Origin of the sequence: Enterococcus sp. DIV1208 (genome assembly GCF_050530455.1) — a bacterium.
Lineage (GTDB): Bacteria > Bacillota > Bacilli > Lactobacillales > Enterococcaceae > Enterococcus_B > Enterococcus_B hirae.
In genome coordinates this window covers 2,420,172-2,477,842 of sequence record NZ_CP172887.1, presented here as the reverse complement: position 1 = coordinate 2,477,842, position 57,671 = coordinate 2,420,172, and the positions used below count along the sequence as shown (strand labels likewise).

General features: G+C 36.2%; 50 protein-coding genes and 10 pseudogenes (2 of these 60 cut by a window edge). 46 read left to right on the top strand and 14 right to left on the bottom strand.

Translation table 11 applies throughout. The features are described from left to right. The 7 genes from IGK91_RS11460 to IGK91_RS11430 all read left to right on the top strand — a co-directional run. Positions 1-1,021: the 3' portion of an FAD-dependent oxidoreductase gene (locus tag IGK91_RS11460; protein WP_010737026.1), read on the top strand. It extends 275 nt beyond the left edge of the window; 1,021 of the gene's 1,296 nt are visible here — the last part of the coding sequence; the start codon falls outside the window, past its left edge; its stop codon occupies positions 1,019-1,021. Then, positions 1,011-2,471 (top strand): helix-turn-helix domain-containing protein, encoded by a 1,461-nt coding sequence (locus tag IGK91_RS11455; RefSeq protein WP_430605301.1) that lies wholly within the window; start codon positions 1,011-1,013, stop codon positions 2,469-2,471. The genes IGK91_RS11460 and IGK91_RS11455 overlap by 11 nt, the downstream gene beginning before the upstream one ends. A gap of 112 nt (positions 2,472-2,583) precedes the next feature. After that, complete coding sequence (gene glpK, locus IGK91_RS11450; RefSeq protein ID WP_010720962.1) at positions 2,584-4,080, top strand: glycerol kinase GlpK; 1,497 nt, start codon at positions 2,584-2,586, stop codon at positions 4,078-4,080. A 14-nt stretch (positions 4,081-4,094) separates the two neighbouring features. After that, on the top strand, positions 4,095-5,918 hold the full coding sequence (gene glpO, locus IGK91_RS11445) for a type 1 glycerol-3-phosphate oxidase (RefSeq protein ID WP_181934418.1): 1,824 nt from the start codon (positions 4,095-4,097) through the stop codon (positions 5,916-5,918). Beyond that, on the top strand, positions 5,919-6,635 hold the full coding sequence (locus IGK91_RS11440; RefSeq protein WP_010720960.1) for an MIP/aquaporin family protein: 717 nt from the start codon (positions 5,919-5,921) through the stop codon (positions 6,633-6,635). A gap of 511 nt (positions 6,636-7,146) precedes the next feature. Continuing rightward, entirely contained in the window at positions 7,147-9,045 is a 1,899-nt protein-coding gene (locus IGK91_RS11435) for an endonuclease MutS2 (RefSeq protein WP_181934417.1), read from the top strand. A 203-nt stretch (positions 9,046-9,248) separates the two neighbouring features. After that, a complete protein-coding gene (locus tag IGK91_RS11430; RefSeq protein WP_034867944.1) occupies positions 9,249-9,797 on the top strand; it encodes a CDP-alcohol phosphatidyltransferase family protein in 549 nt (182 codons plus the stop codon). 141 nt (positions 9,798-9,938) lie between these two features. Here IGK91_RS11430 and IGK91_RS11425 read toward each other — a convergent pair whose 3' ends face one another. Together IGK91_RS11425 and IGK91_RS11420 are read right to left on the bottom strand one after the other, a co-directional pair. After that, positions 9,939-10,250, bottom strand: a complete 312-nt coding sequence (locus tag IGK91_RS11425) for a DsrE family protein (RefSeq protein WP_010737032.1) — start codon at positions 10,248-10,250, stop codon at positions 9,939-9,941. Between the two features lie 12 nt (positions 10,251-10,262). Continuing rightward, positions 10,263-10,523, bottom strand: a complete 261-nt coding sequence (locus tag IGK91_RS11420) for a metal-sensitive transcriptional regulator (RefSeq protein ID WP_010737033.1) — start codon at positions 10,521-10,523, stop codon at positions 10,263-10,265. Positions 10,524-10,693: 170 nt separating this feature from the next. On the opposite strand from IGK91_RS11420, the gene IGK91_RS11415 reads away from it, so the two are divergent. The 6 genes and pseudogenes from IGK91_RS11415 (at position 10,694) to IGK91_RS11390 (ending at position 19,020) form a co-directional block, all read left to right on the top strand. Further along, positions 10,694-11,005, top strand: coding sequence for a rhodanese-like domain-containing protein (locus tag IGK91_RS11415; RefSeq protein WP_010737034.1), 312 nt, complete (start codon positions 10,694-10,696; stop codon positions 11,003-11,005). Further along, positions 11,006-12,661: an FAD-dependent oxidoreductase gene (locus IGK91_RS11410; protein ID WP_010737035.1), complete on the top strand. Its 1,656-nt coding sequence runs from the start codon at positions 11,006-11,008 to the stop codon at positions 12,659-12,661. Between the two features lie 75 nt (positions 12,662-12,736). Beyond that, positions 12,737-14,871: pseudogene (locus tag IGK91_RS11405) on the top strand (HelD family protein). 292 nt (positions 14,872-15,163) lie between these two features. Further along, entirely contained in the window at positions 15,164-15,649 is a 486-nt protein-coding gene (locus IGK91_RS11400; RefSeq protein ID WP_081123419.1) for a hypothetical protein, read from the top strand. Between the two features lie 23 nt (positions 15,650-15,672). Then, on the top strand, positions 15,673-16,977 hold the full coding sequence (locus IGK91_RS11395; protein ID WP_010720951.1) for a glycosyltransferase family 2 protein: 1,305 nt from the start codon (positions 15,673-15,675) through the stop codon (positions 16,975-16,977). 171 nt (positions 16,978-17,148) lie between these two features. Further along, positions 17,149-19,020, top strand: coding sequence for a glycosyltransferase (locus IGK91_RS11390; RefSeq protein ID WP_081123418.1), 1,872 nt, complete (start codon positions 17,149-17,151; stop codon positions 19,018-19,020). Between the two features lie 63 nt (positions 19,021-19,083). Here IGK91_RS11390 and IGK91_RS11385 read toward each other — a convergent pair whose 3' ends face one another. Beyond that, positions 19,084-19,962: a cation diffusion facilitator family transporter gene (locus IGK91_RS11385; RefSeq protein WP_010737041.1), complete on the bottom strand. Its 879-nt coding sequence runs from the start codon at positions 19,960-19,962 to the stop codon at positions 19,084-19,086. 294 nt (positions 19,963-20,256) lie between these two features. Here IGK91_RS11385 and IGK91_RS11380 point away from each other — a divergent pair, with 294 nt between their 5' ends. After that, positions 20,257-21,714 carry an NAD-dependent succinate-semialdehyde dehydrogenase gene (locus tag IGK91_RS11380; RefSeq protein WP_094940324.1) on the top strand — a complete coding sequence of 486 codons (1,458 nt, stop codon included), beginning with the start codon at positions 20,257-20,259 and terminating at the stop codon, positions 21,712-21,714. A gap of 75 nt (positions 21,715-21,789) precedes the next feature. Here IGK91_RS11380 and IGK91_RS11375 read toward each other — a convergent pair whose 3' ends face one another. Continuing rightward, entirely contained in the window at positions 21,790-22,746 is a 957-nt protein-coding gene (locus tag IGK91_RS11375) for a glycosyltransferase family 2 protein (RefSeq protein WP_002317103.1), read from the bottom strand. 171 nt (positions 22,747-22,917) lie between these two features. After that, positions 22,918-23,271: a PepSY domain-containing protein gene (locus IGK91_RS11370; RefSeq protein WP_002317104.1), complete on the bottom strand. Its 354-nt coding sequence runs from the start codon at positions 23,269-23,271 to the stop codon at positions 22,918-22,920. Positions 23,272-23,469: 198 nt separating this feature from the next. On the opposite strand from IGK91_RS11370, the gene pepA reads away from it, so the two are divergent. The 4 genes from pepA (at position 23,470) to ytpR (ending at position 26,817) form a co-directional block, all read left to right on the top strand. Further along, the gene (gene pepA / locus IGK91_RS11365) at positions 23,470-24,549 is read left to right on the top strand and encodes a glutamyl aminopeptidase (protein ID WP_010720947.1); all 1,080 of its coding nucleotides are present in this window, start codon (positions 23,470-23,472) and stop codon (positions 24,547-24,549) included. A 536-nt stretch (positions 24,550-25,085) separates the two neighbouring features. Further along, positions 25,086-25,406 carry a thioredoxin family protein gene (locus IGK91_RS11360; RefSeq protein WP_010737043.1) on the top strand — a complete coding sequence of 107 codons (321 nt, stop codon included), beginning with the start codon at positions 25,086-25,088 and terminating at the stop codon, positions 25,404-25,406. A gap of 29 nt (positions 25,407-25,435) precedes the next feature. After that, positions 25,436-25,903 carry a universal stress protein gene (locus IGK91_RS11355; protein ID WP_002317107.1) on the top strand — a complete coding sequence of 156 codons (468 nt, stop codon included), beginning with the start codon at positions 25,436-25,438 and terminating at the stop codon, positions 25,901-25,903. Positions 25,904-26,211: 308 nt separating this feature from the next. Further along, the gene (gene ytpR, locus IGK91_RS11350; protein WP_010737044.1) at positions 26,212-26,817 is read left to right on the top strand and encodes a YtpR family tRNA-binding protein; all 606 of its coding nucleotides are present in this window, start codon (positions 26,212-26,214) and stop codon (positions 26,815-26,817) included. A 57-nt stretch (positions 26,818-26,874) separates the two neighbouring features. On the opposite strand, the gene IGK91_RS11345 is transcribed toward ytpR, so the two are convergent. Then, on the bottom strand, positions 26,875-28,161 hold the full coding sequence (locus tag IGK91_RS11345; protein WP_010737045.1) for a S1C family serine protease: 1,287 nt from the start codon (positions 28,159-28,161) through the stop codon (positions 26,875-26,877). 452 nt (positions 28,162-28,613) lie between these two features. Here IGK91_RS11345 and rlmH point away from each other — a divergent pair, with 452 nt between their 5' ends. From rlmH to IGK91_RS11330, 3 genes are all read left to right on the top strand, one after another. After that, entirely contained in the window at positions 28,614-29,093 is a 480-nt protein-coding gene (rlmH, locus tag IGK91_RS11340) for a 23S rRNA (pseudouridine(1915)-N(3))-methyltransferase RlmH (protein ID WP_002317110.1), read from the top strand. Between the two features lie 276 nt (positions 29,094-29,369). Further along, positions 29,370-30,278 (top strand): IS982-like element ISEfm1 family transposase, encoded by a 909-nt coding sequence (locus IGK91_RS11335; RefSeq protein WP_325820185.1) that lies wholly within the window; start codon positions 29,370-29,372, stop codon positions 30,276-30,278. Between the two features lie 55 nt (positions 30,279-30,333). Next, on the top strand, positions 30,334-30,831 hold the full coding sequence (locus tag IGK91_RS11330; RefSeq protein WP_002295755.1) for a GNAT family N-acetyltransferase: 498 nt from the start codon (positions 30,334-30,336) through the stop codon (positions 30,829-30,831). 36 nt (positions 30,832-30,867) lie between these two features. Here IGK91_RS11330 and IGK91_RS11325 read toward each other — a convergent pair whose 3' ends face one another. Beyond that, positions 30,868-31,563 carry a PHP domain-containing protein gene (locus IGK91_RS11325; RefSeq protein ID WP_325810479.1) on the bottom strand — a complete coding sequence of 232 codons (696 nt, stop codon included), beginning with the start codon at positions 31,561-31,563 and terminating at the stop codon, positions 30,868-30,870. 139 nt (positions 31,564-31,702) lie between these two features. On the opposite strand from IGK91_RS11325, the pseudogene IGK91_RS11320 reads away from it, so the two are divergent. The 4 genes and pseudogenes from IGK91_RS11320 (at position 31,703) to IGK91_RS11305 (ending at position 35,324) form a co-directional block, all read left to right on the top strand. Then, positions 31,703-32,272, top strand: a pseudogene (locus tag IGK91_RS11320) (PD-(D/E)XK nuclease family protein). A gap of 70 nt (positions 32,273-32,342) precedes the next feature. After that, positions 32,343-33,512 (top strand): IS256-like element ISEfa13 family transposase, encoded by a 1,170-nt coding sequence (locus IGK91_RS11315; protein ID WP_325810477.1) that lies wholly within the window; start codon positions 32,343-32,345, stop codon positions 33,510-33,512. Positions 33,513-33,811: 299 nt separating this feature from the next. Then, positions 33,812-34,504 carry a hypothetical protein gene (locus tag IGK91_RS11310; RefSeq protein WP_002287844.1) on the top strand — a complete coding sequence of 231 codons (693 nt, stop codon included), beginning with the start codon at positions 33,812-33,814 and terminating at the stop codon, positions 34,502-34,504. A gap of 427 nt (positions 34,505-34,931) precedes the next feature. Next, entirely contained in the window at positions 34,932-35,324 is a 393-nt protein-coding gene (locus tag IGK91_RS11305) for a hypothetical protein (RefSeq protein ID WP_002287845.1), read from the top strand. Positions 35,325-35,496: 172 nt separating this feature from the next. Here IGK91_RS11305 and IGK91_RS11300 read toward each other — a convergent pair. Continuing rightward, positions 35,497-35,700, bottom strand: a pseudogene (locus tag IGK91_RS11300) (IS256 family transposase); the annotation flags it as partial. On the opposite strand from IGK91_RS11300, the gene IGK91_RS11295 reads away from it, so the two are divergent. Continuing rightward, positions 35,666-35,863 (top strand): hypothetical protein, encoded by a 198-nt coding sequence (locus IGK91_RS11295; protein WP_014748620.1) that lies wholly within the window; start codon positions 35,666-35,668, stop codon positions 35,861-35,863. The pseudogene IGK91_RS11300 and the gene IGK91_RS11295 sit on opposite strands and share 35 nt — an antisense overlap. Before the next feature lie 42 nt (positions 35,864-35,905). Here IGK91_RS11295 and IGK91_RS11290 read toward each other — a convergent pair. After that, a pseudogene (locus IGK91_RS11290) lies at positions 35,906-36,481 on the bottom strand (thymidine kinase). Positions 36,482-36,676: 195 nt separating this feature from the next. Continuing rightward, positions 36,677-37,162 (bottom strand): annotated as a pseudogene (locus tag IGK91_RS11285) (IS256-like element ISEfm2 family transposase); the annotation flags it as partial. A gap of 456 nt (positions 37,163-37,618) precedes the next feature. Between IGK91_RS11285 and gadC the strand changes: the two are divergent. Continuing rightward, entirely contained in the window at positions 37,619-39,130 is a 1,512-nt protein-coding gene (gene gadC, locus IGK91_RS11280) for a glutamate:gamma-aminobutyrate antiporter (protein ID WP_002287851.1), read from the top strand. A 12-nt stretch (positions 39,131-39,142) separates the two neighbouring features. After that, positions 39,143-40,543: a glutamate decarboxylase gene (locus IGK91_RS11275; protein ID WP_002287852.1), complete on the top strand. Its 1,401-nt coding sequence runs from the start codon at positions 39,143-39,145 to the stop codon at positions 40,541-40,543. 164 nt (positions 40,544-40,707) lie between these two features. Here the strand turns inward: IGK91_RS11275 and IGK91_RS11270 are convergent, their stop codons facing one another. Next, positions 40,708-42,144 (bottom strand): hypothetical protein, encoded by a 1,437-nt coding sequence (locus tag IGK91_RS11270; RefSeq protein WP_002287854.1) that lies wholly within the window; start codon positions 42,142-42,144, stop codon positions 40,708-40,710. A 392-nt stretch (positions 42,145-42,536) separates the two neighbouring features. Here IGK91_RS11270 and IGK91_RS11265 point away from each other — a divergent pair, with 392 nt between their 5' ends. Beyond that, positions 42,537-43,130 carry an IbrB-like domain-containing protein gene (locus IGK91_RS11265; protein ID WP_002287856.1) on the top strand — a complete coding sequence of 198 codons (594 nt, stop codon included), beginning with the start codon at positions 42,537-42,539 and terminating at the stop codon, positions 43,128-43,130. Here the strand turns inward: IGK91_RS11265 and IGK91_RS11260 are convergent. Next, a pseudogene (locus IGK91_RS11260) lies at positions 43,114-44,275 on the bottom strand (IS3 family transposase). The gene IGK91_RS11265 and the pseudogene IGK91_RS11260 sit on opposite strands and share 17 nt — an antisense overlap. Positions 44,276-44,506: 231 nt before the next feature. Here IGK91_RS11260 and IGK91_RS11255 point away from each other — a divergent pair. The 9 genes and pseudogenes from IGK91_RS11255 to IGK91_RS11215 all read left to right on the top strand — a co-directional run bounded on the left by IGK91_RS11255 (position 44,507) and on the right by IGK91_RS11215 (position 51,251). Further along, the gene (locus IGK91_RS11255) at positions 44,507-44,815 is read left to right on the top strand and encodes a DUF960 domain-containing protein (RefSeq protein ID WP_002334080.1); all 309 of its coding nucleotides are present in this window, start codon (positions 44,507-44,509) and stop codon (positions 44,813-44,815) included. Between the two features lie 26 nt (positions 44,816-44,841). After that, on the top strand, positions 44,842-45,141 hold the full coding sequence (locus tag IGK91_RS11250; protein ID WP_002389983.1) for a 4'-phosphopantetheinyl transferase: 300 nt from the start codon (positions 44,842-44,844) through the stop codon (positions 45,139-45,141). Positions 45,142-45,314: 173 nt separating this feature from the next. Further along, positions 45,315-45,867 (top strand): annotated as a pseudogene (locus IGK91_RS11245) (DUF1643 domain-containing protein). Positions 45,868-46,012: 145 nt separating this feature from the next. Continuing rightward, entirely contained in the window at positions 46,013-46,306 is a 294-nt protein-coding gene (locus IGK91_RS11240; RefSeq protein WP_002296258.1) for a Mor transcription activator family protein, read from the top strand. Next, positions 46,299-46,472, top strand: a complete 174-nt coding sequence (locus tag IGK91_RS11235; RefSeq protein ID WP_162783193.1) for a hypothetical protein — start codon at positions 46,299-46,301, stop codon at positions 46,470-46,472. Before IGK91_RS11240 ends, IGK91_RS11235 begins: the two co-directional genes overlap by 8 nt. A 57-nt stretch (positions 46,473-46,529) precedes the next feature. Continuing rightward, positions 46,530-47,692 (top strand): annotated as a pseudogene (locus tag IGK91_RS11230) (IS3 family transposase). Between the two features lie 411 nt (positions 47,693-48,103). Next, positions 48,104-48,682: pseudogene (locus IGK91_RS11225) on the top strand (peptidoglycan DD-metalloendopeptidase family protein); the annotation flags it as partial. Between the two features lie 248 nt (positions 48,683-48,930). Next, positions 48,931-49,983: an FUSC family protein gene (locus IGK91_RS11220; protein WP_128479800.1), complete on the top strand. Its 1,053-nt coding sequence runs from the start codon at positions 48,931-48,933 to the stop codon at positions 49,981-49,983. A gap of 1,028 nt (positions 49,984-51,011) precedes the next feature. Then, on the top strand, positions 51,012-51,251 hold the full coding sequence (locus IGK91_RS11215; RefSeq protein WP_081123775.1) for a hypothetical protein: 240 nt from the start codon (positions 51,012-51,014) through the stop codon (positions 51,249-51,251). Positions 51,252-51,291: 40 nt separating this feature from the next. Here IGK91_RS11215 and IGK91_RS11210 read toward each other — a convergent pair whose 3' ends face one another. Beyond that, positions 51,292-52,110 carry a MurR/RpiR family transcriptional regulator gene (locus IGK91_RS11210; RefSeq protein ID WP_081125614.1) on the bottom strand — a complete coding sequence of 273 codons (819 nt, stop codon included), beginning with the start codon at positions 52,108-52,110 and terminating at the stop codon, positions 51,292-51,294. Positions 52,111-52,274: 164 nt separating this feature from the next. On the opposite strand from IGK91_RS11210, the gene IGK91_RS11205 reads away from it, so the two are divergent. From IGK91_RS11205 to IGK91_RS11175, 7 genes and pseudogenes are all read left to right on the top strand, one after another. Then, entirely contained in the window at positions 52,275-52,964 is a 690-nt protein-coding gene (locus IGK91_RS11205) for an N-acetylmannosamine-6-phosphate 2-epimerase (RefSeq protein WP_081123773.1), read from the top strand. A 12-nt stretch (positions 52,965-52,976) separates the two neighbouring features. Beyond that, positions 52,977-54,479 carry a PTS transporter subunit EIIC gene (locus IGK91_RS11200; protein ID WP_081123772.1) on the top strand — a complete coding sequence of 501 codons (1,503 nt, stop codon included), beginning with the start codon at positions 52,977-52,979 and terminating at the stop codon, positions 54,477-54,479. Positions 54,480-54,491: 12 nt separating this feature from the next. Further along, positions 54,492-54,971 carry a PTS sugar transporter subunit IIA gene (locus tag IGK91_RS11195; RefSeq protein ID WP_113803782.1) on the top strand — a complete coding sequence of 160 codons (480 nt, stop codon included), beginning with the start codon at positions 54,492-54,494 and terminating at the stop codon, positions 54,969-54,971. An 81-nt stretch (positions 54,972-55,052) separates the two neighbouring features. Further along, positions 55,053-55,733: an IS6-like element IS1216 family transposase gene (locus IGK91_RS11190; protein ID WP_002331383.1), complete on the top strand. Its 681-nt coding sequence runs from the start codon at positions 55,053-55,055 to the stop codon at positions 55,731-55,733. Between the two features lie 51 nt (positions 55,734-55,784). After that, positions 55,785-56,237 (top strand): annotated as a pseudogene (locus IGK91_RS11185) (nucleotidyl transferase AbiEii/AbiGii toxin family protein); the annotation flags it as partial. A gap of 2 nt (positions 56,238-56,239) precedes the next feature. After that, positions 56,240-56,725 carry a single-stranded DNA-binding protein gene (ssb, locus tag IGK91_RS11180; protein WP_002325539.1) on the top strand — a complete coding sequence of 162 codons (486 nt, stop codon included), beginning with the start codon at positions 56,240-56,242 and terminating at the stop codon, positions 56,723-56,725. Positions 56,726-56,746: 21 nt separating this feature from the next. Then, positions 56,747-57,004: a hypothetical protein gene (locus tag IGK91_RS11175; RefSeq protein WP_010733286.1), complete on the top strand. Its 258-nt coding sequence runs from the start codon at positions 56,747-56,749 to the stop codon at positions 57,002-57,004. Between the two features lie 158 nt (positions 57,005-57,162). Here the strand turns inward: IGK91_RS11175 and IGK91_RS11170 are convergent, their stop codons facing one another. Beyond that, a complete protein-coding gene (locus IGK91_RS11170; protein WP_002295624.1) occupies positions 57,163-57,285 on the bottom strand; it encodes a putative holin-like toxin in 123 nt (40 codons plus the stop codon). 153 nt (positions 57,286-57,438) lie between these two features. Here IGK91_RS11170 and IGK91_RS11165 point away from each other — a divergent pair, with 153 nt between their 5' ends. Further along, on the top strand, positions 57,439-57,671 hold the 5' portion of the coding sequence (locus IGK91_RS11165; RefSeq protein ID WP_010727923.1) for a hypothetical protein. 28 nt of this gene lie beyond the right edge of the window; 233 of the gene's 261 nt are visible here — the first part of the coding sequence; its start codon is at positions 57,439-57,441; the stop codon falls past the right edge of the window.

Sequence of the window (57,671 nt, the reverse complement as noted above, 5' to 3'; positions counted from 1 at the left end):
CCAAAATGGGCGACAGCTTACTTTTGATACATTGGTGATTGCAACGGGTTCGAGTCAGCAATTCAAAAATGGAAACAAAAGTACGCAGATCCGCTCTGTTAAAGATATCCACTTAAAAGAATCTTTGGAACAAAGTCTTGCGAAAGCACAAAAAATTGCTGTGATTGGTGCGGGACAAGTAGGACTTGAATTAGCAGAAGGGTTATATCATCAGCAAAAAGAAATCCATCTCTATGAAAGTCGACCAACATTGTTGTTCCGTTATTTCGATCCCGAAATGGTTGAACCGTTAACACATGAGTTATTGCAACGGCATATCCAATTGTTTTTGAATGAACAAGTACAAACGCTCGAAGAAAACGAGCAAGTGGCCGTAGTGACGGATCAAAAAACAGAAAGCTATGATTTAGTTCTGCTAGCGAATCACACGCGTCCAGACCATCATCTCTGGCAAGATCAGTTGAAGCTAAATGAAGATGGTACGATTTGGGTCGATGAGTATTTGCAAACGTCAGCGAAGGATATTTATGCAATCGGTGATGCGATCCAAGTGACGTTCCAACCGACTCAAGAAAAAATGTATGTCTCTTTGGTCAATAATGCACTACGTACGGCACAAGTGGTCAGTCAAACGATTAGTGGCAAACGTACGAAAGATCCGGGAACCTACCGAGCAATTGGAAATCATTGGTTTGGCTATTTTCTAGGAAGTGTCGGGCTAACGGAAGAAGAAAGTATTTTTTATCCGCAGACTGTCCGTAAAACATATTTGCTTGCCCGCTTAGCTGCGACCAATAGTGAAACGGCGAAAATCAAAGTGATGTGCAATGAAAAGGGACAATTACTTGGTGCGCAGTTGCGAAGTCGAGAGGAGATATTCGATTTATTGGATCGATTCACTCTCGCTATTGAGGAAGGCTGGACGTTAGAGAAATTATTCGAACGGGAGTTATTCTTCCAGCCAGAATATCGGTTGCCGCTTCAATTGATAAAGGTGGTTGATACGCTCGATGAAGATTGAACAATTACTAGAGAAAAAAGAGCAGTTGCAAGTGCTGATTCTTAGGGACATGGTGTTGCATGGTGGAACTGTAGGCACGAATCAATTAAGGGAACAAGTCAATCTTTCTAAAACATCATTTGATCAATATATAGCAGAAATCCCAATGATCGGTAGGATGATGGGGAAGAAAGTAGCAATCAAAAGAAATGAATTTCAAGTCACATTAGAGTTGGCTGAAGATGTCAGCTTAGAAAAAATCATTCTATTCTTAGTTCAACAAAGCTTGAAATTCAATCTGCTTGTTTATTTATTAGAACATCACCAAGCATCGATCGTTCGTCTAGCGACAGCGTTTAATATCAGTGAATCTTCTGTCTTTCGTAAGATCAAAGAATTGAATCAGTTACTGCAAGAATTTTCTCTACAAATCAAAAATGGCCAACTCTATGGTGAGGAATTGCAAGTTCGTTATTTCTACTATGTGTTATTCCAATTTATCTCTGAATCACAACGTCCCCTTTTCTTACAACAGACGCCTGATAAAGCGCCACTTATTTTAGGATTGGAGCGAGCCTTAGAAACGACATTCTCTCAAGAGTCAGCTAGTAAAATCGCCTGCTGGCTGGGGATCACTCGTAAACGGCTATTGAGTGAAAAAACGACGTTTGCTACATTGAAAGAAAAGAAAATACTTTACCAAAAGGATCGTTTGTATCAAACACTTGATCCGGTCATTTCACTTTATTTAAGTCGGACAGCTGCTGAGATCAGTGGCTATGAGCCTTTAATGTTTTACAGTTTTTTTGTCTCGTTTGCTGTGTTATCAGAAGAACATTTTTATCAATATGATTTAACCCGAAGCAAAAAATTACCAACAGCTGTATTAGATACGTACATTAGAGAAACGATGTTGTGGCACTATCGTCCACGAAAGTTGAAGATCAAGGAAGAAAAAGCAGTCGGTTATCAATTAGCTCAAATCGATAATGAGTTTTATTTTTTTCGAGGAGTCATGATGATCTATGAGCCAGAGCATCTCCTGCAACAACAGAAAAAGATGTTAGGCCGCTCCCTTAGTCAATTACTCGAACGATTGAAAGAAACAACGCTGACACAACTACCTGCTAAACAAGGTGAAGAAGCTGCTTTAAGTTATCTCATGATTCAGTATGCCAATATTCTTATGATGATCGATTTTTATATTGCGAAATCGGTCACTATCGGAATCGATATTGAAACATTACCGATTTATCGAGTGGCATTTCAACAATTTTTGTTAAGAGAACTAAAAGGAATCAGTGGAATTGAGATTGAAAATCGACGACCAGGAAAAAAGTATGATTTAGTGATTACATTTAATCAAGAAGATCCTCATCAAAATTATTATTATTTATCAGAGTTTGCTTCAAGCTATGATATCGCAAGGTTAAAGCAAAAAATCGAAGAAGAAAAAAAAGCAAAAAATTAAAAACTGTCAAAAAAACAGAAAATAAATGTTTTTTTGGCAGTTTCTAAAAAATGAATCGGTGTAAGATAAAGATAAGTTTAGAAAGCGTTTGCAGATAATGGAGGAGATCAGAATGACAGAATCAACATACATCATGGCGATTGACCAAGGAACGACAAGTTCACGAGCAATTATTTATGACAAAAAAGGTAGACATATCGGTAGTTCGCAAAAAGAATTCACGCAATATTTTCCTAAAGAGAGCTGGGTGGAACATGATGCGAATGAAATCTGGAACTCCGTACAGTCGGTCATTGCAGGAGCATTTATTGAATCTGGGATCAAACCGAATCAAATCGCAGGCATCGGGATCACTAACCAACGTGAAACGACGGTGATCTGGGAAAAAGATACTGGACGTCCGATTTATCATGCTGTGGTCTGGCAATCTCGTCAATCCGCATCAATTGCTGATAATTTAAAAAAGGAAGGCTACCAAGACTTTTTCCATAAAAAAACAGGTTTAGTGATTGATGCCTATTTTTCTGCTACAAAAATACGTTGGATTCTTGACCATGTAGAGGGAGCGCAAGAACGTGCTGAAAAAGGCGAATTGCTTTTTGGTACGATCGATTCATGGCTGGTATGGAAATTAACAGACGGTCAAGCACATGTGACGGATTATTCCAATGCAAGTCGGACGATGTTGTTTAATATTCACGATCTTGATTGGGATCAGGAAATCCTTGATCTCTTGAACATTCCTCGAGCAATGCTGCCAAAACCGACTTCTAATTCAGAAATTTATGGTTATACACAAGGGTATCATTTCTATGGAAGTGAAGTGCCGATTTCTGGGATGGCTGGTGACCAGCAAGCTGCTTTGTTTGGACAAATGGCTTTTGAACCTGGAATGGTCAAAAATACGTATGGTACAGGATCATTTATCGTCATGAATACTGGGGAAGAACCACAACTATCCAAGAACAATCTATTAACGACGATTGGTTATGGAATCAATGGCAAGGTTTACTATGCACTGGAAGGGAGCATTTTCGTAGCAGGTTCTTCCATCCAATGGTTGCGAGATGGGTTGCAAATGTTACAAAAAGCAAGTGATTCCGAAGAGGCAGCAAAACGTTCCACAAGTGAGGATGAAGTCTATGTCGTGCCAGCATTTGTTGGGTTAGGGGCACCTTATTGGGATCAAGCTGCGAGAGGTTCGATGTTTGGGTTGACACGTGGGACGACCAAAGAAGACATTATCAAAGCAACCTTACAATCGATTGCATACCAAGTAAGAGATATCATTGATACGATGCAAGAAGACACAGGGATCAAAATACCAGTCTTGAAGGTCGATGGTGGAGCAGCGAATAATGAATATTTGATGCAATTTCAGACAGATATTTTAAATATTCCGATCCAACGAGCAGAAAATCTGGAAACTACGGCATTAGGTGCGGCATTTCTAGCTGGTTTAGCGGTTGGTTTTTGGAAAGATACAGATGAAATCAGAGAATTTTATGAAGCGGGCAAGATGTTTGAAGTAGAGATGCCTGAAGAGCGTAGAGAAAAATTATATGGCGGTTGGAAAAAAGCGGTAGTAGCAACACAAGCATTTGAGTAAAGGGAGGGAATGTCATGTTTTCAAGAGGAACAAGACAAGAAAGTATTGAAAAAATGCAACACGAAAAGTTGGATCTGCTGATTATTGGTGGCGGTATCACAGGGGCTGGTGTGGCGCTTCAAGCCGCTGCATCAGGAATTAAAACGGGGCTAATCGAGATGCAAGACTTTGCAGAAGGTACTTCTTCACGCTCCACAAAATTAGTACACGGAGGGATTCGTTATCTTAAAACTTTTGACGTCGAAGTTGTAGCAGATACTGTAGGCGAACGAGCGGTGGTCCAAGGTATTGCGCCACACATTCCAAAACCTGATCCAATGTTACTACCGATCTATGAAGATGAGGGGGCAACGACGTTTAATATGTTTTCAGTCAAAGTGGCAATGGATCTCTACGATAAATTGGCAAATGTGACTGGAACAAAATATGAAAACTATACGCTGACACCAGAAGAAGTGTTAGAACGAGAACCATTTTTGAAAAAAGAAGGGTTAAAGGGCGCTGGTGTTTATCTAGATTTTCGGAACAATGATTCACGTTTAGTGATCGATAACATCAAAAAAGCAGCAGAAGATGGCGCTTACCTAGTAAGTAAAATGAAAGCGATTGGCTTTTTATATGAAGGAGATCAAATCGTGGGTGTCAAAGCACGTGATCTGCTAACGGATCAAGTCGTGGAAATCCACGCAAAAATAGTGATCAACACAAGTGGTCCATGGGTCGATAAAATCCGTAACTTGAATTTCAAACGTGCGGTATCACCTAAGATGCGACCAACCAAAGGTGTTCATCTAGTCGTAGATGCTAAAAAACTGCCTGTTCCACAACCAACATATTTTGACACGGGCAAACAAGATGGCCGAATGGTTTTTGCCATTCCACGAGAAAATAAAACGTATTTTGGAACGACAGATACGGACTATCAAGGGGACTATACGGATCCAAAAGTAACGCAAGAAGATGTGGACTATTTATTAGATGTCATCAATCATCGTTACCCAGATGCAAACATCACCCTCGCAGACATCGAATCAAGTTGGGCAGGGTTACGCCCATTATTGATCGGTAATTCTGGTTCTGACTATAACGGTGGTGACAACGGCTCTATTTCAGATAAAAGCTTTAGCAAAGTCGTTGATACGGTTACTGAATATAAAGAAAACAAGGCTTCTCGGTTAGAAGTAGAGGATGTATTGAATCATTTAGAAAACAGCCGTGATGAAAAAGCCCCTTCTTCGATTTCTCGAGGTAGCTCATTAGAACGTGAATCGGATGGTTTGGTGACACTATCAGGTGGGAAGATCACAGACTACCGTAAGATGGCGGAGGGAGCACTAAAATTAATCCGCCAGTTGTTGAAAGATGACTACCGGATGTCAGTAAAAGAAATCGATTCGAAACATTATCCCGTTTCTGGAGGAGATTTTGATCCAACAAAAATGGAAGAAACTGTGGAAGAATTGACAAAAATCGGAGTTGAATCTGGTTTAGCAGAAGCTGATGCAAAATACATTGCAGATTTTTATGGAACCAATGCGAAAAAGATTTTTGCTTTGGCAAAAGAAATGACACCGTATGAAGGACTAAGTTTAGCTGAATCTGCTCGTTTACGTTATGGGTTAGAAGAAGAAATGGTATTAGCACCAGGCGACTACTTGATTCGCCGCACGAATCACTTGTTGTTTGAACGTGATCAACTTGATGCAATCAAACAACCGATCATTGATGCCATTGCGTCTTACTTCGCTTGGTCAGCAGAAGAGAAGAAGCGTCAAGAAGCTCATTTAGAAGAATTGATCGCAGAGTCGGATCTACGTGAATTGAAGGGGGAAAAATAGATGAGTGCAGAAATGACGCAGATCATGGGAGAATTTATTGGTACGATGATTTTAGTTTTACTTGGTGATGGGGTATGTGCTGCGGTTAACTTGAACAAGAGTAAAGCCCAAGCTTCTGGTTGGATCGTGATTGCTTTCGGTTGGGGACTAGCCGTTACAATGGCTGTCTATATTTCCGGATTTATGGGACCTGCTCATTTGAATCCAGCCGTATCTTTAGCGATGGCGATGACCGGTGCAATTGGCTGGAACCTAGTGATTCCGTTTATTATTGCGCAAATGTTAGGTGCGATCGTCGGTGCTGTTTTAGTTTGGTTGACGTATTTACCACATTGGAGTGTGACAAAAGACCAAGGCGCAATTTTAGGTACATTTGCGACAGGTCCTGCCATTCGAAATTATCCAGCGAACTTTATCACCGAGTTGATCGGTACTTTCGTTTTAGTACTAGGACTATTAGCGTTTGGACAAAACTCATTTGCCGATGGTACGAATGTCTTTGCTGTCGGAGGTTTGATCTTAGCAATCGGTCTTTCCCTAGGAGGACCAACTGGCTATGCGATCAACCCAGCTCGTGACCTAGGTCCACGTCTGACCCATGCGATTCTACCAATTGCAAACAAAGGAAACTCAGACTGGGGCTATTCATGGATACCAGTAGTAGCGCCAATGGTCGGAGCTGTCGTGGCTGTGGGCATGTATATGTTGATGGTATAAAAAGGCGGTAAAGTGTGTTATTCATTAATAAATAATCTAAAAAACGGTAAAATAGTTCTTCTATTTTATCGTTTTTTAGCACTTGACAAAGAACAGCATTTTAAAAATGGGTTATTGAAGATCGCAAAATCAACGGGGTGCTTTGCTGACAACCAGAAAATTTTTTTAGATTTGTTCATGGGTCTTGATTGAACTAACCAGAGTGAAATAAAGGGCTTTCGTTTTTGATTGACAGTGACAGCTAAACTTGCTATAGTGAATTTGAAAATAAATAAAACCTAGATGAATGAGGTATTTTGATGAGTGTAGCAGGTATCTAACGTAGTAAGTTGAATAGCCAATAGAGCCGTAAGCTTATTTGGCATGCTTATAGATGATACCTGTCATTTCATAACCAACAATTCTATTAATGAGGGATGGGGCGCGTCTTATTTGAGATGTTCCTCATCTTTTTATTTTTCCTAGGTCTTATTTATTTTAGGACAGGTATCTCTTCAAAAAAGGAGAGAATATGAAACAAACAATCGATAAATTACAATTTAATCAAATCAAAGAAGAAGTGAAAAAACGAGCTATTGGACAATATAGCAAAAAGCGTATCGAAGAAATGACCCCGCAAACTAATCTACAGACAGTCAAAAATCGCCAAGAAGAAACAAAAGAAGCGCGACAAATCTTAGAAAGTCAGCAACACGTTCCCTTTATGGGATTGACACGGATTGATGCGTTGACTTCCCAAGTGAAAAAAGGCTTTTTACTGACACCAACTGAATTGATCGAGTATGCAGACTTTTTAAGAAGTAGTCGAATGATCCGTCGTTTTTTTGAAAAAAATCAATATCAAACACCCTTATTGCATGTGTATAGTAAGAATATGCCTGATTTGTCGATGGTCGAAGAGTTGATCTATCAACAAATCAAGAACCAAAAAGTGAGTGATGAAGCCTCACGAAATTTACGGAAAGTACGAAAACAATTACAATTAACAGAAAAAGAAATCCAGGATCGTCTTTTAAAGTTTCTAAGACATCCGCATAACAAAGAAATGATCCAAGAAGCAATGATTGTTCAAAAAGGCGATCACTATACGACCCCAATCAAAGCTAGTTATAAAAATAAAGTGCCAGGCACGATTATTGAACAGTCAAATAAAGGGACGACCGTCTTTATTGAACCAACGGCTGTGGAAAAAGCGAGTATGAATTATCAATTGTTAAAAGCAGAAGAAATAGCAGAAGAATATCAAGTTTTAGCTTATTTGACTGGTGCTTTAGCAGAACAAGAACAAGCAATCGATTTGATTATCGAAACGATTACTAGATTAGATATCATTTTCGCCAGAGGGAAGTATAGTCGAGAAATACATGGTGTGACACCACGGATCAATCAATCAGAATACATCAAGATCAAACAAGGAAGGCATCCACTGATCCAAGGGAAGGCTGTTCCGTTAGACTTTGAACTTGGTAAAGACTATCGAGGATTAGTGATCACTGGAGCGAATGCAGGTGGTAAGACTGTCGTATTAAAGACAGTGGGGTTATTGACGTTGATGGCGATGTTTGGTTTACAGGTTCCGGCAGCCGAAGGAACAGAGCTAGCTGTTTTCGATGAGATTTTTGTGGATATTGGCGATCAGCAAACGATCGAGAATGCGTTAAGTACGTTTTCTGGTCATATGCAAAATATTGCTGAGATGTTACGCAAGGTGAGTAGAAATACCCTTGTATTACTTGATGAGATCGGCAGTGGCACAGAACCTAATGAAGGAGCGGCGCTAGCAGTTGCTATCATGGAAGTCATGTATGAACAAGGGGCATTGATCGTTGCAACTACTCATTATGGCGAAATCAAAAAATTTGCGAATGATCATGAAGATTTTATTCCAGCCGCAATGGCATTTGATAAAGAAGCATTGAAACCTAAATACCTTCTTCAAGTGGGGGAAACAGGAGAAAGCCAAGCGCTATGGATCGCTCAAAAAATGAACATGTCGCAAACCTTGATCGAACAAGCCCAATATTATATCCAGCATAAAGCTTATCGGACAACCAAAAAAGTGTTTCAGACAACGAAAGTAAACGTGCCTAGGACGAAGACACAAGTGCAGCAATTTTCGAAAGGGGATCGGGTATATTCTGCGGTCCACCAACAAGAAGCCTTAGTTTATGAAGATACAGCAGAAGAAACGGTTACGATTTTCTTGGATAAAGAGTTAATCAATGTCCCACGAAAACGTCTCACGTTAAAGATGTCAGCAGAAAAGTTATATCCAGTCGGTTATGAATTAGACCATTTGTTTACAGACTTTCAAACTAGAAAATGGCAAAGAGATCTAGCGCGAGGATCGAAAAAAGCGCATAAAAAATTATCCAAAGAAGCTAAAGAACGACGAGAAAAAAGAGACTAGGGGTTAAATGAAGACATTGTTTTAAAGAGGAATAGCCAATAGCTCTCGTCTTTTTTTGACAGTCGTTCCAGTAGTTTTTACGATCCAAGTATGTGAATAGCTAAATTGGAGAGTTACTCATGACTTTAGACAACGGGAAAAAATTGGCACTTTTACCGATTTAGGTTAAAATGGAACAAAGTTTATTTAGGGAGATGTCATGGATGAAACTGACTTCGAATTGGCGAAAAGAAATAGGAACGATCCCTAATCTCTTATCAATTTTTCGTGTGGTTCTTTTGCCGTTTTATTTTTACTTTGTTTTAGAGCAATCGTTTATGCTTGCCGGTATCTTGATTGCTCTATCAGGAATCACTGACTTTTTAGATGGATTTATTGCTCGTAAGTTCAACCAAATCACGGAATTGGGGAAATTATTAGATCCAGTGGCAGACAAGTTGACGCAACTGGTCTTGATCCTTTCCATGGCTTGGTATCGACCGATGATTTGGTGGATATTCGGTTTATTTCTGATCAAAGAAGGGTTCATGTTTTTTGCTGGTATCATTGGATTGAGAAAAAATGTGAAATTAGATGGGGCAAAATGGTATGGGAAATTAGCAACTGCGGTCATTTACGCAGGCATGGTGCTTTTACTGTTGTTTCCCGAACTTCCTGCGATCTGGGTCAATTGGATCTTTGGATTGATCACTTATAGCTTGCTTCAATCCTTCGTTTTGTATATCCGTGAATATCATAAACTATTGAATTAAGAGAGTAATGTCTCAAATACAAATAAAAGAACTCAAGCCAAGGAAGTGGTTTGAGTTCTTTTACTTGATGAGGGGATGGATTTCCGCTCATTGTTTTATTTTCCATAGGAGAACCTTGCTTAACTCTCGAAGCTAGTAGTCTTAAGGTTTGATATAAGCATAGCCTTTTTCTTGTAATTCAATGAGGTCTAAAATACCAGCTGGTACCACGATGACCTTTTCAGGCAAGGATTCTGTACTGATGTGATTGCCACGTAGCGCATTAGCACAAGCGTGGAAGGTAACCCCTAAAGCAAGAAATTCTTCATTTGCTGGATCAAGGTAGCCGGTGATGCCTTCACCGTTGACACTAACCACAATCGTCGTTTCAGGAGCGATTTTCAATAGGTTCTTGACGTTATTCATCGTTTCATGCCACTTTCTCGTTTCATCGATATGAAAAACAACTCTCATTTGAGTCTCTCCTTATTTTTTGATGATCAAGTTGATTGCTTGTTCCATTTTTTTGGCTTGCTCTTCTGCGCTGTTTTCTGGATGCTCCAAACAGTCTTTTAAGTTTTCTGCCACGATCATTCCCATGACACGATCAATGCTAGAACGAACGGCACTTAATTGTGTGATAATTGCCATACAGTCTTTCTCTTCTTCAATCATCTTTTGGATGCCGCGAATTTGTCCTTCTGTTCGTTTTAGTCGATTGATGATGTTCTTGTCATTGATTTCCATTTGAAAACCTCCTTTATGCTTCTAGTGAGATGATACCCTATGTAGGTATATTTTGTAAATAATTATGTCGATTTGAAAAAGCTAGAATTTGAATAGTTGACAATTCTCTCTTTTTTGTGTTGAATATACCCCATAAGGTATTTACAAAAAATAAAAAGGTGGAAATCAAGATGTCACTATTTCAAACAGTCAAATCAATCTCAACAGCGGAATTAAAAGAAAAATTGAATGGTTCTATTCAGTTGCTCGATGTAAGAACACCAGCAGAATACCGAGGGGGGCATATCAGACAAGCGAAAAATATTCCACTTCAACGTATTCTAAGTTTTAAAGGAAAACAAGAAGCGCCTGTCTATGTCATCTGTCAATCGGGAATGCGGAGCAAACAAGCTACGAAAGAGTTGAAGAAAATGGGGTATGATGTTATCAATGTACGTGGTGGGATGAATCAATGGTTTGAACCAACAGTAGGAGGGAAATAAATGAAAATTGTTATTGTCGGCGGGGTAGCAGGGGGGATGTCTGCTGCCACTAGATTACGTCGTTTAAAAGAAGATGCTGAAATCGTCGTGTTTGAAAAAGGACCGTATGTCTCATTTGCCAATTGCGGGTTACCTTATTATCTCTCTGGTGAGATCAGTGAGAGAGAGAATCTTTTGGTACAAACACCAGAATCATTGGCTGCTCGTTTTCAATTAGATGTGCGTCCCAATCATGAAGTCACAGCCGTTTATCCAGATGAAAAGAAAGTTGAAGTTTTATCTGACGGGAAAAAATGGCAGGAGAGTTATGATGTATTGCTTCTTTCCCCAGGGGCAAAACCAGTCAGACCAGCTATTTCAGGATTAGCAGAAGCCAAAAATGTTTATACTGTTAGAAATGTACCGGATATTGATATGGTAATGAATGCTCTTGAAGAACAACCCAAAAAAGCTGTCGTAGTAGGGGCAGGATTTATCGGATTGGAAATGGCAGAGAATTTAAAAAAACGTGGACTGGCAGTTTCAATTGTAGAACTGGCACCACATGTCCTGCCTTCTTTAGATGAAGAAATGGCGGTGCATATCCAAAATGAACTCATTAAACAAGGCGTCCATGTCCAAACAAAACGTTCTGTCACTGCTTTTGAACATGGTGGCAAGCAGTTACGATTAGATGATGGCACAACGATCGATTCTGATTTAACGATCCTCTCAGTAGGCGTTCAGCCAGACAGTACATTGGCAAAAATGGCTGGACTTGAAACAGGGCTGCGTGGTGGGATCGTAGTCAATGAACACTACCAAACAAGTGATCCTTCCATCTATGCGGTGGGAGATGCCATCGTTGTCAAACAACAAATTACAGGTGCCGATGCGTTGATTTCTCTTGCTTCTCCTGCTAACCGTCAAGGGCGACAAGCAGCAGATAATATAGCGGGAATCGTTCGTAACAATCGAGGAAGTCTTGGTACGTCAATTGTGCGGGTCTTTGACCTTGCTGCCGCTTCTACTGGATTAACAGAAAGAATGGCCCAACAAGCCAACTTACCTTTCTCAGTAGTCCATGTTTCTGGGAAAGACCATGCTAGTTACTATCCTGAAGCTACAGATATTTTGTTAAAACTGATCTTTCATCCTAAGACAGGTGAAATCTATGGTGCACAAGGAGTCGGTGCCAAAGGTGTTGATAAACGAATCGATAGTTTAGCCACAGCCATCAAAGGACAACTAACGATTTTTGATTTACCGGAATTAGAATTTACCTATGCGCCACCTTTTGGTTCTGCGAAAGATCCAGTGAACATGTTGGGATATGTGGCCATGAATGTCGCAGAAGGGCTAAGCGAGACGATCCAATGGCATGAATTGCCAGAAGCACTTGCACAAGGAAAAATCTTACTCGATGTTCGTAATGAAGGCGAGTTGCAAAACGGTGCTTTTAAAGATGCGCTGAATATTCCTTTAAATGATTTACGCTGTCGATTGGCGGAATTAGACCGTGAGAAAGAATACATTGTCAGCTGTCATAGTGGACTTCGTAGTTACTTAGCAGAACGTATCTTGAAACAAGCAGGCTTTCATGTCCAAAATCTCGATGGCGCCTTTGCTTTGTATCACGCTGTTCGTCCAGAAGACTTGATTTATCCAGAAAAATAGAGCTTTGCCTTGCATTCTTAGTGAAATGGCGCTAGACTGGTTAGTTCTACTACTTCGAATCAAAGGAGAATGTGTATGGTCAACACACGAAATTTAGAAGAAGCCTATCTAGCGTCAGTTTATCGGCAATTACTAGAAAAGCAGGAAGAGTATCAGCAATTATTACAAGAAACCAGTGCGTACGGTCGGGACTCTCTACAAACGATGTCTGAAGATATTCGGATCAATTTTGAAAGTTATTTAGACAATCTTGATACGTATTCACTGATCGAGATGAAAAATCGCGAAATCGATCAATTGAATCTCAAGATTCAATCAGCTAATGAGACTTTGAAAAAAATCGAACGGCTATTGATGAGTCCCTATTTTGGGAAGATCGAAATTGATTTTTTAGAGGAAGAAGCACAAGGAAAAAATAGTCACGAAGCTTTTTATATTGGGACGGCTAACTTTACCAATGATGAAGATGAAACCTTGGTTTATGATTGGCGTTCGCCGATTGCTTCTCTTTTTTATAACAACGATTTAGGTCATTCTTCTTATTTAGTGAATCAAAACCAAATTGAGGTAATGATCCATGAGCGACGTCAATTTATCATCAAAAAAGATCAATTGCTCCACTTTTTTGACACCTCGGTAGCAATCCAAGATGATGTCTTACTTGATGCTTTAGAACAAAGTGAGACGTCAGAGATGAAGGCAATCACGGCTACGATCCAATCCGAACAAAATACGATCATCCGAGACACTACAAGCCAAAATATCTTAGTCAATGGCGTTGCAGGCAGTGGGAAAACCTCAACGATCATGCAACGAATTGCTTATTTGCTTTATCAATACCGAAACCAACTTTCTGCGGATGATTTGCTGATTTTGTCACCGAACCATCAATTTATTGATTATATCGGTAAGGTATTACCTTCGTTAGGTGAAAAAATCCGTTGAATGTCACGATGATTCAGTTGGTGGATCAACTTTTTTTAGGGAATGTTGAGTCAGAAAAAGCTTATTTTCAACGGATTACGCAGACGGATGTGGATGACCAGACAGCAGTTCTCAGAAGTCAGGCATTTATGAAGCAGATCGAGCAAGCGACTTCCTTGTTTACTAAACAGGCTGATTTCTTTTTAGCCATCAAAAAGAAGGAAAAAATCGTGATCTCAAAAGAAGTGATCAAAAAAATCTATGATAGCACGCCCGATTACCCGAATCTAAGAGAAAAACTTCAAGCGACTAAAGACCGATTGTTGCGCTACTGGGAAAAGCAATTGCTGAAACAAGCAGGTAGTGACGCCATTAAAGATCAATTATTATCCTTACCAGAAGAGATGCAACAACAGTATTTCCAACAGTTGATCACCGATGAATCGCCAGAAAAATTAGTCAGTTATGGCAAACAATTGCTTCAAAGAAAATATCGAACAGTAACGAAACAAATCAAACAGATGGCATGGGTCGATGAACAATTTTTATTTGAGGAGATTTATCAAAGTTACACTGGGAATAAGTATCAGCGAACAACTCCTTGTACATTAGATGAAGCCGTCGCACGTTTGCATGTGCGCCATCTGCTGATCGAAAAAATCACCCAAGTCAAAAAGTTCGTGTTGATCGATGAGGTGCAAGACTATACAAGTGCGCAACTTTTGCTCTTGTTAAACATCTTCCCCAACGCTCGCTTTACACTCGTAGGAGATGAAAATCAGGGGATTTTTAATTCCACGACTTCTTTTGAAGCAATTGAAAGCTATTTTTCAACGGCTGGACGATCTGTGACGAGATATGATTTATTGAATAGTTATCGTTCAAGCGGGGCAATCACGACTCTCTTTACCCAATATTCAGGGGAAAAAGAAAAGATCGCTATTGTTCCCGTTCGTCCTTATGGGGAAGAGCCGGAATTTGTGACTGCAGCGACTTTTGATCAGTGGCTCAGTCAGGTCAATGAACGACAACAGCACACAGGTGAACAATTAACAGTTATTACGTTGGAAGAACAGCAAGCCGCAATGATACAACAAAAAGTAGAGCGGAATAATCAGCTGAACATCCAAGTACGCCCATTGAGTCTTTCTAAAGGACTCGAATTTGATCACGTACTGATTTATCTAACAGCTGAACCGAATACCCCACGTGAAAGAAGGCAAATGTACACGGCTATATCTCGAGCAATGAAAACTGTCGTTATTTCTTTGGTAACAGATCAATAGAGAAAAAACAAGTTATCTTTAGTGAGACTCGCTAAGATAACTTGTTTTATATTTTTATTATTTTAGTTATTTTAATTTATTAAGAAAACCTTAACGTCAAGATCAAATCTCATACATATTTCAAGAAACAAGCTACTATTAAATAAACAAAATTAAATAAACACAATAAAAGTAAAGTATAAGTAAAGGGTAGTTGGTCATTTGATGAATTGTTCGTCTAGCTGTCATCATCAAAAAATGTAAAGGTTTTTATAAAAGGGGACTAAATTTATTTTTTAAAGGTGGGAGAAAAATGAATACTCGAATAAAACGTGAAGAAGTAGCAACTCTTTTGATTAAGGATAAGTTTTTTGCCAAAGGAAATCGACGGTTAAAAATCAAGCAATGGATTGTTGCGATTCTAGGATGGTGTGGCGTGATTTTTCCATTTATTTGGGTAACTATTTCGTTTCGGGCTTCAATGAAAGGGAGAGGATTACAATGGCATTCGTTTCCGGAAGAACGAAAAACGTTTTCTTTTTTGTTGCTATTTTTAGCGGTTGCTTTTTTAGGCTTTGTTCTTTTATTCTTATTCATGACTCGTTGGAATAATCGTCGTTACCAAACGATGCTAAGAAGTGAAAAAATGTATGATGAAGAAAAATTAGAAAAGCGTCGAGATATTTTAGAAACGGAATTCAGCATGCGCTTTGGACCTAAGGAAGAGCGTGAAGCGGTTTGCTATTACGTAGTATCAGAAGAGCAAAATCTTGAAAAAGATTTGATCGAAAACCTCTAAAAAAATGAGGGGGTCGAACTCTAATGGTCAGAGTCATTCATACAGGTAATGAACTACTGGATTTTGTAGCTACGATCATTTATTTTATCCTTGTTTCTTACCCAATCCTTGGTAGTTTTGCATGGTTTATTGGGGTATTATGCTATTCGTTTTTATTTAAATATAAGCACATTGATTGGGCGGAGATTCCGACAGAGGTCGAACCGTTTATCACGATCATGGTACCGGCCCACAATGAAGAAGTGGTGATTGAAGACACAATCGATTATTTAATGACAAAAATCAATTATGGGAATTATGAAGTGTTAGTGACAGATGATGGTTCAACGGACGAAACCCCGGCAATATTAGCTCGTTTACAAAAAAAATACCCCAAATTACGAGTGATCCGCATTGATAAAAATAAGGGGAAAGCTCACGCATTTGATATTGGGATGGCTTTTGCCAAAGGTCGGTTGATCTTAAGCAATGATGCGGATACGGTACCTGAACCAGATGCTTTGTCAAATTATGTGAATTACTTTATTCGCCCTGGTGGTAGAAATATCTCTGCTGTTACTGCCAATATGGACGTGAAAAATCGTACGTCTTTACTTGGAAAATCCCAGACTGTTGAATTTTCGAGCATCGTAGGGATCATCAAACGAACACAAGCAGGTGTACTTGGCGGTCTTTATGCGTACAGTGGGGCAAATACCATGTATCGAAAAGACGCATTGATCGATGTTGGCGGCTTTCGTCAAGATCGGGCGACAGAAGATATCAGTATTGCGTGGGATCATCAGCTGAATGGCTGGATCTCGGTGTTTGCGCCAACCATCATATTTTTTATGGAAGTTCCAGTAAGTTTGCCGATGCTTTATCGTCAGAGAAAACGTTGGGCAAAAGGGGGGACGGAAGTCTGGTTGACGAATTTTAAAAAAGTCCTCTTCCATCCTTTTGAAAATATCGGCAGGACGTTCATGTTTATTGATCAAACTTTTAGTATTATTTGGTCGTTGTTCTTTTGTATTTCATTTTTCGTTTTTATTATTTTAATGGGTATTTATCTTTATCAAGGAAATTTTGAACAAATCTATCGGACATTGACGATTAGTTTTCTGTTTGTTTGCTTCGAAATGATCTCAGGCATCATTCAACTGATTGCATCTTTGGTGGTAGACGATCAAGGAAGAAAATTGAAATATATGTTATTTGCCCCATTGTATATGTTGTTATTCTGGATGGTCAATGCGATCACCATCATGACGACCTTTATCCCAGCAATCAAAACGATTTTAGGATACGGAAGCGGCACATGGAAAAGTCCAGAACGAAAAAGTGAATGATGCAACTGAAAAGGACTAGCAAACAAGTGACTGTAGCAGAAGACGAAAGCCGTCTTTTACTACAGTCTTTTTGGTTACATAACTAACTAAATGATTCAGAGAAACCGTTTACTAACTGTTTTTTATAATAACCATTATAATGTTTAATATAAACATAAAGGAGGAGATAATGTGGAATTGTACTATCTGACGGGGTTGTTTTTAATAATTATATTGTTGTATTTGTTGGCAAAAAAATATGATTTTGTCAAACAACTTTTTTCAAAGATCACGATTACTTTTTTAGTTGTTTATTTGATATGGCGCTTGTTTTATACCATACCAATAGATAGTTCTGTTTCTTTAATATTTGGGATCATTCTTTACATTGCAGAATTTATCGGGTTATTTGTCTACGGTTTTTTTATTTACCTATTTTCGAATAAATTGTCAAATGAACATCTCTATGAGGCCTATGACGAGAGTTTTCAACCAAGTGTTGCGGCGTCTATTTGTACGTATAACGAAAATAGTAAATTAGTGATCGCCACGGCTTTGGCTGTCAAAGCGTTACGATATCCCAATAAAAAAATATATATTTGCGATGATGGTCATCGTGAGGAATTAAAAGAGATGGCAGAACGTTTTTCCATCGGTTATTTATCACGAGAGGGCAATGAGCATGCGAAAGCTGGCAACATCAACTATGCACTCTCACAAACGACTAGTGACCTCGTACTACTATTGGATGCAGATTTTATTGTCAAAAAAAATATCATTTTTGAAGCCGTTAATTATTTCAAAAATCCTAAAATGGCACTCGTTCAATATCCTCAAACCTTCTATAATAAAGATCCATTTCAGCTTTTAAGAAATTCCTTTTATAATGAGCAAGAATTATTTATGCGTTTTTTGGAGCCAGCTCTTTCTCGAGAAAACGCCCTGATCCATATCGGGACAAATGCAATTATTAGAAGAAGTGCTTTAGAAGAAATCGGTGGGGTTCCAACGAATAGTATTACAGAAGACATGGCGACAGGGATGTTGTTACAAAATGCCGGCTACGAGACCCTCTTTATCAACAAGGCTTATGCATTGGGAATTACCCCTTATACAGCGAAAGAACTAGCTTCCCAACGCTCGCGTTGGGCACAAGGTACGAAGCAGATTTTTGACCACTTCAAGCCACGAAAGTTAAAAGGGTTGTCATTGATGCAAAAATTATGTTATTACAACTCTTATTTGTATTGGTTTACTTCTTTCCAGAAAATTATTTTTTTATTAGCGCCTACGCTGTTTATGGTTTTTGATATTTTTCTTGTTAGAAGTAACAACCATCAATTGTTACTATTCTTTTTACCGCCGTTTGTTATGATCACCTTATCCTTTAGGTTATACGTGCCTAAAATAAGAAATCTAACGAGTTCTCACATTTATGACTGCTTTGTGGCACCGATCCACACAGGAGCATTATTAAAAGAATTTTTCAAACCACAAAAGAAATTCAACGTAACGAAAAAAGAAATTGTCGGGAGTAACGCATTTGATTGGCGTACGGTGTTCCCGCATATCGTTCTTTTTTGCTGGATTCTTTTTGCTTGTATCATTGCTCTTTATCGATTGATTCGTGGGGAAGGCTATGAATTTGGTTATATTGTTACGTTAGTATGGTCAGTCTATAATCTTTATGGCTTGTTTTATGCCATCACGATCGGTAAAAACCGAGATATCGAAAGTGACAGTGAAGCATTAAGTATTACAGTCAATCGTCAGTTATCCTATGATTCGAAAATTTTTGAGATGTATCAAATGAGTTTTAATGGCTTTCGGATCAGAACTGGTGGGGAATCATTCATTCCGGGAGAAAACTATATGTTTGTTGATCAACAACAAGGGTTGCAGATTACTTCAGTGTGTCGAGAAACACAGGAAGCTTACACCACTTTCTCATTTGAAGATTTGACCCCACAATCAGCGGAAGAACTAGCGAGTTATTATAGTGACCAGCTGAATGCTGCCAAACAACTAGAATTTGATATGGAAGATGATTTAGTAGAAAGCTAAAAAAGAAGAATCACTCGCTTTTTAAAAAAGCGAATGATTCTTTTTTCATTTTTTATCAGCTATTCAAGACTTCTCCACAGGCTCGACATGTACATCTGTTTCGTGGACTTGGAATTGTTCAAATAAAGTGTGTTCGATCAAATCAGAAATATCATGACTTTCTTTGACAGTCAAATTAGGGTCCATGGTAACAGTGATATCTACATAGGTATTTGAACCATAAGTACGCCCTTTGATACTCTTCACGCTTTGGACTTCCGGGATGTTATTGACTGCTTGTTTGTAGCGCTCTAATTTTTGTTGGTCAAAGCCATCAGATAAAGAAAAGGAGCTTTCTCTAAAGATATCAACCGCTGTTTTTAAAATCAATAAACCCACGACGATTGCAGCGGCACTATCCAACCAACCCAAATTGAAGGAGGCCGCAAACACTGCCACGGCCGTACCGATACTTGTCCACGCGTCACTAAGATTGTCTTTCGCAGCAGCTAGTAAACCAGGACTGTTGACTTTTGTGGCTAGTTTTTTATTAAAGAGATAAACCCCGTACATGATCAGCGCTGAGACAATCCCAACAATGGCTGCGGTCATATCGGGTGATTCCATTTTTTTGTCAGTAATCGAGAGAATCGAAGAGTACAAGACTTCCAGACCAACCAATAACATAATAAACGAAGTGATTAAACTTGCAATATTTTCGGCTTTCCAGTGACCATAGCGATGTTCAGTGTCTGCAGGTTTGCGTGAGATTCTCAAACCGATCAATACAGCAACTGAAGCTAGGATATCCGTAAAATTGTTTAAGCCATCTGCTCTTAACGCTTCAGAATTTGCGAGATTCCCGATAGTCAACTTCAGTATCGAGACTACGATATAAGCGACAATACTGATGATTGCACCTAATTCTGCTTGTTTCAATTGTTTATATCTGTCTTTGTTCACACATTTTCACTCCAACATAAAGTATTTTATTATCTTATAATATTTTCGAATAAAATCACTAAAAGTGTGGAAAATATAATGGTTTTGGATAGGCGAAATTTGGAACTATCCCGAGCTTAACTGAATCGATAGGAGCAGCGAATCAAAGGGGATCAGCTATGATGACACCTGCAGTAGATTCAGAAATCAGCTAAAAACAAAAAGCAGGAAAGTCATCTGATGCGTATGCTTTGAGCTTTAAATTTAACCGTGTTAGGGTAGATTTGTACCGAATAAGAAGGAGGAAAGAGACACATGGCAAAAAGAGATTTACCAAAAGTCGAAACTCGTCTTTATATCAATGGCAAATGGCAGACAGGAACAGAAGGTACCTTCGAGGTGATCAACCCTGCAACAGGTGAAACCTTAGCGAATGTTCAAAAAGGTGGAGAAAGTGAAACACATGAAGCAATCAAAGCCGCTAAGAAAGCATTTGAAGAGTGGTCAAAAACTTCTCCTGCTCAACGGGCAAAATTAATGAACAAGATGGCAGATCTAGTGGAAGAAGACAGTGAACGTTTAGCTACGATCATGACGATGGAACAAGGAAAGCCACTCAAACAAGCTGCTTCAGAAATCAACACGAATGTTGAAAATTTGCGGTGGAATGCTGCCGAAGGGCAAAGAATCTTAGGCGAGATCATTCCTTCTCCGGCAACCAATGAATGGCAAGTACGTAAAGAACCAGTTGGAGTAGTAGGTGCAATCACTCCTTGGAACTTTCCATCCAATATGATTATCCGTAAGATATCTCCAGCAATCGCGGCTGGCTGCACGGTTATCTTAAAACCAGCAAAAGCGACACCGCTTTCTGCATTGGCGTTAATGGAGCTTTTTGATCAAGCTGGCTTTCCTCCAGGGGTCGTTAATATCGTGACTGGAGACTCCTCAACGATCGGTAAAATTCTAACCGAATCAGAAGACGTGCAAAAAATCACTTTCACTGGTTCGACAGAAGTAGGTCAAATCTTAAATAAACAAGCAGCATCAACGTTGAAAAAAGTTTCCATGGAACTAGGCGGACATGCGCCGTTGATTATTTTTCCAGATGCAGATTTAGAATTAGCAACGGATCAATTGATCAAAACAAAATTCATCAATAACGGACAAGTATGTACGTCGCCTAATCGAATTTTTCTTCATGAAGCAATCAAAGAAGAAGCTACGAAATTGATCGTCGAAAAAATCAAACAAGTATCCGTTGGTAATGGCTTAGATGATCCAACGACAGGTCCTTTGATTAATCAAGAAGGTTTAGAAAAGGTAGAAGAACAAATCAAAGATGCCGTAGATAAAGGAGCCAAGATTTTAGCAGGTGGGCAACGACTGACAGAAGGCGAGTATGCGCATGGTTATTTCTTTGAACCCACTGTTTTGGATGGTGTCACGAAGGAAATGGACATCTTTTATCAAGAAACCTTTGGACCAGTGATTCCGTTGATTGCTTTTAAGGAAGAAGAGGAAGTGATCAAAGACGCCAATGATACCATCTTTGGGTTAGCTTCTTACTTCTTCGCAACGAATATCCACACGATCGCGAATGTTAGCCAAAAACTCCAATATGGGATGGTCGGTGTCAATGATACAGCTATTTCAAATTCAGCTACGCCATTTGGAGGGGTCAAGCATTCAGGCTTTGGTCGGGAAAATGGAACTTACGGTGTGGAAGAATATGTAGTAGCGAAGTTTGTGACGATTCGGACAGCTAAATAACTAGCGTATCAAAAAGCAAAAAAATAACCAAAGAAGCTAGATTCTTCCCAGCTAGTTTCTTTGGTTATTTCTACGTTATTTCTGTTGTTCTTGCTTTCGACATTCATGATAGACATGATAGAGATTTAGTTCATATTCTTTTTTGGCATTCGTTACAACAGTATCTAAAATCAACCCAGTAACTAATGAAAGTAAGGCAAGGATCATCAATCCGGTACTTAAAATAGCAGAAGGTACCCGTGTGATAAAGTGAGTCAGCATATACTCTCGGATCACTGGAACACCGGCAAATAAGCCGAATACAAAAAAGAAAAAGGTCCAGATGCCAAAAAACATCAATGGTTTGTAGTCTTTCCACATTTTAACGATCATCATGATCACTTTAAATCCATCAGAAAATGTATTCAGTTTCGATTCACTGCCTTCTGGACGGTCTCGGTAATCGATCGGCAATTCGACCAATTTGAATTTTTTGTCTAAGGCATGGATCGTCAGTTCAGTTTCGATTTGGAATCCGGAACTCATGATCGGGAAACTTTTGACAAAAATACGATTAAATCCTCGATAGCCTGTCATGACGTCTCGTATTTTTGTTTTATATAATCGTGTGATTGTGTTTTTCACTAAATTATTCCCAAAATCATGAAACGGACGTTTGTTTTCGTCAAAGTAAGTCCCATTTGAAAGTCGGTCACCAATTACCATATCCGCTTCACCTGAGCGAAGTTTATCCAGTAATCCATGCACCGCTTCGGCAGGATAGGTATCATCACCATCCACCATGAGATAGTAATCTGCATCAATATCAAAAAACATTTGCCGAATGACATTTCCTTTCCCTTGTCTTGGTTCTTTTTTGACGATTGCCCCACACGCCACGGCAAGTTCATAGGTGGTGTCAGTCGAATTGTTGTCATATACGTAAATCTCTGCTTCCGGTAATTCTCGTCTAAAGTCTGCAATGACTGTTGAAATCGTCGCTTCTTCATTATAACAAGGAATCAGAACAGCAATTTTCTCTTGTTGTTCCATTTTTCACTCTCCTTAAATCATAGAAAACAAAATCTCTATTAAGAATACTGTATCAAATTCTTAAATGCTAGTACCTAGAGAGAATTTTCACTTCTTTTTGTTTCCATTGTAAAAAGCCCCGTATAAAACCACTATTTTTATATTAATGGTGATGGCTGAGGCTTCGCTTTATTAAATCAATTCATTCTTTTTTCTTGAAATCTCTAACACGGTGCCGGTATACGCATCCGCTAAAAATTCGTAGCAAATGATTTCGCCATCTTCCAGGCGGGAAATCCCTCCACGATAAGCTTTGGAATGGATCGCAAATTTTCTAGTCGGTTCTTTTTCAAATGAGATCCAAGACCCCTCGATGGAGCCTTCTTTTAAGAATGATTCTTTGACTTGTTCTAAGACTTGATCAGCTGATAACGTTTTCTTACGTTGATACAAAACCATTGAAGTGATGCCACTGATTAAACCAAGTCCGATACCTATAGCAAGACCGTTTTTAAAATTATTTGACTCACATTCTTCAGAATACATACGTCTTACCTCCTTCTTTGTCCAAAAAGATTATCTTCATTTATTCTACCATACTCTGTGTTTTTCTTAGAAATAAATAACCGCTATCAATTAAAATAAGCTATAATAAATGTGAGTGATTGACTAAGAGCAATACAAATTAGTCAGTCAACTATAAATTTGAGAGGAGCATAGTCTGAATCTTAGGCGAACTTTATTATGGATGAAAAAACATTTCAACGAATCAAAGAGTTAACAGAACTTCAAGGAACAAGTGGTTTTGAACAAGACATTCGTGCGTATATGGAAGCGCACATGGAACCCTTAGTGGACGAATTACAACTAGATGGTTTAGGTGGAATCTTTGGCTTACGCCAACATGAAGAGGCAGATGCCCCACGTGTGATGGTTGCGGCTCATATGGATGAAGTAGGATTTATGCTAACCCAAATCCAGGACAACGGTTTATTCAAAGTTGTACCTTTAGGTGGCTGGAATCCGTATGTGGTTTCTGCTCAACGCTACACATTGAAGACTTCTTCTGGCAAAAATTACCCATGTATTTCTTCTTCTGTTCCACCACATTTATTACGTGGAACAAGCGGCCAAAAATCAGTGGAAGTGACAGATATCTTATTTGATGCTGGTTTTGAATCACGTGAAGAAGCAATGAGCTTTGGCGTATTGCCAGGCGATACGATCGTACCATTCGCTGAAACCATCAAAACGGCTAATGGCAAAAATATCATCAGTAAATCATGGGATAACCGCTATGGTTGTACAATGGTGTTAGAAGCGTTAGAAGCGCTGCAAAATGAAAAACTAGGTCATACATTGATCGCAGGAGCAAACGTGCAAGAAGAAGTTGGCTTACGTGGATCAAAAGCTTCTGTCAACAAATTCAAACCTGATTTATTCTTTGCAGTCGATTGCTCAGCAGCAGACGATACGGTAACGAAAAAAGGGACATTCGGACATCTAGGTGAAGGAACGTTGATGCGTATCCAAGACCCAGGATTGATCATGTTACCACGCTTGCGTGAATACTTATTAGACGTGGCTGAAACAAACAACATTCCTTACCAATACTTTGTCTCAAAAGGCGGCACAGATGCAGGTGCGGCACATACACAAAACGAAGGAATCCCAAGTACGGTGATCGGAGTCGTAGGACGCTACATTCATACACATCAAACAATGTTTAGCATTCGTGACTTTGAAGCAGCAAGAGAGATGTTAATCCAAACATTAAAAGGATTAGACAAATCGACTGTCAATACGATCGTTTACGGAAAATAAGAATACATCCTTTAAACGAAGTGAAACGAGAACCATGGATCGTGGAACAGAGATAAGCGAAGGATAGTATAAATAGTTAAGAAGAGGCTGTGAAAGAAGCGTTTAGCTCCGAGCGAATAAGAGAGGATTTTTTAAAATAGCTCCTCATATTTTAGAAAATCATCGCTTATTGTTGAGGAGTTGCTTCTTGAACGCCGTGAATCAGAGGTCGTGAAAACATCGGGTAGCTCTGATGACAATAAGCCTGAATTTTTTGAAACAGCTTCTCATGTTTTGGAAAATTCAGGCTTATTTCAAGGAGCTGATGTTTGAACACCGTTTATTCGCTTTTAGAGATACTAGAAGAGCCTGAGACAAGTTTTGTCTCGGCCTCTTCTTGTTTTGACGTCAGTCAGTAAATACGGGGGAAATCGGTGAATCGTTTTTTTGGTTGAAGCACCTGAATTTTTTGAATACAAAAGTGAGGACTGGTTAGGAGTTGGTGACTTTTAAAGAAAGGTGTATAATTTAAATATAAGAAGAAAAGAGGGACAGCAATGATTATTCCAAAAAACTTAGAAGAATTAGCAGGTTACGTTGAAAAAGGGAACAGTGTCTTTTTCTTTACCGCAGATTGGTGTGGCGATTGTCGCTTTATCAAGCCTCAAATGCCAGAAATAGAAAATGATTTTGCCGCATGGCGTTTTATTGAAGTCGATCGTGACAAATACATAGATGTAGCCGCTGAGTGGAACATTTTTGGAATCCCAAGTTTTGTAGTGATCAAAGACGGTAAAGAATTAGGTCGTCTAGTGAATAAAGATCGGAAAACAAAACAAGAAATCGAGGATTTTTTAAATCGTGTGACGAACGGCTAACATCTGGATATTTGTTAGGAGGGATCAGGATGGAACAAGAATATAAAAATATTTTGGTCGGGATCGATGGAAGTGAGCAAGCACTTTCTGCCTTTAAAAAAGCAGTTGAGGTTGCTCGAAGAAACGACGGAACCGTCTATGTAGCAAATGTGATCGACCAACAATTTTATAATTTCATGGGCTATGTCCCAATAGATCAAACGCTAGTTGACCAACAAACAGAAGCAGCGAAACAAATGATCGAAGACTGCAAAGCTTATGGAAAAACAGTTGACTATCAAAAAATCGAAGGAATCGTCGCTTATGGTTCTGTTAGAGAATCAATGGCAGTCAACTTACCAAAAAAATATGCGATCGATTTGATCATGGTCGGTCAATCAGGATTAAATGCGGTTGAACGATTTATGACAGGTAGTGTTTCCAGCTATGTCATCCGCCGAGCACCATGTGATGTCTTGATTGTCTCTGATGAAGTGGAGAACAACACCGACAATTAAATACGTTAACTAAGAGATAGTGAAATGCCTAGCTCTAAGAAATAAGCCGGAGAATCCGAAAATAGTTCCTCCTATTTTTGGGATTCTCCGGCAAATTTTCTGATAGAGTGACTTTTTGCATGCTGTTTACTCGTTTTTAGAGTGAAGGGCAAGATATCTTTCACAGGCTCGTTGCTATTGAAAATTCTTGCGATTCCATAACTAAGAAAATAGTTGTTCGCACTTTTTTTGAAGAATGAAAAAAAGCATGCACAAAAACTTTTTTTTTGTTAAGATAAATGTCAGCAAAGGATAATGGAGGAAAAAACATGATTTTTGCTTATAATAAAGCGCACGTGGGAGATACCTTGATGGTCATCGTCTCAAATGACAATGGAACCGAAAATACGGTCATCCGTAAATGGAATGTTGCTCAAATCAAAGATGAAACAGGACAAATCGTTGGCTGGAATTTTTTCCATATCTCCGACCATCTTACGATCGAAGGTAACGGACAAGTCAAACTAACAGAAGAACAAATTGCACAGTTGAACCGCTTGATCAAAGAAGCTGGTTTTGAAGAAACGTTAACAGAAGAAAATGAACCAAAAATCGTTGTTGGCTACGTCAAAACTTGCGTACCACATCCTGATTCTGATCACTTATCGATCACTGAAACACAAGTAGGAAAAGAGGAAGTCTTACAAATCGTTTGTGGCGCTCCGAACATTGAAGCAGGACAAAAAGTCGTTGTTGCCAAACCAGGAGCTATGATGCCTGATGGAATGATGATTTGGCCAGGAACATTACGTGGGGTTGAAAGTCACGGAATGATTTGTTCGGCAAAAGAATTACAATTACCAGATGCACCGAAAGAAAAAGGGATCCTTGTTTTACCAGAAGATGCAGTGATTGGCGAAGCATTTCCAAAATAAGCAAAAAACAGCACAGTTGCCGAGCAACCGTGCTGTTTTTGTATAGGAAATTAGTTATTAGTTACCAGAGTTCTCTGATTGGCTTTGTTTTAATGCGGATTGATCAATTGTTAATTGAATTGTTGTTGTTTTCTTTTCTTTTCCGCGATAGTAAGTGACCTTCACTGAATCGCCGACTTTTTTCTGATACAAGACAGATTGTAATTCTACACCAGAAGAAACATCAGTATCATCGATTTTTGTAATGACATCATATTGTTTCAAGCCAGCTTTTTCTGCAGGTGTCGCCGGTTGAACGCTGGTAACAATCACACCATTTGTCACAGATTCAGGAATTTTCAAGATTTGTTCTTGTTGTTGGGTTGAAACGGCTGAAAGGTCAACCATTGTGATCCCTAGAGCAGGACGGGTTACTTTTCCATCTTTTTCAAGTTGGTTGATAATATTTACTACATCGTTACTTGGGATCGCAAAGCCCATTCCTTCCACGCTTACACCTGATGAAGAAGCAGAAGTACTTGCAATTTTACTTGAATTGATCCCGATCACTTGACCTTCGATATTAACTAATGGACCACCAGAATTACCAGGGTTGATCGCAGCATCTGTTTGGATCGCATTGATATTGACCGTTTGATTTGACTCGTTCGTGCTGGTTACTTGGCGATTCAATGAAGAGATAATCCCAGAAGTCACAGAGTTGGCATATTCAGAACCTAAAGGAGAACCAATTGCGATCGCCGGTTCACCTACTTTCAATGAATTAGAGTCACCAAATGAAGCAACTTTGTTCACTTTATCTGCACTGATTTTCAAAACGGCTAAGTCAGAATAAGCATCCGTCCCGACTAATTCAGCTTTGACTTTTGTTCCATCTTTTAATAAAACTTCTAATCCTTGTTGGCCTTCCACTACGTGATTATTCGTTACGATATAAGCGGAATTACCACTTTTTTTGTAGATGACACCACTACCTTCACTAGAAGCCTCTAGGTTGCTATCATCAGAACTTTCTTGTTGTTGTTGGCCAAACAGTTGCCCAAAGCCGTTGGTCCCTTGATTTTGGCTTTGAAGATTGATAACAGATACCACCGCATCTTGGACTTTATCGACCGCATTCGTAATATCTGAATCGACATTGACTTTGACATTCTCAACGACAGTTTCGCCCGCTGAATTTTGATGACCACCCGAATTTGACGCTGCGTTTCCAGAACCCATGACAGCATAAAAAATACCAGCCGTTACCAAGCCCCCAATAATTCCACCGACTAAGCCTAGACCCAGCTTACGCCAGATTCCATTATTCTTTTTCATTTTTGGTGTCACATCTTTTCTCTCCATGTGATCTGCCTCCATTTATCATTTTCTTCTATCTCTAAGTATAGACTTATTTGTTAAGATTAGTCTACTTGGAGACTATGAACTTTTTATGAAAAACTTTAGGAAAAATCATTGCGTTCAGATGAAAAAATAAGAAAAAAGTTTTCCACAAATCCTGTGTAGAAATCAGCGGAAAACTCGCAGAAAAACAATATCCTTTTTTATCCACAAGATGTGGACAACGTGGATAAATCAGTGCAAAACATACGTTTGCTTAAGAAATACTTATAAAATAAGCCAAAATCATCGTCTTTTCTGTGGATAAACCTGTGGATGATGTGTATAACTATGTGGGAATCTTTAAATAAATAAAAAATAACTCGCTTTTTCTTTTAGCAAACATTTCGTTATAATAGAAAAGAAGGAAATACGAACAACGAACAATGAAAAAGACAAATGAAGGAGTAAAGCAATTGAATATCAAAATCATTTCAGTCGGTAAACTAAAAGAGAAATACTTGATTCAAGGAATCAATGAATACGTCAAAAGGCTGCAAGCATACGCTAAAATCGAACGAATCGAAGTCCCCGATGAAAAAGCACCTGAGAACTTGAGTGAAGCTCAAATGCGCCAAGTCAAAGAAAAAGAAGGCGAGCGGATCTTGAGCAAAATCAAAGAACAAGAATACGTCTACGCACTAGCGATCGAAGGGAAAAATCCAACCAGTGAAGCTTTCGCCAAAGAAATCGACCAACTAGGAATCCAAGGGAAAAGCCAGATCACTTTTGTCATCGGTGGTTCACTCGGCTTAAGCGAAGCCGTCATGAAACGCAGCAACGCCCAAATCTCATTTGGTAAAATGACCTATCCCCACCAACTCATGCGCTTGATCCTCGTCGAACAAATCTACCGCGCTTTTCGGATCAATGCGGGTGCTCCATACCACAAATAATGATATTTTTTAAGAGAAAAAATTATCCCTATTTTAAATAATAGCAATAGGTAGTGGTAGGGAGAAATTTATAAATAACTTTTTTATTTGCTTTGGTAGCCAAGTAAGTTGCAAAAGAAAAATAGATACTGTTAAAAAGATAATGTAGACATAGAAACAAATACACCCGTGGTGCTAGTTAATTTTTTCCTAGAGGAAAATGTCTAAACATGTTGGTAAATCAACAAAAAAAACGCATATAGTAGTCTCAAAACTCCCAAGAAATGAGGACTACATATGCGTTCATCAAAATATACTGAACATTATACAGATACTTTTATAACATTCAAGGAAATTATGAGAACTGTTTCTAACATATACCACAATTGTGTACCAGATAAGATTAAAAACCGAAGAAATACTGATCAACTGAAGCAACGCGATACAGTGATTATTGCTTGTGTTATATGGGGCATAATTAATGGCTATACTAGCCAAAGAGCCACGTATAGAGCGGTTTGTTCCGTCTTATTTCCTAATGGTGACTTTCCTAGTAGGAGTCGATTCACTCGCTTAAGTTCAAACTTAGCTTACACTATCAAGATTATTCGATACTTTTTCATCAAGAAGCTCACCAAAGGTGAACTAGTCGGAATTATAGATAGTTTTCCTAGTCCATTATGTAAACCAGTTAGAAATAGACAAGCAAAACTATTGAATCAAATAGCCAAAGTTGGCTATAACTCAACAAAAAAATCTTATTTTTATGGTCTTAAAATTCATATGATCGTTACTAAGACTGGCTTTCCGATTACTTACTCAATCACGAATCCAGGTGTCCATGACGTGAAAGTGTTAGAGACTTTATCGGAAGAAGCGAATCTTACCAATATCCTAGGGAACAAAGGATATATTAGCCATAAAATCCATGAAAAGCTTGCCCTTAAGGGTATTACTATATCCGTTCCGCCACGTAAAAACATGGATAAATCAGAAAAACTAGACCACAGCTTACTTGGAAAACAAAGAAAAACAGTTGAGACTGTTTTTTCTTCCTTAGAAAAATTAGGTTGTCAAAATTTCAACTCACGTTCTGTTAAAGGGCTAGAGAGTAGATTTGAAAGCATATTTCTGGCTTACAGTGTTCTATTAAGTCGAGCACAACGACGTTTTGAAGGAACTTTGAGATATTCTTTAGGATATTAAAATTAACTAGCACCACGGGTGATTTATAGTATACTATGTCAAAAGGAGGAGTTAGATGAACAATCAAATCACACTAGCGTATTTAGATTATGATGATCTAGATGCTTTACAAGTTGTAAGTGTTGTCAGTTTTTATGAATCGTTTATCGATGGCGCAGATCCACTTGATATGCAAGGATATTTACAGACACAATTGACAACTGAAATATTGGCAGTAGAATTGGCACAGTCAACCAGTAAATTTATTGGTATTAAGGATCATCAAATACTCATTGGTTATATGAAAGTCAATGATGAAAAAGATGCTATAGAGATTCAACGGCTCTATCTGCTCAAAGATTATCAAAACAAAGGGTTAGGGCAACGGTTACTCGATGAAGCGAATCGTTATGCTAAAACGAAACAAAAACGTTATTTACGTTTGACTGTTTATGAAAAAAATCATGCAGGTATTCGTTTTTATGAACGTCATGGATTTAAAAAAATCGGGATCAAACATTTTCCTTTAGGAAAACAAGATCGTATTTGTCCGATTTTAGAAAAAGAAATCTAAAAAAACGTCCTCACTTTTGATGCTGAGGACGTTTTTTTAGACTGGTAATGGAACCATAATTCGCTTTCCTTTTTGATAAATCGCTAATTCCGTCACACCTTTTGCTTTTAACAGAGCAAAAAGATCATTGAAATGGAAACGGAAATGTTCAAGGTAATGCCCATCTGATCCAACACTAAACAAGGTACCACCACGTGAAAGATATAAATCGATGACATATTCATATAACGCTAAATTGTCATACAAGTAAGCGCTCTTAGCATTTAATTCGAATGCCAATTTATTTTTGATTACTTGATCTAGAATCGGTAAAAACTGCGCTTCATATTGTTTAAATTCAGCAACGGATAGACCAAATACCCGAAAACCATAGTCAAAATGAGCAAAGACATCTGCTTCTATAACAACTAGTGCTTCTGAAAGTTGTGCAAAATACTGAGGAATCACAATAGCAGGATCCATATCTTTGACTTCGTCATCTAAATAATCAAATTGACCATTATGATGCACACTGAGTAATTTTAAATCGTAATCTTTATCGGCTAAATAGTCGATGATCCGATCCTTTTCAGAAGCGATGTAACCGATTTCGATGCCTTTTAAAACACGATTGCCAAAACGCTTATTTAAGCTATCGATTGTTTGACTGTACATTTCATAATCGGGGATATCATCGACTTTAGTAACAGGATTGGCTAAGTCAAAATATTCAGTATATTTTGATGAACGCATATGTAGTCCTCATTTCTTGGGAGTTTTGAGACTACTATATGCGTTTTTTTGTTGATTTACCAACATGTTTAGACATTTTCCTCTAGGAAAAAATTAACTAGCACCACGGGTACAAATACGTAAAATTTTAGTTAGAATAATGGCAAGGAGAAAAAACATGATAGATGAAAAAAAGTGTTTAAAAAATCTATTGGAGGATATGGATGATATTGAAGAAAAACTATCTAAATGGACTGGGAAAACAAATATATTTCAGATACTTAAGCTATCTAAAAATGAAATAAGACATAGTAATTTTTTAGCTTTTTTGTTTGCTCCAAATGAAACCCACAATTTATCTGATGAGTTTTTTTAAATGTTTTTGAAAAGGTATATAGATTCTAATGATGATACCAAAGCTGCTATCAATTATTTTGATGCTTTACTTAATAGCTATGAAGATTTAATTGTTTACAGAGAAAATAAGAATATTGATATTTTATTGGTATCGGAAAAAAATAAAATAGTGGTGTGCATCGAAAATAAAATTCTGTCTTCGGAGTCTGGAGGGCAACTTAATAAATACCAAATATATATAGAACGCAATTATTCTAACTATAAAAAAATTTTTGTTTTTTTAACTCCAGATGGAAATGAACCCACAAATCCTAGTTGGGGCATAATTACTTACAAGAATATCGTTGAAGAGAGTGTAAAATATTTTGTGTAAATAGAAAAAAGGAAGTCCCTTCTGTAGAATAGAGTTACCACAACACATTCACAGAAAAGAGGACTTCCATATGAACGATTTTACTACAGAAATTATGGAAATACTAATCAATAAAGGTGATTTGGATGATTTGTTTCGTCGTCACCTAGAATTGGCTATTAAAGCTTTATTACAAGCTGAATTAACGGTATTTCTTGACTATGAAAAGTATGATAGAGCTGGATTTAATTCAGGTAATTCCCGTAATGGGAATTATTCGCGCTCTTTTAAAACAGAGTACGGTGAATTGAATTTAGTAATACCTAGAGATAGGAATGGAGACTTTTCTCAACAAACTTTACCTGCTTATAAAAGAACCAATGACTCTTTAGAAACCACTATTATTCAGCTAGTTCAAAAAGGAATTACTATGTCCGAAATCTCTGATCTAATCGAAAAAATGTATGGTCATTATTACAAACCACAAACTATTTCAAATATGAGTAAAATTGTGTCTGAAGATGTTTCGGCATTTAAAGAAAGAACTTTAGAAGCTAAATACTCAGTCATTTTTATGGATGCTACTCATATTCCCTTAAAAAGACAAACCGTATCAAAAGAAGCTGTCTATATAGTAATTGGTATCAGGTTGGATGGAACTAAAGAGGTTCTAGGATTTACTATAGCTCCAACTGAATCTGCTTATGTTTGGAAAGAGATTCTTCAAGATCTAAAAGACCGTGGTTTAGAAGAGGTTTTGTTAGTCGTAACAGATGGTTTAAGTGGTATTGACGATAGTATTCATAGTGTTTATCCAAATGCTCAATTTCAACAATGTTGTGTCCATATATCTAGAAATATCGCTCATAAGGTTCGTGTTAGTGATCGACAAGAAATCTGTAGCGATTTCAAATTAGTTTACCAAGCAAGTTCAAAAGAAGAAGCAAATAATCAAATAAGGTTTATGATAGATAAATGGAAAAAGCAGTATCCACGAGTGGTTAAATTGCTCATGAATCCTGCTATATTAACCTTTTATAATTTCCCTCCGTCAATCAGAAGAACTATTTATTCAACTAATTTGATTGAAGGTTTTAACAAACAATTAAAGAAATATACCAAAAGAAAAGAGCAATTTCCTAATGAAGAATCTCTGGAGAGATTTCTAGTATCTCAATTCAACAACTATAATCAAAAGTTTCTATGCCGAGTTCATAAAGGTTTTAAAGAAATACATGATACATTAGAATCAATGTTTTAACTTGATCAACAGAATGGGCTTTTCCATTTACACATAATTATTGACACAACCTATTCTGGAAACTTACAAATAAAAGCTTATTCTTCAGCCACCTTCGGGTGGTTATTTTTTATAAAAAAATGTAAAAAAATATTGATACATAAATAAATTAGTTGTAGTAAATAGTTTTAGAATTGAATTTCTCTATCCTTTTTAAATAATTTTTTAGACAAAAAACAGAAAGTGTCTAAAGAAAGCTTGACGAAGAAAATAATTTTTAATAACTTATTTAAGGAAATTTTTTGAAGGAGAAGATAAAAGTGAGAAAAAAGATTATTATTAATGCTGGAGTAATTATAGGATTGATGTTAGTAATTTTCTCCGGAAAGCAATATGCTGATAATATTTTATTATGGGGAGGGGAAGATAATATTGAAAAGATCAACAACAATTTAACTATATTAGACACAGCTCTAGAAAATAAAGAGCAAAAAATTAGTATTTTAAATTCACAATTGTCTTCAAACAACCAAACTCTTGAACAACTAAGAACTAATATTGAAGTTTCCAAACAAAAAGTGGCATCTTTAGAAAACGACAAGAATCAATTAGTATCAGAGAAAACTAATTTAGAAAATCAATTGTCAGCAAAAGACTCTGAATTGCAAGGAAAACAAAATGAAATTAATGCGAAAATAGACGAAATTAACCAAAAAGTAGCTGAAATAAATCGATTAAATAGCGATTGGAATAATCGTTTACAAAATGAAAAGAACAAATTTAATGAAGAACAATCTACTATTAATAGTTTAAACCAGCAAATTAATCAAATGTTGAGTGAAAAAAATAACATTCAAAATCAACTGCAAGCTACTCAGCAAAAGCTAGAAGAAGAAAAGTCAAAAAATAGTAGTTTGAATAATTACATTGAAAAGCTTCAAAAAGCTAAAAATGATGTAGAGGATACCGCAAATAAAGCACAACAAATTGTAAATGAACATACAATCCAATAGATATAGTTTTAATTTAACAAATGGTATGTTTGGAGATAATGAGATAGAATATAAATGTCATAATATTATACAATCTAAACACCGTTTCCTTTTCTATTTTTGATGACATCAGTATATAGCTACTCGAAAGAGTAGTCTTTTTATTATTCTCGCTTATTATTGATATGAAAATTTCGATTTGACAAAAGGTACCGAATAATTTTGTAATATGAATTATTATCAAGAAGTAATTATGATGATAACATATGGAAACTAGTTAGTAATAATCACAGGTGATTAAACTTTTGAACGACTTGTAATTCTATATTTTTTCTTTTAAGTAAAAAATATAGGTGATTTTTTTTGACTTCATATTTATAATAAAGACACGTAAATCAATTATTTTTCATTTTACTTTAACTAATAATGTTTATTTGGAGGGATTATTATGTTAGATGATAGATTGACGTGTTCTAATTGTGGTACATTATTTTACTATGAGGAAGTTAGAAATATTGTAAAACATAGAAAAAAAGAAATGCCTATACGTTGTCCAAATTGCAATGAAGTTATTAAGCGAAAGTTGTCTCATGGTTATTTTGTCAGCTACGAACTATATGAAGAAAGTAAAATAAATCTGAAAAAAAAACCAAAATACTATAAAAATTTGAAAACTGGAGCTATTATAACTGAAAAAGAATTTAAAAATTTAGTGACTGAAGAAGAAAGCAGGTTTTATAATTTGTCTGGTAATATTTGCCCTGGATTTATGGATCAGATTATTGAAAATGAGTCAATTGAATCAATTGAAAACTATGTTCCTGTTGACTTACCAAAATAGAAAAAATAATCCTGTTTTTACAGTGAATTATTTTAATTTTGATTTTCAATAAAAATATATTACAATAATAATCGTAATAGCTAATGAAACAATTTCTCAATCTTTTTACCACTCCAAACAGGGAGCGTCAATAATTTTGTGTAAATAACTCGTCCTTCTGCAAAATAATGGGTTACTCAGTAAACATTGAAGCTAATGTATCCGTCACTTGTTGGAAGCCTTTATGGCTTCTATTTAAGAATTTTTGATTGTATGTATCAAAGATGGATACTAGGAAACGCTCTAGTGATTCTTCATTTTGAAACTGCTCTTTTCTGCGGCTGTATTTCTTGATTTGTTTATTGAAAGATTCGATTGTAGAACCAGAAGGAATGGAGAACACTTTTGAACTTTACAACAAAACTACTGTTGATAAATTAATTCCAATTTTAGTTCCAACTGATTTAAATGGTCATGATGTTTTACTTCGTTTTAACGGATTTTTAGGTGAGGATTATAGATACCTAAAAATTTCTGATCCTCAACCTTTAACAGAATAATAAAAAACGTGTAATCAATTATTTGATTACACGTTTTTTATTTCAATCTTCGTTGTAGTAGTGGTTGCGACATACCGAAAGGTAATCTTCATTACCTCCTACTACAATCTGTTCACCTGAATAAACTGGAATACCATCAACAATACGAGCATTCATTACAGCCTTTTTATTGCAAAAATGGCAAATAGTTTTAATTTCCTCAATTTTATCAGCAAATGTCAATAATGCTTCGGATCCCTTGAAGAGATTATTTTGAAAATCATTCTTCAATCCATAGCAAATTACTGGTACTTCCTCATTCATTACGATAAGTGATAGATCAATAATATTCTCTCTACTTAAAAATTGAGACTCATCGACCAAAATACAATCAACTTTTCCGTACTGATCAATAATCTCCACTAATTCTCCGTACACATCCATTTCAGAAGTAATTGCAATAGCTGGTTTCGAAACACCTATACGACTCTCAACTTTTCCAAATTCTGATCGAGTATCTATTGCGCTTGTCATTATGATAACTCTCTTCCCTTATTCTTCATAATTATGAGCCACTTTCAGTAGCTCAATACTCTTTCCACTATTCATTGTTCCATATCTGTAAAATAATTGTGCCATTAAATTTATTCCCTTCTTTTACAATTCAATTATTCCTTAATTCCATCTGCTTTTATGCAGCTGCTCGTTTATTCCTTGATATGTCTATAACATCTACTATCCCTAAAACCAATTTATAAGCCATTAGAGATGGTATTCCTGAACATCTCTCATATTGTTTTTTGAGTGGTATATCATCTGAAAAACTGAAGGAATCATGAAAATAGCGACATACTTATCATTTAGAGTTCTAACTTTAAATGCATTTACTTCTTCAGTCAGCACTTTAGTCATGTTGGACATGGTTTGGGGCGTGTAGTGATGCCCATACATTTTCTCAATCAAGTCTGCGATTTCCGACATGGTAATACCTTTTCGGAAGAGGTGAATGACGGTCTCCTCTAATGTGTCATTCGTCCGTCTATAAGCAGGAACAGTCTGTTGCTTGAACTCGCCATTGCGGTCGCGCGGAATCTGGAGATGAAGTTCCCCATACTCGGTCTTGACCGTACGGTCATAGGAGCCGTTACGAGAATTACCCGTGTTAAAACCAATGCGATCGTACTTTTCGTAATCGAGGAAAGCCGTTAACTCCGTTTTGAGAAGCGTATTGACAGCTTTTTCCAAATGGACACGGAATAATCCATTCAAATCGCCTTTGTTCGCTAGAGTCTTTAGGATTTCTGTAGTAAAATCGTTCATATGGAAGTCCTCTTTTCTGTGAATGTGTTGTGGTAACTCTATTCTACAGAAGGGACTTCCTTTTTTCTATTTACACAAAATATTTTACACTCTCAACAAAAGTATCTTCGATTAATACTTGCTCAAGTTATGTGCAGCTACGAAAAAGTAGGTACCGAGGTACTTTCTTTTTCGCAGCTTTTTTTGGACTTATGAGAAGTACATTCGCTGGAAGAATACGATATAAAACGAGCTTTTTCACTAAAGATATTAATAGAGTGAAAGAAACAAGCTTTTGTTGTCAGTTTTTTCACTTTTCTAAAAATGAAAATAAAAAATTCTGGAAGTGGAGAAGAATTTTGCTTGCTATACTTTGTCTTGTAGAAAAGAGGTGGACAAAATAATGCAAGCTCAAATAAGCGATTTTCCATAACCTTGGTAGGAATGACAAATTAAATAGGAAAGGGAAGTAATAATATGAATAAAAAAAAGTTATCTCTATTCGGTTTTTTTGCCCTGACAGCTTCCATGGTTTTGACTGTTTATGAGTATCCGACCTTTGCAACATCACAATTACATTTGGTTTTCTTTCTTCTTTTGGGAGGTATTTTATGGTTTCTACCAGTTGCTTTATGTGCTGCAGAAATGGCAACAGTTGAAGGATGGAAAGATGGTGGGATTTTCAGTTGGGTTAGTCAAACTTTAGGAGAACGTTTTGGTTTTGCAGCTATTTTTTTCCAATGGTTTCAAATTACAGTAGGTTTTATTACAATGATCTACTTCATACTAGGAGCGCTGTCGTATGTAATTAATTTTCCAGAGCTTAATACAGATCCATTTATCAAGTTTATTGGTGTATTAGTCATTTTCTGGGTACTGACTTTTTCACAGTTGGGCGGGACCAATCGTACCGCTAAAATTGCTAAAGCAGGATTTGTCATTGGAATTGTTATTCCTTCGATCATTCTCTTTGGTTTAGCAGCAGCCTACTTTATCGGCGGTAATCCGATTCAAATGGCTATTAATGCGAAAGCTTTTATTCCTGACTTTTCTCAGCTTTCAACTTTAGTAGTATTTGTATCTTTTATATTGGCTTATATGGGCGTAGAAGCTTCAGCATCACATATTAATGAGCTGGAAAATCCCCAAAGAAACTACCCATTGGCAATGTTTTTACTAGTGATTTTGGCCATCGCCTTAGATGCAATCGGCGGTTTCTCAGTAGCAGCGGTTATTCCACAACATGACTTGTCTCTCAGTGCTGGTGTAATCCAAACATTTGAAACGCTTATTTTACATTTTAACAGTCATTTACATTGGTTGGTAAAAGTGATTGCTCTCATGATTGCCTGTGGCGTTATGGGTGAAGTTAGTTCTTGGGTAGTTGGTCCATCACGAGGGATGTTTGCAGCTGCTCAGCGAGGTCTGTTACCAGTTTTCTTCCGGAAAACTAATAAACAAGACGTTCCAGTTCCGTTGATTATGATACAAGGAATTATCGTTACTATTTGGGCAGCAGTCTTAACTTTTGGTGGAGGAGGCAACAATTTATCATTCTTAGTAGCAATCTCCTTAACTGTTGTCATTTATCTCGTAGGATATTTACTATTTTTCCTAGGTTACTTTGTATTAGTTTTTAAGAAAAAAGACTTAAAACGAACTTACAATGTACCAGGAAAAACTGTTGGCAAAACGATTATCGGTGGAATTGGTTTTATTTTATCAGTGTTCGCATTGCTTATCTCTTTTGTACCACCAGCTTCAATTGCAGCTAGTGAGCACCGAACATACCAAATCATACTACTTATTAGCTTTGTAGTGACTGTTCTTTTACCTTTTATCATTTATGAAGTACATGATAAAAGTGCTCACACAACTATTGAGGAACCTACTCACGTGAAAGCTGAAGACGTTAATCCCGCTGTTTATCCAGCTGCTAGAGGAGAGCACCACGTTACAAAAAATGATGAACATATTTTAAAACATTAGGAGGAATTCATTATGTTATACGGAAAAGATAATCAAGAAGAAAAAAACTATTTGGAACCAATTTTTGGCTCTGCAAGTGAGGATGTTGACTTGCCTAAATATAAGTTAAACAAAGAATCCATTGAACCACGAATTGCTTATCAATTAGTACAAGACGAGATGTTGGATGAAGGAAATGCGCGATTAAACTTAGCTACTTTTTGTCAAACGTATATGGAACCTGAAGCAGTGAAATTGATGACCCAAACGTTAGAAAAAAATGCAATTGATAAATCAGAATACCCACGAACAACGGAAATTGAAAACCGCTGTGTAAATATGATTGCTGATTTATGGCATGCTCCAAATAATGAAAAATTCATGGGAACTTCAACGATCGGCTCTTCAGAAGCCTGCATGCTGGGTGGTATGGCCATGAAATTTGCTTGGCGTAAACGTGCTGAAAAATTAGGTCTTGATATTCAAGCAAAAAAACCTAACCTGGTGATCTCTTCTGGTTACCAAGTTTGTTGGGAAAAATTCTGTGTATATTGGGATGTGGAACTGAGAGAAGTCCCAATGGATGAAAAACATATGTCAATTAATCTAGATACTGTCATGGATTATGTGGATGAGTACACAATTGGTATTGTAGGTATTATGGGTATTACTTACACTGGTCGTTATGATGATATCAAGGGTCTGAATGATTTAGTTGAAGCTCACAATAAACAAACTGACTATAAAGTATACATTCATGTTGACGCTGCATCGGGTGGTTTTTATGCACCATTTACTGAACCTGATCTAGTTTGGGATTTTCAATTGAAAAATGTTATCTCAATTAATTCTTCAGGTCACAAATATGGTTTGGTATATCCAGGTGTGGGTTGGGTCTTATGGCGTGACCAACAATACTTACCAGAAGAATTAGTATTTAAAGTTAGTTACTTAGGTGGAGAAATGCCAACTATGGCTATCAACTTCTCTCATAGTGCAGCACAACTAATTGGGCAATACTACAACTTTGTACGCTATGGCTTTGATGGTTATCGTGATATTCACCAAAGAACTCATGATGTTGCTGTTTATTTAGCCAAAGAGATCGAAAAAACTGGTATTTTTGAAATCATTAATGATGGATCAGAATTGCCAGTTGTGTGCTATAAGCTGAAAGAAGATCCCAATCGCGAATGGACACTATATGATTTATCTGATCGTCTGTTAATGAAGGGATGGCAAGTCCCAGCCTACCCATTACCTAAAGACTTGGATCAATTAATTATTCAACGCTTAGTTGTTCGAGCAGACTTTGGAATGAACATGGCTGGTGATTATGTACAAGATATGAACCAAGCAATTGAAGAGTTGAATAAAGCTCATATTGTTTATCATAAAAAACAGGATGTGAAAACGTACGGCTTTACTCACTAAAATTCTTCAGAGAAATATAAAAGAAGTTAATTAACTAATAAAAGGAGTTGTGATTACCACACAGCTCCTTAAATCTATTTGAATAAATATATGATATTCATTTGTTACACTCTCAATCTTAGCTGTTGTTCTATTCATCATTACTCTTATTGTAAGTAGTTCAGTCAAATTTGCTTGTTCAATTGATCGATAACAGTATGAATTGTTTGAAAAGTAATCGGATATATAATTGTTTTCTCACTACCTAAGCCTTCTTGGTATAAAGAACTATCGCAAAGTATAATCCGCTGAGTACAAAAGAAAGTGTCGTCTACTATTTCTCTAAGTTGTTTACAAATGATATTACTAATAGAAAAGTGTTCTCCCAAAATGTCTTCTAACTGTTGTCGATAGTATAAATACCTAAAGTCTGACGGAGCTACTATGAACACTTCAATTGGAGATTTCCGTTTATGCTCATTTAAAAGACTTAAACTAATGGTTAGTTTACGAATAGAATTCTCATTCCAACGCAGAAATAAATTGTTTTGTTTTCGCCATTGTTCAAGAATTTCATGAACTTCTAAGTACAAAGCGCGTTGCTCTTCATTTAACAAGTAAGTCTTATCAGGTTGAAATATCTGAATATCAGCCCAAAGTGAGCGGATAAACGGGAGAAGTGCTTTATCAAAAAGTATCTGATTTTCTTCAGATATATTCAGAGATAAGATAAGTTTTTGACTGAGCTCAATCACCAAAGGGTTATCTGCTACATGGTTTTGATAAACAACGTTCAAGTCTTTTTGTAACAATTCAAAGTTATCGCATAGATAATTTCTAGAGTTGAATAGAAAGTAGATATAAAGGCATTCATCTTCGTCATGACATAAAGAGAAAGAAAGTTGCTCTAATCCTTTCTGTATTAGCTGAAACAAGGGAGTATGTCGGGCAACTCTTTTTTCTTCCTGACTAAAATATATTGGGTTAGTCTTAGATCTCTGCAAACCGATAGCGATACCTAATAAAATAAATTGTTTTTCAACTGTAGGGTAACTTCTTGAAAAAAAATGTTTTTCTACATAATCAATCAATTGTTGACCGCTTTGAATAATTGATTTATTTAGCTGGATCAACTCTGTCCGATTTGTCTCATAGATTATCGTTAGTAACAAACTTCGATAATCCTTTTCAGGAATTTCAAAATGGCCATCAGCATTTAAGTACTGCATTTGTTTAAAAAAATTAATCAACTCATTTCGTAAGTTGTAAACTTTGCTTAACGAAATGAAGGTAGTATCAGCTATATTACTCCAATTGTGTTCCCCTGATAAATAATGTCCTAGTACATTGAAAAAGTCAGAGCGCTGATAGATGAGTTGAGTGAGTGCCAACCTCGAAAACGAAGAGTCGAATGCGACTGTAAAGCTACTTCTAGATTTCTCCACTGAAATAATTTGCTGATGGAGTATGTCGGTAATGCATTCCAAGTCGTTAGTGACAGTGAGTGGGCAAACGTTCAATTGATCTGCTATTTCGCGAATCTGAATGGTCCCTTTTTCGTGTAATTGCTCACAAATGTAAACTTGACGAAAAATACTTTTCTCCAGATAGGTTTCCAACATAGTACTCCTCCTAGTCATTTTATACATAACTATTATAACTCTACCAATCGGAATAGTCCTGTAATATATTGAATCAAAAATATAAATTATAAAATAATTAGATGGGGTATTTGGTTTAAGTATCCCTTATATAGTAATAAATTTATAGGTGTGATTCTCGAATTAATACCCGAAAATGTGAGAGAATTTTTATGGATTTTTTAGGATACAAATTAATTATTTTTGCTTTTATCCTGATTACCAGTCCAGTACTGTCGGTATCCCATTTTGCAGCAAAATCATGTTGATAAAGTGACAAGAAGACTGATGAGATATATTATCCAAATTGAGAAGATAATTAATCGGATTCTTGAGTATACCCTACTTTTTAAGAAAGTAGGGTATACAAGCGTATGAATAAAGACATAACTTTCCCTGTGATGGACGTTCGGCTTGTTCCAATTACCAAAATACAGGCGAACGATTATAATCCCAATCGAGTAGCGTCTCCGGAAATGAACTTATTGGAGCTTTCTATCATTGAAGATGGCTTTACTCAACCATTAGTTTGTTATTACAAGGAAAAAGAAGAGAAGTATATCTTGGTTGATGTGCTTCATAGGTATCGTGTTGCTAAGGAAAGACTCAACTTAAAAGTTGTACCGGTAACAGTTATTGATAAACCCATAGAAGAACGTATGGCTTCAACAATTCGACACAATCGTGCAAGAGGGACCCATGAAATAAGAGGAATGGAAATTGTCATCCAAAGATTAGTAAAAAATGGATGGTCAGACAAGAGAATATCCAAAGAATTAGGCATGGACATTGAAGAAATTTTTCGCTTTAAGCAAGTGTCTGGTGGAATGGCAACAGTTTTTTTGACAAATTTTATAAGGTGCAGAACTTCTTTCCGTATGCTATTCCGATTGTCCTTGACAATGAGCCTCCTCGGATGTGACGATCTTCGGCAGGAGCTAACAGTTAAAGTTAGACTGCCTCGCTAGCGTTAGCACATCCGAGCTCATTATCAAGGATTCGCTGCGCCAATCTCTGGTTACGGTAACCAACCGGTGTCTCGTAGCCAAGTGTACCGTGCAACCGAAGGTGGTTCCACCAATTTACATAGTCAAATAACTCCAAATCCAATTGTTGTAAGGTTTCAAATGTGTATTGATAGACAAATTCTACTTTCAACGACTTATAAGTTGATTCAGCTACGGCATTATCAAAAGGACAGCCTTTATGACTCAATGATCGATTGATGTCAAAAGTTGTTAATAATTCATCAATAGCTTGGTTATCAAACTCTTTTCCACGATCAGTATGAAAAATCTCAACCTCTGTCAGAGGTTGTTTGATACGGCTAAATGCTTTTTTACTAGAACGGCATCTTTATGTTCTCCACAAGAATAGCCGAGAATTTCTCGATTGAACAGATCCAAAATGAAACAGACATAATTCCATTTTTTCCCGACTCGTACATAAGTCAAGTCTGTTACGATCGCTTCTAATGGGTTGTCTCTTAAGAATTTACGATTCAATACGTTTGTCGTTTTGGCTTCATTGCAAGTAGAATGATGTACTTTAAAATAAGCAACAGTATAGCTCGATTTTAATCCTCTATTTTTCATGATTCTACTAATTTTTCGTCGGCTGATCTGAATGCCTCGTTTTGATAAGGCTTTTTTTATTTTTCTTGAGCCGTAGGCCTTTCGGCTGCGGATAAATTCTTCAGCGACTACTTCTTCAAGTTCTGATTCGTCTTTCTTTGGTTTTGATTGATAATAATAGGACTGACGTGATAGACCTAATATTCTGCACATCGCTGATATAGGGTAAAGATGCTTATTCGCATCGATTACTTGTCTCTTCGTCCGAATATCAGCGCTGCTTGCTTTAAAATATCATTTTCCATTTCTAATTGCTGGTTTCTTTTACGTAGTTCTAACAATTCTTTTTGTTCAGGCGTAAGATTATCTTTTTCTTTGAATGAACCACTCGTTTTAGATTGCTTTACCCATTTGTCAAATGCTGAAGCCGTTAGTTCATATTCTCAAATGATTTCTACACGTGGCTTTCCAGCTAAGTAAAGATTGACGATTTGTTGCTTGAATTCTTGTGAAAAAGTTCTTCGTGTTCTCTTAGACATAAAAATTCCTCCTGGTATGTTTTCTTCTAGTCTACACACCTTAATTTTTATGTCTAGTTAATTGTAGCCTATCCAGCATTTCTTATGTTTAGTTGTGATGTCTATTCAGTTAATTGAAACAAATAATATAGCAATGAAATAGAGATAAATTCAAATATATATTATATCCATGAAGCCCAATCTTCTTTAATAGAAGATTGGGCTATTTTTATGGCAAAGGAGGGAAAAGAAATGTTTCAAAATAAAGGACAACGTTATGTCACAAAGGGAGTAATGGACAGTTTGCCGGTGGAATTACAAGCTTTATGTTGGAATCTAATCGATCAAAACGTTCAAAAGCAATTTCCTTTAGACTATCTTCAAATTTTTGAATTTTCTACGGAAAAAGGAAATCAAAAGTTGGTTCATCGTCAAGAAGAACCGGAAGAAAGAAAAGAGTATCTGATTTCACCTAAGCTTCGTTTGAAATCAGTGTCTCAAAAAATATGGGTCATTGATTCGGGTGAGTATCAAACGATGTTATTACCAGAAGAATACTAATATCTAAAAGAAAGGAGAGAAATGACTTGTTAGAAACGTCTATCGAAGTACTGGAAAAGTGTGCACAGCTAGTCACTACTCCTGAAGAGTGGGGCTATGAATCCGTTACGATGGAAAAAGAGGAAATTGAAATGGGTATGCTTCCTGAAGATGTTACTCTACCACGTTTAGTAATGACACATCTTTATATTTATTGCGCACCAGAAGATGGAAAAGACTATGTAGTTTATTTCATTACAGATATTACCAGCCAGCGAGAATTTGTTCGCGGGTTACTGGTAGAAGGACGTTTGGTTTGGAGTCAGATTGGAGGAACCAATGAATAAGATCGATTATTTGAGAATGATTGCGAAATGTTTAGAAGATATCCTTACAGCGATTCATCAAATTCTGAAGAAAAAAGGAGAAAGAATATGAAATATTTTCAACTAGTATTGACACTTATAACAGCAATGGTAATTGAAGTGCTTGAACAAAAATTAGCATAGGAGAAAAAGAGATGATTGAAAAAGAATTAGTGACCACACAAACAGAAGTTTGGCGAGATCCTCATCATACCCATCGCTATGTTTTCAAACGACAATGGGCGATCAAAGGAAAAGAAGCGGAAGATAAATTAGCAGTAGTCATTACTATTCGTCCAACAGATACAGAACCATTTACGAATGATTTGAGTATGTTATTAATCGAAAAGAATATCCGACAATTAGGATTTACTGGTTTTATTGCTGTGAATCTTTTTTCGTATACAAAAGCGAAAAGTCCTCGGGTATTTCCTCGTGGAAATGATGAACAATCTTTGGAAATATTAACAACTGTTTTTACAGAAAAGAAAATCAATACCATTATTTTTGCTTGTGGTTCGATTACAGCGACGAGTCAAGTGGCTTATGAACAAGCAAAGACTATTTACGATCAATTGAGTGCGAAACAAAAGAAGATGACCAAAGTATTGATAAAATGCAGAAGGTAAGTTATCCCACCCACTAAGTATTCATGTTCGTAATGAATGGCAATTGGCAGATAGTCAATTATTATTTCAAGAAAAATAACATTTTATTTTCTCATGTTACTTATAAGTAGTTTTACATGCTTTTTGACTTTAAAAATACATGTGATGATACATGTTATATGAATTATCAATGTACCCAGTAATATGCTATTTTCATTATGTAAAAAATAACAGGGGGTGTGTAGATGGAGATTGATGAAACTTGTTTGAGTAACTCTTATAAAAGTATGAATGACTTTTTTGAGGAAATGGAACTGGATTCAGAATTGCTCTATCAATTTTATCTTGCTTTTCGAGGGCAACAGATTTCTTTTCCAATGAAAATGTACGATCGCGAGTTAGTTAGAAAAAGAATCGAAAACATGATAGAACAGGAAAAAACTGTAGATATCCGTCAATTGACAGAAGTTTATGGTTTCTCTGCAAGATGGATTCAAAAAGTAATTAAACAAAAAGAAAGGAGAAGAGTACATGGCTAAGCTGATTGTATTAGGTGGTTTAATTTACGGTGGATATTGGTTATATAAATATATGCTTGCACATCCGAATATAGATAAAGGAAAAGTAATTAAGACAGTTGGGGTAATCATAGTTGGACTCATAGCTCTAACTAAGAAAAATAATACTTGGATAGGCTACAATTAACTAGACAGAAAAATTAAGGTGTGTAGACTAGAAGAAAACATACCAGGAGGAATTTTTATGTCTAAGAGAACACGAAGAACTTTTTCACAAGAATTCAAGCAACAAATCGTCAATCTTTACTTAGCTGGAAAGCCACGTGTAGAAATCATTCGAAAATATGAACTAACGGCTTCAGCATTTGACAAATGGGTAAAGCAATCTAAAACGAGTGGCTCATTCAAAGAAAAAGATAATCTTACGCCTGAACAAAAAGAATTGTTAGAACTACGTAAAAGAAACTAGCAATTAGAAATGGAAAATGATATTTTAAAGCAAGCAGCGCTGATATTCGGACGAAGAGACAAGTAATCGATGCGAATAAGCATCTTTACCCTATATCAGCGATGTGCAGAATATTAGGTCTATCACGTCAGTCCTATTATTATCAATCAAAACCAAAGAAAGACGAATCAGAACTTGAAGAAGTAGTCGCTGAAGAATTTATCCGCAGCCGAAAGGCCTACGGCTCAAGAAAAATAAAAAAAGCCTTATCAAAACGAGGCATTCAGATCAGCCGACGAAAAATTAGTAGAATCATGAAAAATAGAGGATTAAAATCGAGCTATACTGTTGCTTATTTTAAAGTACATCATTCTACTTGCAATGAAGCCAAAACGACAAACGTATTGAATCGTAAATTCTTAAGAGACAACCCATTAGAAGCGATCGTAACAGACTTGACTTATGTACGAGTCGGGAAAAAATGGAATTATGTCTGTTTCATTTTGGATCTGTTCAATCGAGAAATTCTCGGCTATTCTTGTGGAGAACATAAAGATGCCGTTCTAGTAAAAAAAGCATTTAGCCGTATCAAACAACCTCTGACAGAGGTTGAGATTTTTCATACTGATCGTGGAAAAGAGTTTGATAACCAAGCTATTGATGAATTATTAACAACTTTTGACATCAATCGATCATTGAGTCATAAAGGCTGTCCTTTTGATAATGCCGTAGCTGAATCAACTTATAAGTCGTTGAAAGTAGAATTTGTCTATCAATACACATTTGAAACCTTACAACAATTGGATTTGGAGTTATTTGACTATGTCAATTGGTGGAACCACCTTCGGTTGCACGGTACACTTGGCTACGAGACACCGGTTGGTTACCGTAACCAGAGATTGGCGCAGCGAATCCTTGATAATGAGCTCGGATGTGCTAACGCTAGCGAGGCAGTCTAACTTTAACTGTTAGCTCCTGCCGAAGATCGTCACATCCGAGGAGGCTCATTGTCAAGGACAATCGGAATAGCATACGGAAAGAAGTTCTGCACCTTATAAAATTTGTCAAAAAAACTGTTGCCATTCCAGACAACATGTTTGCTAAACATCTAATCTTCTATATAATAATCATATTATTTATATAGTATTAGTTATAGCAAGATACTTTTGTCCTTTATTGCTAGAGTGTCTTGTGACCAGCCAACCTTATCAGTCTTTAAAAAATTTTTATAATCTATTAATTTCATGTGATATGTGGACATATACAAAAAACTTTTTATAATCTTTTAATAGGTATAAAAAATGAAGGAAAGGAAAAAAATTTGTAGATGAAGAAAACAGGTAAACTATTGTCTGCTTTGTTGTTATAAAGAGGGCTTAACAGGAAATAGACACTTTTACGATGGCGTTTGGAAAACGAATACGAAAACCTATCACGAAGCAACGAAATTTTTGACAGGACGTTACGCGACAGATACTAGCTACGATAAAAAATTAAATGTTCTAATCGTGACCTATGATTTTACTACGTATGATAAAGAAGTAGCAGGGCCACAACTAAATAAAGAAGGGTATCTCGTACCAGTCAAAAACTATACGATTTCTAGTCCATTTGGTAATCGTGGAGGAGAATTTCATCGAGGATTAGATTTAGCAGCAGCACAAGGCGATCCAATCTACGCTAGCAAGGCAGTAAGGGTTATTAAAGCAGAGTTTCACCCCTAATGTGGCAATTATGTAGCCATCGAACATGAAGATGGTACAACGACTTTATATGCGCATCAACAAGAATATCAAGTCAAAGTTGGCGACAAAGTAAAACAAGGACAAATTATTGGTTATGTTGGCTCGACAGGAAACAGTACAGGTAGTCACTTACATTTTGAATTATGCTTAGATCACAGTTTAAACCAATCACAATTGATTGATCCAGAAACAATCTTATTCTAAGAAATATTCTAATATTGATTTTCTGAATAAGTTGAGTACAAAAATTATAAAAAGTTATGTTGAACAATTAAAAATTAGCAAAAGAAGTATAACGTATAGTAGTTTTGTTTGGTTGATAAGAGAGATTTACGTAAGTGAAAAATTAATTATATAAGTATTCTCTATTTCCCAAAAAAATCTTACTTCAAGTATTTATAACTGCTAGATTTAGTTAAATAATTAGCAGTATTAGTAAGGAGGTAGAGAAAATGACTTTTTATCAATTACTACAATTAGATCCTTTAATACTTAAGCAAAAAATAAAAAGTACAAAATCCAAGTATGATCGTAGAAAATATATTTTATCCCTAGTTCTACGTTCATTTTTGATTGTTGGTTTTGCTATCTGTGTGATTGTTTTGTCTACGAAGTTTTTTGGTGAATCCAATAAGCCATATGCTATTGTCTTTTTCTGTATGATGCTTAGTCTAAGATTCGTTGACTTTGGGTATAAATACGCTCAATCAATTTTAGGATTGAGTGTTGTCTTTGGTGCATTGTTTGTCGCACCATTTGTCCATTTATTACCAAATTTTACTTTGCAAGTATTGTCGCACTTCCTTTTACTAGGAGGAATACTAATTGCTACTTTAAGTGATTCCAAAATGGGAAATCCGTCATTATATGGATTTTCTTATATATTTGTTGTTTATTCGACAATAACAGACCAAATAACGAAAAAATTATTGAATGATCGTCTTCTTTTCTTTGGTCTCTTTTTTCTTATATTTTGGTGGATAATTTATCACAATCATCGCAATAAGCACAAAAAAAAGACAATGTTCAAGGCTTTAAAAGAAAAGAGTGTTTCATTGAAAATTTGGTTGTTTTCCTATGTATTTTTCATTAGCTTATTATTGTCTGTTAGTCAGTATCTATCTTTTGAACGATTCATGTGGGTTGGGGTTGCCTTTTCCTCTTTATTTGCGAGCTATGGATTTTCAATAATTGATTTGAAAACACGTGCAACCGACCGTTTGCTAGGCACAATTATTGGTATATTTTCTTTTATTCTATTAAGTATGTATTTACCAATTGAGATACTTAGTTTATTAGGTGGTATTTGTTTAGGATTTTGTTCTAGTTACCGTTATAAAACGGTTTTTAATTGTATTGGTGCGTTGACGATAGCTAGTCAGATGTATGGAATTCCTCAAACATTAGCAATGCGGTTTACTTATAACTTGTTAGGTGTAAGCTTAGCTATTTTGGGAATTTGGTTTGTAAAAATGTTGTTAAAGCAAAAAAACATTGTGAAATAGGCTAATTGATAAAAGAGCTTGCTCATATCATATAGTAAGTATAATAATTATTCTAATAAAAATAAGGATAGAAAATAAATTTACATTATTATCTTTTTATATAATTTATTTTTCAATCGCGATTGCTTGATCCAGAAACAGTCTTATTCTAATGAATAGGGCTGTTTTTCGTTCTCCATATTATTTAATTGATATTTAAGAAAATAAATAATTTGAAGTGAAAGAGCAGTTATACCTATAGCCACACATTCAAGTAACCATGATTTTCTTCTAACTGTGTTAAAAGGCTTGTGCCATCAAAAGATAACATATCAGTAAATTGTAGAAGTAATGTGAAAAACAGCAATACATGAGTAAAAAAGTCTTTCGAAATATCAAGTATCTTATAGACTGAAATAATATTTATTTTACTTAAATGTACTAAAGTGAGCCTGATAGCGTGAGCAATTATGGATAAAATAAAACTAATAATTATTATTGTGATAATTGTTAGCGATTCAGATTTTATAGGAAATATAAGAGTAATATAAATGCTTGAGATTATGCTTATCAACGAACAAATGTAATTTATACAAATAGAAAAAATAAGACTGACATAGACAAATAGATATTTTTTAGAAAATAAATTAGAAAGTTGTGACAACATGTGTATGAGAATAGAATAATTTTTTTTCATTTTATACTCCTTTATTTGTAATATATAGTGTATGGCTTAGTTAAATTATTTTATTGTTCACTCAGTATAGTTCTAAAATAGATATAAAATAATTGACAATCTAACTTGTTTCATTGTTTAAATTTGTTGATTGTTGATTTTTCGGTTGTAACTCTTATATTCTCTAATATGGAAAAACATAGTATCATATCATTAATATAGTATCTCTCGTAGTAAGTGGATTTGTAAATGTGATTGTGGTCAATGGTGTCTCGTTCAATATGGAAATTTAATCTGTGGACATACAAAAAGTTGTAGTTGTTTAAAAAAGCAAGATTCTAGAGTAAAAATCGATGGAACCTTTGTAGAGTCTTTGATAGCAAAACGTTCAAAAAATAATCAAAGTGGAATAAAAGGTGTTTGCCATTTAAATAATAAATGGGTTGCATATATTAATTTAGCTGGGAAAAAATATAATTTGAGTTTGTATAAGAGTCTAGAAGATGCAAAAAAGGCAAGAGAAAAAGCGGAAACAGAGTTATTTTTATCTATTATAGAAAAATCATATAAACAAAAAAATTATGATATTAAATATAAAAAGAACATCCATTAAAAGATGTTCTTTTTATATTTTACTGGTATAGATCTTAGGCTTATTCAATTCTTTTATCAATAATGGAGCGTAAAACTTTTTCTCTCAATTCAACAGAATCAATATTATATTTTTGTTCATATCTTTGCACTAATAAATCACAAATATAAAGTTGTGAAATTTTTCCAGCTAAAGAACCACCATTTAAAAATTCTTCAATTGCTGTTTGTAAAACCAAATCAGCAGATTGACCAATTGGTGAATGGATATAATTGGTTATTGCAATTATTTTTGAATCATTTTTTTTTGCAATTTTCAATGAATCGTAGGTATCTTTCGTTTTTCCAGATAAAGAGAAAATAATTACTAGATCCTGATCTGTTAATAAGGAAGCAACTTGAGCTTGAAAGTGTGGATCTAATACTGCTTTTGCTTGCACACCTACTCGTAAAAACATACTTTCTAGATCGAGACTTGTATTTCCACTGGAGCCTACTCCAAATAAATATAAATTCTTTGCTTGTTTAATCATTTGAACTGCGTTATCCAGTTTATTTTCATCTAACAAACGAATAGTTAAATGTAAAGCATCTATTAAAGTATTAGCAATTTCATCATAATATTTCTTACTACTAGGTTGTTCTTTTTGATGACTAAAATCTTCTTTTGCAATTTCAATTTTCAAATCAGAAAATCCAGAAAAACCAATTTTTTGACAAAAACGAATAATCGTTGCATCACCTACTTTAGTATTTTTCTTAATATCATTCATTGTACTATAAATAATAGTTTTACCAGAATTCAAAATAAAATCTGCGACTTTTTTTTCAGATCTCGTTAGTAAGGGGTAGTGCTCTCTGATTAAATAGATATAATTCATACAAACTCCTTTGCAGTTAAAATGTTTTCTCCATTATACTCCATTTTTCTTTAAAAAAACTCCGGATTTATCCTTTTTTAACTTTACATTTTTGAAAGCGGATGCTATATTGTTTTTTTGGAGGTATTATCCAAAAATATAATAAAAATGGAGTGTTTAGGATAATGAATAAACAAGAGTTTTTAGAAGCGATCTCAGATGGTTTAATCGTTTCTTGTCAGGCATTACCTGGTGAAATATTTTATAAAGAAGAAAAGAGTCTTATGCCTTATTTCGCTCTAGCCGCACAAAGAGCAGGAGCTGTTGGTATACGTGCAAATTCTGTTCGTGATATTTTAGCAATCAAAAAACAAGTTGAATTACCAATGATTGGAATTATAAAAAGAGATTATCCACCAGAAGCTCCTTTTATTACAGCAACTATGCGAGAAGTGGACGAGTTGGTTGCTACTGGTGTAGAAGTGATTGCTCTCGATTGCACATTAAGAAAAAGACATGATGGTCTATCTATCAATGATTTTATAAAAAAAATAAAAGAAAAATATCCTCATCAGTTATTGATGGCAGATATATCTAACTTCGAAGAAGGTAAAAATGCTTATGAAGCGGGGGTGGATTTTGTTGGAACTACTTTAAGTGGTTATACCGAAGAAAGTAAAAAGCTATATGGACCAAATTTTGAACTTATTAAACAATTAGTTGAAGCTAATATTTGTGTAATAGCTGAAGGTAGAATTCATACTCCAGAGCAAGCAAAAGAAATAAAAGAATTAGGAGTTGCAGGTATTGTTGTGGGTGGGGCTATTACCCGACCACAAGAAATTACTTCAAGATTTATTAAAGCATTAAGTTAGGGGGAAAAGGAAATGTTTAAAAAATTCTCACAATTAGGTCGTGCATTTATGTTACCGATCGCTATATTACCAGTGGCCGGGCTACTATTAGGTCTTGGAGGAGCGTTGACAAATGAGAGCGCTATAAATGCTTATCCAATTTTAGATCAAACTTGGTTGCATACTATTTTAAGCATCATGAGCTATGCTGGAAATGCAGTTTTTGCAAATCTAGCTTTAATTTTCGCAATCGGAATTGCAGTGGGACTTGCAAATGGAGACAAAGGAACAGCTGGGTTAGCTGGAGGTGTAGCTTATTTAGTCTATACTGCAACAATTAGTGGATTTCTTGAACTATTTTCAGCAAAAGGGGCAACACTTGATACAGGAGTTGTTGGGTCAATTGTTGTGGGGGGAACGGTTGCATTCTTACACAACCGATATAGAAAAATAGAACTTCCGCAATTTTTAGGGTTCTTTGGAGGTTCAAGATTTATCCCTATTGTATCTAGTTTAGCTGCAATTGTTATTGGATCTTTTTTCTATTTAATTTGGCCACCAATTCAAAATGGTTTAGTGGTTGCTGGAGAACAAATTGCACAGATGGGTAGCATAGGTACTTTCCTTTATGGATTCTTACTTCGGTTAACTGGAGCTGTCGGGCTACATCACACAATTTATCCTTTGTTTTGGTACACTTCTTTGGGGGGCACAGAAAATGTTGCTGGTGCAACAATTGCGGGGGCACAAAATATTTTCTTTGCACAATTAGCTGATCCAAATCATACAGGCTTATTTACTTATGGTACTCGCTTTTTTGCAGGAAGATTCGCAACAATGATGTTTGGATTACCGGCAGCTTGCTATGCAATGTATCGTGCGATTCCCAAAAATAATCGTAAGAAAAATGGTGGACTTTATTTTAGTGGTGCTCTTACTTCTTTTTTAACAGGAATTACTGAACCTGTAGAGTATATGTTCTTATTTGTAGCTCCTTGGCTTTATGTGATTCATGCATTCTTAGATGGGCTATCTTTTTATTTTGCGGATATCTTAAATATTCGTGTAGGGAATTCTTTTTCAGGCGGTTTGATCGACTTTTTATTATTTGGTGTACTTCAGGGGAACGACAAAACTAATTGGTTAAAACTTATTCCTTTTGGTATTGCATGGGCGCTTATATATTTCTTTGTTTTTACATTTTTCATCAAAAAATTCAAGGTGGCTATTCCTGGAATGGAAGAAGAATCGGAAGTTCATCCTAAAAAAGCAGTAAATAAAAATACATCATTACGTGAAGAATCTCTTACAATTATTGATGCCCTTGGTGGGAAAGATAATATTGAGTCTGTTGAAGCTTGTGCAACTCGTTTACGTGTTGCTGTTACGAACGGGAAAATTGTTCAAAAACAAACAATAAAAGCCATTGGTGCGACTGCTGTCTTCGAAGTAAAGGGCGGTATACAAGCTGTTTTTGGAGGGAAAGCTGACTTATTAAGTCAAGAAATCAATCAAATATTAGGAAAAGATAAGTAGGAGGTATTTTATATGTTTGAGATTTTCAAAAAGAAAAAACAAGAAGAATTTTATGCACCTTGTTCTGGAAAAATCATTTCCATCACAGAAGTAAATGATCCTGTTTTTTCACAAAAATTATTGGGTGATGGGTTTGCTATCATACCTGATAATACAAAAATTTATGCTCCGTTAGCTGGTCGCGTAACAAATATATTTCCTACTAAACATGCTATTAATATAAAAAGTAACTCAGGAATTGATTATTTGATCCATATTGGAATTGATACAGTCGAATTACAAGGAGAGCCTTTTTCAATTTGTGTGAAAGAAAATGATGTAGTTACTTCTGAAACTTTACTAGTTGATGTAGATTTTGAAAAAATAATAAAATCTGGAAGAGACACTTCTGTTATAGTTGTTTTTCCGGAGAAAAATCAGTTTAGTGATTTAATAATAGATAATGGTCGAATAGATAATGGAAATCTATGTGGAAAAATCACGCGTGTATAAAAAGCTGGGTTCTGTTGCAAAGTTTTAAATCTACTATCAGATAAGGTAGAATAATAGAAAAAGATAGCAGGAGGAATGACGATGAGTCATTTTAAAGGAAAGCAATTTCAGCAGGATGTGATTATTGTAGCCGTGGGCTACTATCTTCGTTATAACCTTAGCTATCGTGAAGTTCAAGAAATCTTATATGATCGTGGCATTAACGTTTCTCATACGACGATTTATCGTTGGGTGCAAGAATATGGCAAACTACTCTATCAAATTTGGAAAAAGAAAAATAAAAAATCCTTTTATTCATGGAAAATGGATGAAACGTACATCAAAATTAAAGGAAAATGGCATTATTTGTATCGAGCCATCGATGCAGATGGTTTAACCTTGGATATTTGGTTACGTAAAAAACGGGACACACAAGCAGCCTATGCTTTTCTTAAGCGGTTAGTGAAGCAGTTTGATGAACCGAAGGTTGTAGTCACAGATAAAGCCCCCTCTATTACAAGTGCCTTTAAGAAACTAAAAGAATACGGCTTTTATCAAGGGACAGAACATCGTACCATTAAATACCTGAATAATTTGATTGAACAAGACCATCGTCCAGTAAAGAGACGCAATAAATTCTATCGAAGTTTACGCACTGCCTCTACCACGATTAAAGGCATGGAAGCCATTCGAGGATTATATAAGAAAACCCGAAAAGAAGGCACTCTCTTCGGGTTTTCGGTCTGTACTGAAATCAAGGTATTATTGGGAATCCCAGCTTAAATCATAGATACCGTAAGGGATTTTATTCTTTATTTAAAACTTTGCAACAGAACCCATAAATTGATGTTTGAGGATCGAACGATTCCTTTGGAATCCTATCCTACAGAACAAATTATTGCTGAAAAATTAAGTGCAACCTTTGATTTTTTAACAGATAATTCAAGAGGAAAAGATTTTTATGATCTCTATACTATTCCTAAAATGGAGAAGATCGATGAGAAGACCTTGAAAGATAGTGTGAGAAATACATTTACACGTCGAGGAAAAACTGATCCGTTAAAGATTTACTATGAAAAGGATATGGATGTACTGAAAAATAGTCACGAGCTAAAAGATACTTGGAAGAAATATCAAAAAAGCAATCCTTATGCTGCGTCGATCACGTACGATGAGACAATGGATTCGATTAGTAATTTGATGGAAAAAGTGATTCACGTCGAAGAAAAAGAGCGAAAACTAGCTTATCAAAGACACCAACAGATAAATAGAGAAATGGAGAGATAAAGATGATTAATAATGTGACATTAGTAGGACGCTTAACCAAAGATCCCGATTTACGTTATACTGCAAGTGGCACAGCAGTAGCGACTTTTACCCTAGCTGTTAACCGCAATTTCACGAATCAAAACGGCAATCGAGAAGCTGATTTTATTAACTGTGTGATTTGGCGCAAACCAGCAGAAACGATGGCGACATTAGCTAAAAAAGGCAGTTTGATCGGCGTTGTCGGACGGATTCAAACCCGAACCTACGATAACCAACAAGGACAACGTGTGTATGTGACAGAAGTTGTGGCCGATAATTTCCAACTATTAGAAAGCAAAGCAGCGACAGAAAGCCGTGCGCACGCTGATCAATCGTCCACCAGTCCAAGCACCACCACTTTTGAACAACGGGATACAGCGACGCCTAACAACAATGGATTGAACGCTTCACAGAATCCATTTGGTGGACAATCAATCGATATTAGCGATGATGATCTACCGTTTTAGTTCGAGAAAGAAGGAGTAAGTATGGCAAAAAACATTAGTCTGACGATGGATCTATTGATACCCGTTATTGCATTTATAGACGGGATTTCTTTGGGTGTCACTGAAAATCCTTTGGTAAATAGAATTGCAAAAGGATCACTATTTCTTGTATTCGTGTATCTTGTCTGTTCTTATCTTTTAAAAAGAGCAGGCAAGGATAATTCCTTTTGGCGATTGACTAAAGTCACAATAGCAGCGACAGCTGTTATACTTACGGCTATTCTACCGCTTTATATGTAGGGTTAACGGGAAATCGTTGAACTTCTTGCGAAATATTGCTATAATGAACATGAAAAAGAGGAGTTGCGCGAACAACCCCTCATTAACAGCACCGATTAAAGAACGGTGGCAGAATATTAGTTATTTGGAAATAACCGCTGACCTGCTAAAGTAGACGGTTATTTCTTTTTGTCATTTTTAAGCATATTTACAATCAAACTAATCAAAGCAATGGTAAACATACCAAAACCAAGAATGGTTTGAATTGTCTCATATGCGGACAAAAGGCTTACTCCTTTCATAGATTTTAGCACTTACGTTCATAAGCACCACCACCTTTCAGAAGTCGCCACCGTCTTCAAACTTTACTGTCTTGATCATTATAGCATATCTAAAATCGATTAAAAATTCTCAATTTTAGCTGTTTTTGCTATAATTTTAGCGAGGTGATCGCGATGGAACATTATACTGGTTTACTGGATAAAATTCGGGTAATCAAGACACAGCCGTTGCTTGTGCGATTTACATTACGTACAAATCATGAACCGATTAATTGTGTGGTGGCCAATATAGAAATAGCGGATAAATTGCTGATTTTGGAAGAAGGCAAGTATACTATTTCAGTGACAGGTCACTTCAATAAACGAAATCAACTAGTCATTGAATCAATGCAAATTAGAAACCCTGA

What these genes read in the sequence shown, in the direction of transcription:
- IGK91_RS11455 (WP_430605301.1), top strand. Translation starts at nt 1,011, where the DNA reads ATGAAGATTGAACAATTACTAGAGAAAAAAGAGCAGTTGCAAGTGCTG.
- glpK (WP_010720962.1), top strand. Translation starts at nt 2,584, where the DNA reads ATGACAGAATCAACATACATCATGGCGATTGACCAAGGAACGACAAGT.
- glpO (WP_181934418.1), top strand. Translation starts at nt 4,095, where the DNA reads ATGTTTTCAAGAGGAACAAGACAAGAAAGTATTGAAAAAATGCAACAC.
- IGK91_RS11440 (WP_010720960.1), top strand. Translation starts at nt 5,919, where the DNA reads ATGAGTGCAGAAATGACGCAGATCATGGGAGAATTTATTGGTACGATG.
- IGK91_RS11435 (WP_181934417.1), top strand. Translation starts at nt 7,147, where the DNA reads ATGAAACAAACAATCGATAAATTACAATTTAATCAAATCAAAGAAGAA.
- IGK91_RS11430 (WP_034867944.1), top strand. Translation starts at nt 9,249, where the DNA reads ATGAAACTGACTTCGAATTGGCGAAAAGAAATAGGAACGATCCCTAAT.
- IGK91_RS11425 (WP_010737032.1), bottom strand. Translation starts at nt 10,250, where the DNA reads ATGAGAGTTGTTTTTCATATCGATGAAACGAGAAAGTGGCATGAAACG.
- IGK91_RS11420 (WP_010737033.1), bottom strand. Translation starts at nt 10,523, where the DNA reads ATGGAAATCAATGACAAGAACATCATCAATCGACTAAAACGAACAGAA.
- IGK91_RS11415 (WP_010737034.1), top strand. Translation starts at nt 10,694, where the DNA reads ATGTCACTATTTCAAACAGTCAAATCAATCTCAACAGCGGAATTAAAA.
- IGK91_RS11410 (WP_010737035.1), top strand. Translation starts at nt 11,006, where the DNA reads ATGAAAATTGTTATTGTCGGCGGGGTAGCAGGGGGGATGTCTGCTGCC.
- IGK91_RS11400 (WP_081123419.1), top strand. Translation starts at nt 15,164, where the DNA reads ATGAATACTCGAATAAAACGTGAAGAAGTAGCAACTCTTTTGATTAAG.
- IGK91_RS11395 (WP_010720951.1), top strand. Translation starts at nt 15,673, where the DNA reads ATGGTCAGAGTCATTCATACAGGTAATGAACTACTGGATTTTGTAGCT.
- IGK91_RS11380 (WP_094940324.1), top strand. Translation starts at nt 20,257, where the DNA reads ATGGCAAAAAGAGATTTACCAAAAGTCGAAACTCGTCTTTATATCAAT.
- IGK91_RS11375 (WP_002317103.1), bottom strand. Translation starts at nt 22,746, where the DNA reads ATGGAACAACAAGAGAAAATTGCTGTTCTGATTCCTTGTTATAATGAA.
- IGK91_RS11370 (WP_002317104.1), bottom strand. Translation starts at nt 23,271, where the DNA reads ATGTATTCTGAAGAATGTGAGTCAAATAATTTTAAAAACGGTCTTGCT.
- pepA (WP_010720947.1), top strand. Translation starts at nt 23,470, where the DNA reads ATGGATGAAAAAACATTTCAACGAATCAAAGAGTTAACAGAACTTCAA.
- IGK91_RS11360 (WP_010737043.1), top strand. Translation starts at nt 25,086, where the DNA reads ATGATTATTCCAAAAAACTTAGAAGAATTAGCAGGTTACGTTGAAAAA.
- IGK91_RS11355 (WP_002317107.1), top strand. Translation starts at nt 25,436, where the DNA reads ATGGAACAAGAATATAAAAATATTTTGGTCGGGATCGATGGAAGTGAG.
- ytpR (WP_010737044.1), top strand. Translation starts at nt 26,212, where the DNA reads ATGATTTTTGCTTATAATAAAGCGCACGTGGGAGATACCTTGATGGTC.
- IGK91_RS11345 (WP_010737045.1), bottom strand. Translation starts at nt 28,161, where the DNA reads ATGGAGAGAAAAGATGTGACACCAAAAATGAAAAAGAATAATGGAATC.
- IGK91_RS11335 (WP_325820185.1), top strand. Translation starts at nt 29,370, where the DNA reads ATGCGTTCATCAAAATATACTGAACATTATACAGATACTTTTATAACA.
- IGK91_RS11330 (WP_002295755.1), top strand. Translation starts at nt 30,334, where the DNA reads ATGAACAATCAAATCACACTAGCGTATTTAGATTATGATGATCTAGAT.
- IGK91_RS11325 (WP_325810479.1), bottom strand. Translation starts at nt 31,563, where the DNA reads ATGCGTTCATCAAAATATACTGAATATTTTGACTTAGCCAATCCTGTT.
- IGK91_RS11315 (WP_325810477.1), top strand. Translation starts at nt 32,343, where the DNA reads ATGAACGATTTTACTACAGAAATTATGGAAATACTAATCAATAAAGGT.
- IGK91_RS11305 (WP_002287845.1), top strand. Translation starts at nt 34,932, where the DNA reads ATGTTAGATGATAGATTGACGTGTTCTAATTGTGGTACATTATTTTAC.
- gadC (WP_002287851.1), top strand. Translation starts at nt 37,619, where the DNA reads ATGAATAAAAAAAAGTTATCTCTATTCGGTTTTTTTGCCCTGACAGCT.
- IGK91_RS11275 (WP_002287852.1), top strand. Translation starts at nt 39,143, where the DNA reads ATGTTATACGGAAAAGATAATCAAGAAGAAAAAAACTATTTGGAACCA.
- IGK91_RS11270 (WP_002287854.1), bottom strand. Translation starts at nt 42,144, where the DNA reads ATGTTGGAAACCTATCTGGAGAAAAGTATTTTTCGTCAAGTTTACATT.
- IGK91_RS11265 (WP_002287856.1), top strand. Translation starts at nt 42,537, where the DNA reads ATGAATAAAGACATAACTTTCCCTGTGATGGACGTTCGGCTTGTTCCA.
- IGK91_RS11255 (WP_002334080.1), top strand. Translation starts at nt 44,507, where the DNA reads ATGTTTCAAAATAAAGGACAACGTTATGTCACAAAGGGAGTAATGGAC.
- IGK91_RS11240 (WP_002296258.1), top strand. Translation starts at nt 46,013, where the DNA reads ATGGAGATTGATGAAACTTGTTTGAGTAACTCTTATAAAAGTATGAAT.
- IGK91_RS11235 (WP_162783193.1), top strand. Translation starts at nt 46,299, where the DNA reads ATGGCTAAGCTGATTGTATTAGGTGGTTTAATTTACGGTGGATATTGG.
- IGK91_RS11220 (WP_128479800.1), top strand. Translation starts at nt 48,931, where the DNA reads ATGACTTTTTATCAATTACTACAATTAGATCCTTTAATACTTAAGCAA.
- IGK91_RS11210 (WP_081125614.1), bottom strand. Translation starts at nt 52,110, where the DNA reads ATGAATTATATCTATTTAATCAGAGAGCACTACCCCTTACTAACGAGA.
- IGK91_RS11205 (WP_081123773.1), top strand. Translation starts at nt 52,275, where the DNA reads ATGAATAAACAAGAGTTTTTAGAAGCGATCTCAGATGGTTTAATCGTT.
- IGK91_RS11200 (WP_081123772.1), top strand. Translation starts at nt 52,977, where the DNA reads ATGTTTAAAAAATTCTCACAATTAGGTCGTGCATTTATGTTACCGATC.
- IGK91_RS11195 (WP_113803782.1), top strand. Translation starts at nt 54,492, where the DNA reads ATGTTTGAGATTTTCAAAAAGAAAAAACAAGAAGAATTTTATGCACCT.
- IGK91_RS11190 (WP_002331383.1), top strand. Translation starts at nt 55,053, where the DNA reads ATGAGTCATTTTAAAGGAAAGCAATTTCAGCAGGATGTGATTATTGTA.
- ssb (WP_002325539.1), top strand. Translation starts at nt 56,240, where the DNA reads ATGATTAATAATGTGACATTAGTAGGACGCTTAACCAAAGATCCCGAT.
- IGK91_RS11175 (WP_010733286.1), top strand. Translation starts at nt 56,747, where the DNA reads ATGGCAAAAAACATTAGTCTGACGATGGATCTATTGATACCCGTTATT.
- IGK91_RS11170 (WP_002295624.1), bottom strand. Translation starts at nt 57,285, where the DNA reads ATGAAAGGAGTAAGCCTTTTGTCCGCATATGAGACAATTCAAACCATT.